The 56,556-nt window shown below is 70.1% G+C and carries 49 protein-coding genes and 2 pseudogenes (1 of these 51 only partly in view); 26 read left to right on the top strand and 25 right to left on the bottom strand.

The features are described 5' to 3' along the window. Window positions 1–921, top strand: partial view of a family 16 glycoside hydrolase gene (locus tag ACFYT4_RS30905; protein WP_389276364.1) — the end only. Its footprint begins 2,076 nt before the window's first position; the window shows 921 of its 2,997 coding nt (coding positions 2,077–2,997); the start codon falls outside the window, past its left edge; the stop codon is at window positions 919–921. Window positions 922–1,661: 740 nt separating this feature from the next. Here ACFYT4_RS30905 and ACFYT4_RS30900 read toward each other — a convergent pair. Further along, the gene (locus tag ACFYT4_RS30900) at window positions 1,662–2,252 is read right to left on the bottom strand and encodes a hypothetical protein (RefSeq protein ID WP_389276362.1); all 591 of its coding nucleotides are present in this window, start codon (window positions 2,250–2,252) and stop codon (window positions 1,662–1,664) included. Window positions 2,253–2,505: 253 nt separating this feature from the next. On the opposite strand from ACFYT4_RS30900, the gene ACFYT4_RS30895 reads away from it, so the two are divergent. Then, entirely contained in the window at window positions 2,506–2,865 is a 360-nt protein-coding gene (locus tag ACFYT4_RS30895; protein WP_389276385.1) for a hypothetical protein, read from the top strand. Between the two features lie 225 nt (window positions 2,866–3,090). Here ACFYT4_RS30895 and ACFYT4_RS30890 read toward each other — a convergent pair. Then, window positions 3,091–3,342, bottom strand: a pseudogene (locus ACFYT4_RS30890) (hypothetical protein); the annotation flags it as partial. A 67-nt stretch (window positions 3,343–3,409) separates the two neighbouring features. Further along, a complete protein-coding gene (locus tag ACFYT4_RS30885) occupies window positions 3,410–3,958 on the bottom strand; it encodes an SMI1/KNR4 family protein (protein WP_389276359.1) in 549 nt (182 codons plus the stop codon). A gap of 369 nt (window positions 3,959–4,327) precedes the next feature. On the opposite strand from ACFYT4_RS30885, the gene ACFYT4_RS30880 reads away from it, so the two are divergent. Then, entirely contained in the window at window positions 4,328–4,531 is a 204-nt protein-coding gene (locus ACFYT4_RS30880; protein WP_389276382.1) for a hypothetical protein, read from the top strand. 9 nt (window positions 4,532–4,540) lie between these two features. Here the strand turns inward: ACFYT4_RS30880 and ACFYT4_RS30875 are convergent. The 3 genes and pseudogenes from ACFYT4_RS30875 to ACFYT4_RS30865 all read right to left on the bottom strand — a co-directional run. Beyond that, a pseudogene (locus ACFYT4_RS30875) lies at window positions 4,541–5,161 on the bottom strand (site-specific integrase); the annotation flags it as partial. Window positions 5,162–5,163: 2 nt separating this feature from the next. Further along, complete coding sequence (locus ACFYT4_RS30870) at window positions 5,164–5,664, bottom strand: DinB family protein (protein ID WP_389276356.1); 501 nt, start codon at window positions 5,662–5,664, stop codon at window positions 5,164–5,166. 45 nt (window positions 5,665–5,709) lie between these two features. Further along, the gene (locus ACFYT4_RS30865; protein WP_389276353.1) at window positions 5,710–6,336 is read right to left on the bottom strand and encodes a class I SAM-dependent methyltransferase; all 627 of its coding nucleotides are present in this window, start codon (window positions 6,334–6,336) and stop codon (window positions 5,710–5,712) included. Between the two features lie 87 nt (window positions 6,337–6,423). On the opposite strand from ACFYT4_RS30865, the gene ACFYT4_RS30860 reads away from it, so the two are divergent. Both ACFYT4_RS30860 and ACFYT4_RS30855 read left to right on the top strand, forming a co-directional pair. After that, entirely contained in the window at window positions 6,424–7,044 is a 621-nt protein-coding gene (locus tag ACFYT4_RS30860; protein ID WP_389276350.1) for a helix-turn-helix domain-containing protein, read from the top strand. Between the two features lie 45 nt (window positions 7,045–7,089). Next, window positions 7,090–8,292: a hypothetical protein gene (locus ACFYT4_RS30855; RefSeq protein ID WP_389276347.1), complete on the top strand. Its 1,203-nt coding sequence runs from the start codon at window positions 7,090–7,092 to the stop codon at window positions 8,290–8,292. A 345-nt stretch (window positions 8,293–8,637) separates the two neighbouring features. Here the strand turns inward: ACFYT4_RS30855 and ACFYT4_RS30850 are convergent, their stop codons facing one another. The 3 genes from ACFYT4_RS30850 to ACFYT4_RS30840 form a co-directional block, all read right to left on the bottom strand. Then, the gene (locus ACFYT4_RS30850; RefSeq protein WP_389276344.1) at window positions 8,638–9,813 is read right to left on the bottom strand and encodes a DUF418 domain-containing protein; all 1,176 of its coding nucleotides are present in this window, start codon (window positions 9,811–9,813) and stop codon (window positions 8,638–8,640) included. 927 nt (window positions 9,814–10,740) lie between these two features. Beyond that, the gene (gene gap / locus ACFYT4_RS30845) at window positions 10,741–11,739 is read right to left on the bottom strand and encodes a type I glyceraldehyde-3-phosphate dehydrogenase (RefSeq protein WP_389276341.1); all 999 of its coding nucleotides are present in this window, start codon (window positions 11,737–11,739) and stop codon (window positions 10,741–10,743) included. 107 nt (window positions 11,740–11,846) lie between these two features. Further along, on the bottom strand, window positions 11,847–12,803 hold the full coding sequence (locus tag ACFYT4_RS30840; protein WP_389276338.1) for a GlxA family transcriptional regulator: 957 nt from the start codon (window positions 12,801–12,803) through the stop codon (window positions 11,847–11,849). Between the two features lie 455 nt (window positions 12,804–13,258). On the opposite strand from ACFYT4_RS30840, the gene ACFYT4_RS30835 reads away from it, so the two are divergent. Then, a complete protein-coding gene (locus tag ACFYT4_RS30835; protein ID WP_389276335.1) occupies window positions 13,259–13,486 on the top strand; it encodes a hypothetical protein in 228 nt (75 codons plus the stop codon). A 236-nt stretch (window positions 13,487–13,722) separates the two neighbouring features. Then, entirely contained in the window at window positions 13,723–14,763 is a 1,041-nt protein-coding gene (locus ACFYT4_RS30830; RefSeq protein ID WP_389276332.1) for a hypothetical protein, read from the top strand. Between the two features lie 394 nt (window positions 14,764–15,157). On the opposite strand, the gene ACFYT4_RS30825 is transcribed toward ACFYT4_RS30830, so the two are convergent. Together ACFYT4_RS30825 and ACFYT4_RS30820 are read right to left on the bottom strand one after the other, a co-directional pair. After that, on the bottom strand, window positions 15,158–16,435 hold the full coding sequence (locus ACFYT4_RS30825; protein ID WP_389276329.1) for a sensor histidine kinase: 1,278 nt from the start codon (window positions 16,433–16,435) through the stop codon (window positions 15,158–15,160). Next, window positions 16,428–17,123, bottom strand: coding sequence for a response regulator transcription factor (locus ACFYT4_RS30820; protein WP_389276326.1), 696 nt, complete (start codon window positions 17,121–17,123; stop codon window positions 16,428–16,430). The genes ACFYT4_RS30825 and ACFYT4_RS30820 overlap by 8 nt, the downstream gene beginning before the upstream one ends. Before the next feature lie 87 nt (window positions 17,124–17,210). Here ACFYT4_RS30820 and ACFYT4_RS30815 point away from each other — a divergent pair, with 87 nt between their 5' ends. Both ACFYT4_RS30815 and ACFYT4_RS30810 read left to right on the top strand, forming a co-directional pair. Then, window positions 17,211–17,882 carry a M15 family metallopeptidase gene (locus tag ACFYT4_RS30815; protein ID WP_389276323.1) on the top strand — a complete coding sequence of 224 codons (672 nt, stop codon included), beginning with the start codon at window positions 17,211–17,213 and terminating at the stop codon, window positions 17,880–17,882. A 23-nt stretch (window positions 17,883–17,905) separates the two neighbouring features. Beyond that, window positions 17,906–19,018 (top strand): endonuclease/exonuclease/phosphatase family protein, encoded by a 1,113-nt coding sequence (locus ACFYT4_RS30810; protein ID WP_389276320.1) that lies wholly within the window; start codon window positions 17,906–17,908, stop codon window positions 19,016–19,018. 259 nt (window positions 19,019–19,277) lie between these two features. Here ACFYT4_RS30810 and ACFYT4_RS30805 read toward each other — a convergent pair whose 3' ends face one another. Then, window positions 19,278–20,330 carry a hypothetical protein gene (locus ACFYT4_RS30805; protein ID WP_389276317.1) on the bottom strand — a complete coding sequence of 351 codons (1,053 nt, stop codon included), beginning with the start codon at window positions 20,328–20,330 and terminating at the stop codon, window positions 19,278–19,280. Window positions 20,331–20,514: 184 nt separating this feature from the next. Here ACFYT4_RS30805 and ACFYT4_RS30800 point away from each other — a divergent pair, with 184 nt between their 5' ends. The 7 genes from ACFYT4_RS30800 to ACFYT4_RS30770 all read left to right on the top strand — a co-directional run bounded on the left by ACFYT4_RS30800 (window position 20,515) and on the right by ACFYT4_RS30770 (window position 28,369). After that, the gene (locus ACFYT4_RS30800; RefSeq protein ID WP_389276314.1) at window positions 20,515–22,569 is read left to right on the top strand and encodes a hypothetical protein; all 2,055 of its coding nucleotides are present in this window, start codon (window positions 20,515–20,517) and stop codon (window positions 22,567–22,569) included. 124 nt (window positions 22,570–22,693) lie between these two features. Further along, window positions 22,694–23,956: an extracellular solute-binding protein gene (locus ACFYT4_RS30795; protein WP_389276311.1), complete on the top strand. Its 1,263-nt coding sequence runs from the start codon at window positions 22,694–22,696 to the stop codon at window positions 23,954–23,956. A gap of 7 nt (window positions 23,957–23,963) precedes the next feature. Then, on the top strand, window positions 23,964–24,842 hold the full coding sequence (locus ACFYT4_RS30790; protein WP_389276308.1) for a carbohydrate ABC transporter permease: 879 nt from the start codon (window positions 23,964–23,966) through the stop codon (window positions 24,840–24,842). After that, window positions 24,842–25,744: a carbohydrate ABC transporter permease gene (locus ACFYT4_RS30785; protein WP_389276305.1), complete on the top strand. Its 903-nt coding sequence runs from the start codon at window positions 24,842–24,844 to the stop codon at window positions 25,742–25,744. The genes ACFYT4_RS30790 and ACFYT4_RS30785 overlap by 1 nt, the downstream gene beginning before the upstream one ends. After that, window positions 25,741–26,499 (top strand): amidohydrolase family protein, encoded by a 759-nt coding sequence (locus ACFYT4_RS30780; RefSeq protein ID WP_389276302.1) that lies wholly within the window; start codon window positions 25,741–25,743, stop codon window positions 26,497–26,499. The genes ACFYT4_RS30785 and ACFYT4_RS30780 overlap by 4 nt, the downstream gene beginning before the upstream one ends. Beyond that, window positions 26,496–27,236, top strand: a complete 741-nt coding sequence (locus tag ACFYT4_RS30775) for an amidohydrolase family protein (RefSeq protein ID WP_389276299.1) — start codon at window positions 26,496–26,498, stop codon at window positions 27,234–27,236. Before ACFYT4_RS30780 ends, ACFYT4_RS30775 begins: the two co-directional genes overlap by 4 nt. Beyond that, a complete protein-coding gene (locus ACFYT4_RS30770; protein ID WP_389276296.1) occupies window positions 27,233–28,369 on the top strand; it encodes a DegT/DnrJ/EryC1/StrS family aminotransferase in 1,137 nt (378 codons plus the stop codon). The genes ACFYT4_RS30775 and ACFYT4_RS30770 overlap by 4 nt, the downstream gene beginning before the upstream one ends. A 76-nt stretch (window positions 28,370–28,445) precedes the next feature. Here ACFYT4_RS30770 and ACFYT4_RS30765 read toward each other — a convergent pair whose 3' ends face one another. Continuing rightward, window positions 28,446–30,407, bottom strand: a complete 1,962-nt coding sequence (locus ACFYT4_RS30765; RefSeq protein ID WP_389276293.1) for a hypothetical protein — start codon at window positions 30,405–30,407, stop codon at window positions 28,446–28,448. Continuing rightward, the gene (locus ACFYT4_RS30760; protein ID WP_389276290.1) at window positions 30,331–31,164 is read right to left on the bottom strand and encodes a hypothetical protein; all 834 of its coding nucleotides are present in this window, start codon (window positions 31,162–31,164) and stop codon (window positions 30,331–30,333) included. The genes ACFYT4_RS30765 and ACFYT4_RS30760 overlap by 77 nt, the downstream gene beginning before the upstream one ends. Before the next feature lie 176 nt (window positions 31,165–31,340). Between ACFYT4_RS30760 and ACFYT4_RS30755 the strand changes: the two genes are divergently transcribed. Both ACFYT4_RS30755 and ACFYT4_RS30750 read left to right on the top strand, forming a co-directional pair. Next, window positions 31,341–32,576, top strand: coding sequence for a hypothetical protein (locus tag ACFYT4_RS30755; protein ID WP_389276287.1), 1,236 nt, complete (start codon window positions 31,341–31,343; stop codon window positions 32,574–32,576). 159 nt (window positions 32,577–32,735) lie between these two features. After that, window positions 32,736–32,903, top strand: coding sequence for a hypothetical protein (locus ACFYT4_RS30750; protein WP_389276284.1), 168 nt, complete (start codon window positions 32,736–32,738; stop codon window positions 32,901–32,903). A 229-nt stretch (window positions 32,904–33,132) separates the two neighbouring features. Here the strand turns inward: ACFYT4_RS30750 and ACFYT4_RS30745 are convergent, their stop codons facing one another. Beyond that, on the bottom strand, window positions 33,133–35,448 hold the full coding sequence (locus ACFYT4_RS30745; protein WP_389276281.1) for a SpoIIE family protein phosphatase: 2,316 nt from the start codon (window positions 35,446–35,448) through the stop codon (window positions 33,133–33,135). A gap of 824 nt (window positions 35,449–36,272) precedes the next feature. On the opposite strand from ACFYT4_RS30745, the gene ACFYT4_RS30740 reads away from it, so the two are divergent. Both ACFYT4_RS30740 and ACFYT4_RS30735 read left to right on the top strand, forming a co-directional pair. Beyond that, window positions 36,273–37,607 carry an LLM class flavin-dependent oxidoreductase gene (locus ACFYT4_RS30740; protein ID WP_389276278.1) on the top strand — a complete coding sequence of 445 codons (1,335 nt, stop codon included), beginning with the start codon at window positions 36,273–36,275 and terminating at the stop codon, window positions 37,605–37,607. Between the two features lie 49 nt (window positions 37,608–37,656). Next, window positions 37,657–38,271, top strand: coding sequence for an NADPH-dependent FMN reductase (locus tag ACFYT4_RS30735; RefSeq protein ID WP_389276274.1), 615 nt, complete (start codon window positions 37,657–37,659; stop codon window positions 38,269–38,271). 167 nt (window positions 38,272–38,438) lie between these two features. On the opposite strand, the gene ACFYT4_RS30730 is transcribed toward ACFYT4_RS30735, so the two are convergent. The 6 genes from ACFYT4_RS30730 to ACFYT4_RS30705 form a co-directional block, all read right to left on the bottom strand. Then, window positions 38,439–38,897, bottom strand: coding sequence for a MarR family winged helix-turn-helix transcriptional regulator (locus ACFYT4_RS30730; RefSeq protein WP_389276271.1), 459 nt, complete (start codon window positions 38,895–38,897; stop codon window positions 38,439–38,441). A gap of 1,177 nt (window positions 38,898–40,074) precedes the next feature. Next, complete coding sequence (locus ACFYT4_RS30725) at window positions 40,075–41,376, bottom strand: MFS transporter (protein WP_389276269.1); 1,302 nt, start codon at window positions 41,374–41,376, stop codon at window positions 40,075–40,077. A 967-nt stretch (window positions 41,377–42,343) separates the two neighbouring features. Next, window positions 42,344–43,051, bottom strand: a complete 708-nt coding sequence (locus tag ACFYT4_RS30720; protein ID WP_389276266.1) for an enoyl-CoA hydratase/isomerase family protein — start codon at window positions 43,049–43,051, stop codon at window positions 42,344–42,346. Beyond that, window positions 43,048–44,283: a CaiB/BaiF CoA transferase family protein gene (locus tag ACFYT4_RS30715; RefSeq protein WP_389276263.1), complete on the bottom strand. Its 1,236-nt coding sequence runs from the start codon at window positions 44,281–44,283 to the stop codon at window positions 43,048–43,050. The genes ACFYT4_RS30720 and ACFYT4_RS30715 overlap by 4 nt, the downstream gene beginning before the upstream one ends. After that, window positions 44,280–45,440 carry a thiolase family protein gene (locus ACFYT4_RS30710; protein ID WP_389276260.1) on the bottom strand — a complete coding sequence of 387 codons (1,161 nt, stop codon included), beginning with the start codon at window positions 45,438–45,440 and terminating at the stop codon, window positions 44,280–44,282. Before ACFYT4_RS30710 ends, ACFYT4_RS30715 begins: the two co-directional genes overlap by 4 nt. After that, window positions 45,433–45,852 carry a Zn-ribbon domain-containing OB-fold protein gene (locus ACFYT4_RS30705; protein WP_389276257.1) on the bottom strand — a complete coding sequence of 140 codons (420 nt, stop codon included), beginning with the start codon at window positions 45,850–45,852 and terminating at the stop codon, window positions 45,433–45,435. The genes ACFYT4_RS30710 and ACFYT4_RS30705 overlap by 8 nt, the downstream gene beginning before the upstream one ends. A 1,144-nt stretch (window positions 45,853–46,996) precedes the next feature. Between ACFYT4_RS30705 and ACFYT4_RS30700 the strand changes: the two genes are divergently transcribed. Further along, complete coding sequence (locus ACFYT4_RS30700) at window positions 46,997–47,830, top strand: alpha/beta fold hydrolase (RefSeq protein WP_389276254.1); 834 nt, start codon at window positions 46,997–46,999, stop codon at window positions 47,828–47,830. 385 nt (window positions 47,831–48,215) lie between these two features. Beyond that, window positions 48,216–49,043: an IclR family transcriptional regulator gene (locus tag ACFYT4_RS30695; RefSeq protein WP_389276251.1), complete on the top strand. Its 828-nt coding sequence runs from the start codon at window positions 48,216–48,218 to the stop codon at window positions 49,041–49,043. A 161-nt stretch (window positions 49,044–49,204) separates the two neighbouring features. Here the strand turns inward: ACFYT4_RS30695 and ACFYT4_RS30690 are convergent, their stop codons facing one another. From ACFYT4_RS30690 to ACFYT4_RS30675, 4 genes are all read right to left on the bottom strand, one after another. Next, the gene (locus ACFYT4_RS30690) at window positions 49,205–49,780 is read right to left on the bottom strand and encodes an SMI1/KNR4 family protein (protein ID WP_389276248.1); all 576 of its coding nucleotides are present in this window, start codon (window positions 49,778–49,780) and stop codon (window positions 49,205–49,207) included. A 281-nt stretch (window positions 49,781–50,061) separates the two neighbouring features. Continuing rightward, the gene (locus ACFYT4_RS30685; RefSeq protein ID WP_389276246.1) at window positions 50,062–50,196 is read right to left on the bottom strand and encodes a hypothetical protein; all 135 of its coding nucleotides are present in this window, start codon (window positions 50,194–50,196) and stop codon (window positions 50,062–50,064) included. A gap of 104 nt (window positions 50,197–50,300) precedes the next feature. Then, the gene (locus ACFYT4_RS30680; protein WP_389276243.1) at window positions 50,301–51,389 is read right to left on the bottom strand and encodes an SDR family oxidoreductase; all 1,089 of its coding nucleotides are present in this window, start codon (window positions 51,387–51,389) and stop codon (window positions 50,301–50,303) included. Between the two features lie 102 nt (window positions 51,390–51,491). Beyond that, the gene (locus ACFYT4_RS30675; RefSeq protein ID WP_389276240.1) at window positions 51,492–52,349 is read right to left on the bottom strand and encodes a helix-turn-helix transcriptional regulator; all 858 of its coding nucleotides are present in this window, start codon (window positions 52,347–52,349) and stop codon (window positions 51,492–51,494) included. A 783-nt stretch (window positions 52,350–53,132) separates the two neighbouring features. Between ACFYT4_RS30675 and ACFYT4_RS30670 the strand changes: the two genes are divergently transcribed. The 4 genes from ACFYT4_RS30670 (at window position 53,133) to ACFYT4_RS30655 (ending at window position 56,542) form a co-directional block, all read left to right on the top strand. After that, entirely contained in the window at window positions 53,133–53,774 is a 642-nt protein-coding gene (locus ACFYT4_RS30670) for an FGGY-family carbohydrate kinase (protein ID WP_389276237.1), read from the top strand. Next, complete coding sequence (locus tag ACFYT4_RS30665) at window positions 53,771–55,243, top strand: FAD-dependent oxidoreductase (RefSeq protein ID WP_389276234.1); 1,473 nt, start codon at window positions 53,771–53,773, stop codon at window positions 55,241–55,243. The genes ACFYT4_RS30670 and ACFYT4_RS30665 overlap by 4 nt, the downstream gene beginning before the upstream one ends. A gap of 9 nt (window positions 55,244–55,252) precedes the next feature. After that, complete coding sequence (locus ACFYT4_RS30660; protein WP_389276231.1) at window positions 55,253–55,663, top strand: VOC family protein; 411 nt, start codon at window positions 55,253–55,255, stop codon at window positions 55,661–55,663. Window positions 55,664–55,948: 285 nt separating this feature from the next. Beyond that, window positions 55,949–56,542, top strand: a complete 594-nt coding sequence (locus ACFYT4_RS30655) for a helix-turn-helix transcriptional regulator (RefSeq protein WP_389276228.1) — start codon at window positions 55,949–55,951, stop codon at window positions 56,540–56,542. Window positions 56,543–56,556: the final 14 nt, after the last annotated feature.

Here is a 56,556-nt window from a genome sequence, read left to right as displayed (position 1 = left end):
CACAAGGGCCACTCCGGCGGCGGCTTCGTGGACGGCTACGGCACCCCCGGCGCCACCACCACCTTCCACGTCGAGACCGCCAAGAAGGGCACGTACGACGTCGGCCTGCGCTACGCCAACGGCCCCCACCCCTTCAACGGCACCAAGAAGATCAGCGTCTACGTGAACGGGAAGAAGGTCCGCCAGACGGCGCTGCCGCCGACCGGCTCCTGGACGACCTGGGCCACCCACACCGAGCGGCTGAACCTGCGCAAGGGCACCAACACCATCTCGTACCGCTACGACGACGGTGACGACGGCCACGTCAACCTCGACATGCTCCACCTCAACCGGCCGGGCGCCCGTATCAACCTGCTCGACGGCGGCAGCCTCTCCCAGTGGCAGCACACCGACGGCCGCGCGGTCGCCTGGCCGCGCACCGCCGACGACGCCATCGAGGTCTGCTGCGGCGACATCCGCACCAAGCAGTCCTTCGGCGACTACAAGCTGCACGTCGAGTTCCGCGTCCCGAAACTCCCGGACGACGTGACCGGCCAGGACCGCGGCAACAGCGGCGTCTACCTCCAGGAACGCTACGAGATCCAGGTCCTCGACTCCTTCGGCGTACCGAAGCTCGCCGCCAACGAGGCCGCCGCCATCTACAACCAGAAGGCGGCCGACCGCAACGCCTCGAAGGCACCGGAGACCTGGCAGTCCTACGACATCACCTTCCGCGCCGCCCGCTACGACAGTGCGGGGAAGAAAACCGAGGACGCCCGGGTGACCGTGGTCTGGAACGGCGTCAAGGTCCACGACAATGTGGCCATCACCGGCCCCACCGGCGGCAGCATCCCGGAGGGCGCCTTCACCGGCTCGATCCGCCTCCAGGACCACGGCAACAAGGTCCGCTACCGCAACATCTCGATCCAGCCCATGAACTGACGGATCGACGAGGGAAGGACCGGCGGCCCCCGGCACCAGCTGTGCCGGGGGCCGCCGTGTGCGGTGGCCGGTGCGGTGGTGCGCGCACCACCGCACCGACGGTCCGCAGCACCGCACCCAAGGCGTCTCACGTCCATCATCCTGACCCCGTACCGGGTGCCCGGGTTGCCGGCCGTCGTCGCGCGGGAGCCGGGGCTCGACACGCACATCGGGCTGGACCCGGAGGAGGCCGGGCCCGACCGGGCGGCTCTCCGCAGGCCCTGCACCACCTCGGCACGCTGGTGTCGTTCTGGCCAGGGGTGTTCCGGTGGTTGGTGGTGCGGCGGCGGACCTGGGCGAAGCTCACTTCGCATCTGACCGCCGAGACCTACGGCAAGAGTCCTGCCGTGGTGGACCGCCGGATGCTGGAGCGGGCCTGTGCACGGTTCATGGGGCCGCGGTGACCGGCGCCTTGGGGCCGTGCCGGATCCGGCACGGCCGGACCTCATCCCGCCCGCCGCGCCCCCGGCAGGGTGGCACACCTGGCCGCGCTGACCACACCGGGCCGGCCCGCCCCGGTCCCCTCCGGCCATGACGGCGCTTCCGCCCCGGACGCCCCCGACGGGCGGGCAGGACGGATACCGAGTGGACCCCGGCAGCCGAGTTGGACAACACGTCCGGGACCTCCTGCCGCTGGGACTCCAAACGAGGGCACTACAACACCGGGAACGCCCAGCGCCGGTACACCGACTGGCAGGCAGTCATGCTGAACCGATCTCCAGAACCCGTGGCCCATAGAGCCTGGCGTGAGTGGACTTGGCGAATTCCATCATCTGCTGTTGCAGGACGGTGGCTGCAGCCGCATAGCGCTCCGTGTCACCGGCCGAGCGGGAACCATCTGAGGAAGTCAGGGAGAGCCACTCTTCGACATCGTCTATCAGGGCCTGGTGGCTGGCGTACACGGCGTTCATCAGGTCTGTGACCCCTTGCTGTTCCTCGCGGGACAGCATCAGCCTGAGCACCCACTCTGCAGCCTGCGACTCACGTATCCGGTCATGCACAGCGGCGCGCTTGGCTTCCAGTTGCCCGTTCTCAGTGTGCGGATGCTGAACATGCCGGCGCACCATCCTCATCTCGCGTCTGCAGGCATCCACACCCAGAATCAGCTCAGCATGGGCTGCCCTCATTTGGCTGACTGTCTCCGCATCGTGCTGGGCAATCTGCTGAGCATGCACCAGGCGCAGCTGCGTGTGGGCCTGGAGCCGCGCGCCCGCCCACGACAGGAGAGAACCAGCAAGGGCGCCACTCGCACCAAGGGCCGCACCGACGATCACTGCCAGTTGTGAGTTCATGTCATTACCGTATGAACATGCACGGCGGTCCAAACCCATTGCTGCGACCCGGCAGGCATCCGGGCCAGGCCGGTGAAGGCGTCGGCGGCCTGTCACGTCCGCCCGCTCACTTCGGGAGTCTGACGGATGGGGACAGGCCCCGGCTTCGGAGAGGATGCCGCCCCCGCCGACGTCCGCTTCCGCCCCGGATACCGCTGGCCCTGCCGCCCCCCGCCCGGCCCAGGTGCGGGGGCCGTCCCGGCCGAGGACCGCAGTGCGCGAGGGGCTGCCCGGTGGGGACGGGCAGGTGGCGTACACCGTGCCGGCCACCAGCCGCTCGTACGGGATGACCGACCGCCGCATCGACAACGCCACGTCCCGGCCCGGCCGTATCGCCGCGTCCACCGACGTCGTGCCCACCGGCCGCGCGACCCTCGCCGAAGAGGAACTGGACGAACTGCCCGACGGCAGCCACGAAATCGGCGTCATCGAATGGGTTGACTACCGCAAGACCGCCGAGCTGCCGATCTTCCCGCCCATGGGACCCGCCCCGGCAGCCCTGCCCCACCCCCGCGCCGCCGTTGCCGACGCCGCCCTCGACGCTGTCACCGACGAGAACTACACCTGGGTGTGACCGGCCCGGCCCCATCAGCGGGCGGCAGAACGGCAGCCTGCGGCTCCTCGACGGTCGGCACCGATGCGCCTCCAGCAGCAGCTGTGGCTGCGGGGCCACCTGGCCCGGGGGTGAGGACCCGGCGCCGGGCGGCGTGTACGGTCCGCAGCACACCCGGCACTCGGCCGTGGAGAGCGCGGCGTCCGGGCCCATCTCCCGGTCGTCAAGGAGATCCGTGTGCCACCCGTCGATCGCCTTGGCCTCAAACTGGCGCATCACCGCGGTGAGCATAGCCGTGTGCTTCGGCTCCGTGGCCCGCTCCAGGCTCGCGGCCTGGGACCCCTGCCCGTACCGGGCCAGCGCCGCGAGCCGGTTCGGCGGGATCTGCGACAGCTTCAACCGGCCCAGCTGGAACGCGCTGATCTCAGGGACCCGCTCCAGCGACCGCCCGAAGGCGGTAGCCGTCGTCCGCGTCGACGGCCGGCACAGCCGCTCCAGCCGCTTCCCCACCCAGATGTTCGCACCCGATGCCCTCGCAGCGCGTCGGGCTCCGTGCGAGTGGGGGTCAGTCCCACCAGCCGTCGCCGGCGTGCCAGCGTTGCACCCACTCCAGGAAGCCGACCGCTTCCGGCAGGGGATACGGGGAGGCGCCGACGTCGCTGACGAGCCAGACCTTGCCGCGTTGCGGGCCGGTCACCACAAGGACCCAGTAGAAGGGTCCGTCTTCGGCGCCGAGCACGATGGAGCCGTGACCGTGGACGGCGGCGACGCGCTCGTGGTGGTCATCGGCGAGGGGCTCGCCCCCCCAGGCCCAGGCCTCCCGGAGCGGGAACGGAGCGGCAGGCTTCCGGTCTTCCCGTTCGGGCCAGTCCGGCGGGAGCCAGCCGAGGGGCAGGAGGCCGCCGTCTTCCGGTGGCCCGAGGGATGACCCGTTCGTGATCTCGGCGATCAGGCTCCGGTACGGCTCCGGCAGAACGACCCCGTGCTCGGATTCCCACGCCGAGACCCCATCGTGTCCCAGCGCCGGCTCCCGCCACCCCGGTGCGAATGCGGAGCGCAGGAACTCCAGGGCGGGCTCATCAGGGCGTTGATCGGGTGATGACGTGGTTGTCATGGCAGCATGCTGGCAGAAGGGACTGACAGAGCCGCTGCGAGGGCACCCAGGCTCGAACATCTGGGAAGGGAAGCTGACGCCGCTGCCGGGGAAGACGTGATCGTCGACACGCAGGGCGTCGGAAGCCGTCCACGGGTGATGCTGATGCCCGCTGGGAGAGGGCGCTGCAGACAAGTGGTCGGCGCGGGACGTCGCCGGGAGACGGACCTACGGCACAGGTCGCAGGGCCGCGCGGTCCTGCGGTGGCAGAGCTCCGCTGCGATCAGAGGCGCGACCAGAACGGCGAGCAGAAGCGTCACCAGAGCTGCGACCAGAGGCGTGGCCTGGACTCTCCTTCATGCTCCGGCACCTGGACTGGTTCGGCTGTGGGTGTACAGCGGCGGCCTGCTGGTGCTGCGCCGCCTGCTGGCGGGCCCGGCGTCCTGCCACCTCCCGGCCGTACCGCTCCGGGAACTTCTCGGCGATCGTGGCACGCAGGGCTTTCTCGGTACGGGCGTCGGCGGCCCGGGCGCGGTGGCTGACGGCGCAACGGAACAGCGGACAGCGCTGAGAAGGATCAAGGAACGCGGCTGACTGGCTGTTGTCACCGGGCGCGAGCAGGCCGGTGATCTCGGCGATCGCCTCCGGCGACGGCTTGAAGCAGCGGCGGACGTTCTCCGGCTACTCGTGCCTCGACTTGTCCATCAGTATCAGCGAACTGGCCCCCGCCTCGCCGAGGTGCGTCAGGGAGGAGCGGCGGTGTTCGTGCAGGTCCCAGCCGGTGCCGGACCCGCGTACGGCGGTGTGCTCGTCCCATGGGGCACGTGCCTGCCTGTATGAGAGCCCGGCGAGGCCGGTGTCCGGGCACGCGTCCCGGGGATTGACGACCTTGCCGGGGCCAAGCCGCCGGTGAGTGGCGAACACCGGCCCCCGCGTACGGCCCTTTGAGGAGGCAGGGCGGAAGTCGGACGGTGCCGGCGTCCCAGTAGACCGTTTCCGGTACGAAGCCTTCGCGGGCTTGGTCCCGGCGACTGGTCCTGGTCCGGGCACCTTTGGCCTTGACCTGCCAGTGCCGCCCGGCGAAGTCCAGGTCCTCGATGCCGACGCCCGGGATCTCGTCGGACCGCCCGGCGGACTCATACGGCATCCGCCACCGCGTCTTTTCCCGGAGCTGGATGTCGCGGCGGGCGATCAGCCGGTCATCGCCGTCTTCGAGCGGGCCGGGATCAGCGGCCGGTCGTGCCGTCGATGAGTTCGCGGAGGACGTCCGCGTGGCCCGCGTGCCGGCCGGTCTCCTCGATCATGTGGGTGAGTGCCCAGCGAATGCTGGGAGCGGGGCGGTCCGGCTGCGGTCGGGGGACCGGTGCGCCGAGGTCGGTGCACCCGTCGAGAACGTCGTTCGCGCGCTGGACCGCGTCGTGGTGGCGGCCGACGACGTCGGTCACGCTGTCCGCCGGTGCGGCGTGGAACGTCGCCTGCCAGTCGGTGACGTCGTCCCCGAGAAACGTCGAGCGCTCGACGGACGTCAGGTGGTGCAGCAGGCCGAGCAGGTTCGTGCCCGACGGCACTGCGGCTGTTCGCACCTGCGGCTCGGGTGCGTCGGCGACCTTCGCGGCGATCGAGGTTCGGAGGTAGTCGAGGAATCCGCGCAGGACCTCGGTCTCGTTGCTTCCGGTCCGGGGCGGCGGGGTGTCGCGGCGGCGGTTGCGGCGCGTGGTGCCGGGCATCGTGGTCTCCCTGTCTGTCGTCGGGGGCGGGCGCCGACCACCGTCTCAGGCGGTGCGGCGGATGAGGAGGACGTGGTCGGTGACCTCGGCGGTGCTCCCGTCTGGTCCGGTTGCGATTCGGCGGGGTGCGTCGGCCCGCTCGACCGTCCATGTCTCCGGGGCCAGGCCGATACCCGCGGCGACTTCCCGCGGGCTCGGGTAGCGGATGCCGGGATCCTGGTTCCACGTCCACGGCGCGGTCGAGCCGTGGTCGACGACCAGCAGCCGTCCGCCCGGGCGCAGTGTGTGCGCGGCCGAGCGCAGTACGGCTTCCCGGTCCAGGTCGAAGGGGGTGTGCAGGTAGTGCGCGCAGACCAGGTCGAATCCGCCGGACGGGAGAGACTTGTGCAAGTCGGCCCGTACGGTGGTGACGCGATCGCCCAGGCCGTGTGAGCGGGCGAGGACCGCGAGCCGTTCGACCGCCACGGCCGAGATGTCGGTGGCGGTGACCTGCCACCCCTGGCGGGCGAGCCACAGAGCGTCGCCGCCGTCGCCGCATCCGAGATCCAACGCGTCACCGGGCGGCAGGCCCGTGATCGTCTCGGTGAGGCGGCCATTCGGCTGCGGGTTGCCGGCCGCCGGTCGGGCCGCGTAGACACGGTCCCAGAACGTGACCGCTTCGGTGGTGCTCATCAGGACTCCCTGTGTCGGTATGCGCTCAGTCTTGCCAGGCACCCCGGGATCTGGCACAGAATCTTGCGGTAATGGCAAGATGGCCGCGTGGATCGCAAGACGGACGACGACGTGCTCGACGCGGTGGGGCCGCGGCTTCGTGCGCTGCGTCGTGACCGCGGCCTCACCCTCGCCGACCTCGCGTCCACGACCGGCGTGTCGGAGAGCACCCTGTCCCGGCTGGAGAGCGGGCAGCGCCGACCGAGCCTGGAACTGCTGCTGCCGCTGGCCCGTATCTACGACGTTCCGCTGGACGACCTCGTCGGCGCCCCGCGCACCGGAGACCCTCGGATCCACCTCAAGCCGATCAGCCGGTTCGGACTGACCTTCGTGCCCCTGTCCCGGCGACCGGGCGGTGTCCACGCGTTCAAGATGATCATCCCCGCCCGGCCGGAACCACCCGAACCGACCCCGCAGGCCCACGAAGGCTTCGAGTGGCTCTACGTGCTCAACGGACGCCTACGACTGGTGATCGGCGAGCGCGACCTGACGCTGCCGCCCGGTGAGGCAGCCGAGTTCGACACGTCCCTGCCCCACTGGCTGGGCAGCGCCGACGGCGGCGCGGTCGAACTCCTCATCCTGTTCGGCCCGCAAGGGATGCGTGAGCACGTACGCACCGACCCTCATCGGTCGTCTCAGGCCGGGAGCCGACGGCGAACCGCTTCTTGATCTCCGTGATCCGTGCCTTCAGCTCGGTGTCCAGGTCCATGGCTCATGCACAACCTTCCGGGACAGAACAGTGCTGACGGGTGGCGGGGTTGGCTATGGTTGCCGCGGGTCCGTGGGAGCGGTCGGTCGCGTGGGAGCCGGCGCGCACAGGCCGTGGCAGAGGTGGTTCGGATGAAGCTGGCTACGGCCTTCAACGACGCGTGGCACCAGCAGCCGGATCCGGCGGAGCGGCCCGTCGGCCGTCGGCCGTCGAACCCGCAGTGGGTGCTCGTCTCGGCCCTGTGGTTGCTCGCCGCCTGGACACGGGAATCCACCCCCGGGTGGGCGTCGACGCTCGTGCTCAACACGACCGGTGACCACCGTGACGAGCCATGGCCGGCTTCGCCCGAGCAGCTTGCCGCGATCGCGGACCTGCCGGAAGTCACGGGCGCTGTCCCGTACGCCGGCATGTTGTCGAAGGACGACCACTTCACGCCGCCCGAAGAACTGGTCTCGCTCATCGCCGGGGCGGCCCACGTTCACGACGCGCGTCGGACGTCGTTGGTGCGGTACCTCGCGGTCGGCCGGAAGGGCGACCTGCTCCGCCTCACCACGACCGACGATGACCCAGCCCTGCACCTGTTGCACCGGGACTACCACGGCACGGCGCGGATCACCCTCGCGCCGGCGCCGACGGTGCAGCAGCCGCCGGTCATCGCGGACGACGGTGCCGACGGCGCCATCCGAACCCGGATCTCCTGCCTCGCCACGCTTCTGAGCGACCTCCTTATGGTGAACAACAACAACCCCGTCGACTTCCGGTTCCGGATTGGCACGCTCCCCGAAGACGCCACACAGGACGACGACCGCCTCGCCGCCGCAACCCGCTGGTGGTCGGCCACCCGCGAGGACGCCGAGGAGTACGCCGACGGCGAACCGACCTTTCGCCCGATCACGTTCACCGAACTGCGGACGTCGCTCCACAACGACGCCCGGCTCTTCCTCGTCGACATCTCGGACGGCTCGTGGAGCGGCATCGAAGAGATGCCCGAGATTCCGGTCGGCCACGTCGTGACTCATCTCGTCGACGACCTGGTCGACGTCATCGAGGGTCGGCTGGGCGGCGCGCTCGTCGCCGTGAACGGGTACCTGCCCACCGGGTGGCCGCCGGCGGACCCAACCGACGAGGACGACGACTGCGAGTACACGTACGTGCTGTTCGTCCGGGGCAACGAGGTAGGCGTCCTCGACATCGACCGGTCCTGCTGAACACGTAACCAAGCGCAAGGTGTTCCGCGATCGCGCTCAATGCCGCGGTCGACAAGCCGTGTTGGTGCGTCAGCGGTTGCGTAGCTCTCTCGTGGCGGGCCCCGGTTGTCCTCGAACCCGAAGGGCCCGGGCCGGTGGTCGAGGCCGCTGCTGAGATCAGGGCGTGCTGCGACGAAATCGTCCTGCCGACGACCGATGAGGGGTACGCGGCCACGGTGTGGCGGGTCAACGGGGGTGGACAGACCCCGCCGACGGCGCTGTGGGTGGTGGTGCCCTTGGGCGGTGTGGTCGGGAGGCCTGGAGGGGCTGCCGGGCATCACGGCCCGGTCCGGGGGCGGGGGCTGCTCAGTGCCGTAGGGCCCGCTTCTGGAGTGCTTCCAGCGGGCCTGCCCGGAAGTGCCGCAGCCAGAGTGCCGAACCGGCCATCAGTACAGCGCACACTGCCGCCCACATGCCGATCACCCACCACGGCTGCCATGCGTCGCCGAGCCGGTGGGCAAGGCCGAGACCGAGGCCGTACGAGAGGAACATGCACAGCACATTCTGCAGGACGTAGCCCGAAAGGGCGGTCCTGCCGACACAGGTGAGGCTGTTCAGCACCGGGCCCGGACGTCGCATCCGGTCCACCAGTGTGCCGATCAGCCCGATGTAGCCGAGCGCCATCAGCGGGCCGGCGGCGTACCGGTCCAGGAGGAACAGGTCCGCACCCACCAGTGACGCGACCAGGCTGAGCGGGAGTCCGAGGCCCAGGCCCCACACGAGCAGGCGGGCGCGGATACGGCGGCCGGCAGCGTCGGAGCCGAACGCGCCCGCGCGAAAAAGCCGCACGCCCAGCAGGAACAGGAAAACGAGAAGACAGAATGTCAGCAGCGGCTCAGCCCGGAAGGCCGGCGCGTGTTCCAGCCGGAACGCGACCTGCTCGGTGTAGCTGCCGTGCGCGTACAGATCGGCTGCCCGACGCGAGACCGGATCGCCGTCCTTCCGTCCGTATCCCGCCAGGGCGGCCGACAGCAGGCAGATCAGCGTCAGATGCAGCCCTGCCGCCCACCACATCACCCGGCGCTGCGCTGTCGGCGAGCGGGTCAGCAGCCATGCCACGAACAGCGCGGTCACCGCGTACCCCATCAAGACGTCCCAGGCGAAGACGAGGAGGAAGTGCACGGTCCCTTCCGCGAACAGGAACAGGGCCCGCCACCGGTACCGTCCCGGCCACGGTTCCCCGCGCCGGGCGGCCGAGCCGAACTGGATGGCCAGTCCCACGCCGAACAGGATCGTCAGCAACGACAGGAACTTGCCGTTCGCCAGCAGCCGCATGATGCTCCCGGCCGCATCCGGGAGCGAGGCGAAGGACGTCTCGGCCATGCCCCCCGTCAGGATCCCCCACTCCGACCCCGGACTGGCGAAGACCCAGACGTTCGTCATCAGGGTCCCGAGGATCGCCGCCCCGCGCAGCACGTCGAGCAGCGGGAGACGCGTGGACTGGCCAGTCGTCTCGACTGGCATGGACGTGGTCCCGGTCATACCTTCATCGTCCCGGCGCATCCGGCCGCTCACGTCATGACCGCAGACGAACAGCCGCTACACCGAACGATGTACCTAGCCGGTGAGCAGGGCTCCCACCTCTGCACGACCGGCCCGTCACCAGGCGTGACACCCGAGCACCAGACACCACCCCCGGCATCTGATCAGGGCCCGGCCCAGTCGTACGACCGGGCCGAGGGCTCCCCCCCCAAGGCCGTCTGCACAGGGTGTCACGGCCCTCGCCCGGCAGGCCCGAGCCCTGGCGGTCGGGGCCGGGCAGCCGGTGAGCGAGAGCGTGCTGCACGAGGGGGAGCAGATCCTCCGCTCCGTCCTCGCCGACCCGGAAGCGGCAGAGCAGTGGGCGGCGGGCCGGCTCGTGAAGGCCCGCCGCCGTCCGTCGGATTCACCCGCGCCCGGCAACAGCACGGCGGACAGGGACACCACGGCGACCGGTCGCCCGGCCGCCGGGCCGGCCCCGGCGATGCTGATCGGGATGCAGCGCAGCGCACCGGTCTCCATCCAGGAAGCGACCAGGCCGCGTTTCACCCTCCCGGACATCGAGCGGGAGCTGCCCCGGACTACACGAGGGCTTCCCGGCCGGAGTTCCCCGGCATCCTGGCGCCGGAACCGGCGTCCCCAGCCCCGCTCTTCCTCCCCACTTGGCTGTGGGCTCGACCAGGGGGCGGGTCCGTCTGATAGCCGTCAGATTCGAGGCGCGTCGCGGACTGTCAAGGGTGGCCATAGGCCATCGCGGGCGACGCTCGAACAGCGCCTTGACCGGCCGTGGCGCTCCCGCACCCTCCGGAAGCCGGGCGGACCCGCTTCTGTGACTGAGCGCTCTGGTTGGCCCGGCTGGTCCACCAGAGCGCCCCAATGACGTGCTGGCCTGCGCGGTCGCCGGAGGCGGGGCACCACCCCGGCGTCCGGTCAGCGGGTGGCGAGGAACTCAAGCGTGTCGATCACGCGGTTCGAGAAGCCCCACTCGTTGTCGTACCACGCGACCACCTTGACGTGGCGGCCGTCGACGCGGGTGAGGGCCGAGTCGAAGATCGACGAGGCGGGGTTGCCCACGATGTCGGAGGAGACGAGCGGGTCGTCCGAGTACTCGAGGATGCCGGCGAGCGGCCCCTCCGCTGCGGCGCGGTACGCCGCCAGCACGTCGTCGCGCGTCACGTCACGGGCGACGGTCGTGTTGAGTTCGACGATCGAGCCCACCGGCACCGGTACGCGGATCGAGTCGCCCGACAGCTTGCCGTCGAGGTTCGGCAGCACCAGGCCGATCGCCTTGGCGGCGCCGGTCGTGGTCGGCACGATGTTGATGCCGGCGGCTCGGGCGCGACGGGCGTCGCGGTGCGGACCGTCCTGCAGGTTCTGCTCCTGCGTGTAGGCGTGCACCGTCGTCATGAACGCGTGCTCGATACCGGCGAGTTCATCGAGGACCGCGGCCAGCGGCGCGAGCGCGTTGGTGGTGCAGGAGGCGTTCGAGACGATCGTGTGCACGGCCGGGTCGTAGGCGTCGGTGTTGACCCCGAACGCGAGCGTGACGTCGGCGCCGTCCGACGGCGCGCCGACGAGAACCTTCTTCGCGCCCGCGTCGAGGTGGGCCCGGGCGGCCTTGGCCGAGGTGAAGCGGCCGGTGGCTTCCAGGACGATGTCGACGCCGAGTGCGGCCCACGGCAGCTGCGCCGGTTCGCGCTCGGCCAGCACCGTGATCCGACGACCGTCGACGACGAGGGCGTCCCCGTCGACGGCCACCGGGCGCCCGAGCCGGCCGGCCGTGCTGTCGTAGGCGAGCAGCCGGGCGAGAGCGGCGGGCTCCGTCAGGTCGTTGACGGCGACGATCTCGAGGGCGCTGTCGCGCTCCAGCAGTGCGCGCAGCACATTGCGTCCGATGCGGCCGAATCCGTTGATGGCGATGCGAGTCATGAGTGATGTCCCTTCCCTTTCACACCAGGCTCGCCCGCGACACACGCCGCTGACAGTGGCGGGATCGCCACGGTTCGAAAGGATCCCGCCACGCGGTGCCGGGCGGGTTACTCGCCCCGGGTGAAGGTGCGCCGGTACTCGCTCGGTGTGGTGCCGAGGATGCGCTGGAAGTGCAGGCGCAGGTTCGCGCCGGTGCCGAGCCCGATGTCGGCGGCGATCTGTTCGACGCTGCGCTGCGAGCGTTCGAGCAGTTCTCGGGCCAGGTCGATGCGGGCGCGCATCACCCACTGCATCGGCGTGTAGCCGGTCTCCTCGACGAAGCGCCGGGAGAACGTGCGCGGCGAGACCCTCGCCTGCCGCGCCAGTATGTCGAGGGTGAGGGGCTCGCCGAGCCGGTGCAGCGCCCACTCGCGGGTGGCGGCGAACCGCTCGCCGAGCGGCTCGGGGACGCTGCGCGGCACGTACTGGGCCTGGCCGCCGCTGCGGTAGGGGGCCGCGACCAGACGCCGGGCCGCGTGGTTGGACGCGGCCACTCCGAGGTCGCCGCGCAGGATGTGCAGGCACAGGTCGATGCCGGAGGCGGCGCCGGCCGAGGTGAGTACGCTGCCCTCGTCGACGAACAGCACGTTCTCGTCGACCTGGACGAGCGGATGCCTGGCCACGAGTGCCCGCGTGTAGTGCCAGTGCGTCGTGGCGCGCCTGCCGTCGAGCAGGCCCGTGGCGGCGAGCGCGAAGGCGCCCGTCGAGATGGCGGCGAGCCGCGCGCCCCGGTCGTGGGCGGCGATCAGTGCCTCGACGACGGCCTGCGGCGGGTCGTCGCGGTCCGGGAACCGGTAGCCGGGGACGAAGACGATGTCGGCCCACTCAAGCGCGTCGAGGCCGTGGGTGACGTAGTACGCGAGGCCGTCGCCGCCGGTCACGAGACCGGGTGTCGCCCCGCACACCCGCACCTCGTACGGCATGCTCGCGCGGGTCGTGAAAACCTGCGCAGGAATTCCGACATCGAGCGGCTTCGCACCCTCGAGCACAAGGACGGCGACGCGATGCAGGCGGGGTGCAGGCACAGCAACAGGTTACGTGGGGTGACTTCGATACGCCCACTGCGCGGGACCGGGCAGACGACACACCGGCCGGGCCGTCCTCCACGTAGCGGTCCACCGCCCGTCCCACCTGTCGCCAGCCTCCAGCCGATCTGACACCGAACACGCGCTCAAGAGGAACCTCCACCCCTTCACGCTCTCCAGGACCCCATCAGCCCCGTCGGGCCAAGCCGACCGCTCACGGACCTCCTGAAGCGTCCAGTTGCAGCTTCACAACCATCGGCCACCTCGCTGGGTGGGGAACAAGAGCAGGTCTGGGGAACGAGGTGCCCAACGGGAATCCGTCAGGACGGAACCCTGCCGCTTCGGCGTTGCCGACACAGGCGGCGAGGGCGATCTGCATCCGTGTGCCGGGAGCCGGAACGGTGCGCCGAAGCGCTCGGAGGCGCGGGGCGGAAGGCTGCCCTCCGTTCATCGGCATGCTCCGGCCGGGCGATCTGGCCTTCTTCGAACCCGACGCACGGACCGGCGACCGCATCGACCGCATGGGCCTCTACCTCGATTGGGGCACCGACGGAAACATGATCTTCCTGTCGAGCCGGGAAGAGGCCAACGGGCTCACCATCGGCGACGACGGAGGCACCCCTCGGCTGAACGGCGACGGCGGCTACCACACGAGCGCGCTGCGCGGCGCCAAACGGCTGTGAAAGCAACGGAATGAGGCGTACGGGAAGCAGCCGTACTCGTCCGGCTGCCGAACCCTGCCGCGGCGCACGGCAGGGTCTGGGGCCCTGCGGGTGGCGCTGACTCGGCCGCGTTCTGGCCTCGGCCCCGCGTGCGGGGAACCGTCCGCCGTCCGCCGTTCGTCGTAGGGGCACAGAGCAGGCCGGGCGGCAATCAGGGCACCGCGCCGCCGGAGCGGAATCATCGAGGGGGACACCGGGTGGCTACGGGCACGGTACGGATCGACGGGAACAGCCTGCTGCTGGGCGACGGGGGGCGCGTCCGCTTCATCCGCACTCTGAGGCTGCCCGAAACGGGTACTCATCCGCTGCCCCCGGGGCTGGGCGAGTTCCCCCTGCGGCGTGTGGAGGACTACGCGGCCTCGGTGCCGCCCGCCATGAGGAAACGGGGCGGCGTGATGCTCCCCATGTATCTGCGCGAGGCGATGTGGCTGAGCTTCGCCGGCAGCCGCGAGCCGACCGCGCTCCAGGTCGGTGTCGGCAAGGTGTGCGCCGTGTCCGGCGAGCCCTGGGGCGACGGACTGTCGAGCCGTCCGCAGAACTATGTCGTCCTGCCCCGGCAGCCCTGGCTCGACGGCATCAACTCCGGTACGGGGACCGTCCGCCAGTTCGTCGCCGTCCCGCTGGGGCTCGGGGCGACCGTGGAGGGCCAGGTGACCGGCGAGGAGACCTGGGGCGGGGTCCAGCTGCGGTCCTTCCCGCTGGAGGCCGGGGCACTCGCCGCCTGGCGCGAGGAGGAACGCCGTAAGGCCGAGCGGATGCGGCAGCGGGTTGGTTCGCTGGACCTTGAGGAACTCGACGTGCCGGACTTTCTCAAGGGGCCGGGTGCCGCGCCCGCGGGCGCACCGGTCCCGGCGGCGATGGGGCTCGGCGCGGGCGGCACCATGCGCCAAGAGGTCTACCGTGACACCCGGGCGCCCGCCGAATGGGCGGACGAGCCCTCCGCGCGGGTGTTCGTGCACCTGGTCACTCCGCCGCAGTGGCGTGCGATCACCGGAGAGGAACCGCCCCCGTCACCCGTTGACCGGGCCGCCTACACACAGGCGGGTCTGCCCTGGTACGAGTACGGCGACGACACCGCCACGGACCTCTCGCCCGCCCCGGCGCTGACCGACGTCAAGCCGGTGGGGCAGTGGATCGGCGACGACCACGCCCCCTGGGCGGAGCCCGGCCCGCATCAGATCCAGCCACTGGGTGACGCCCCCGCGCCCGGGAGTCCGGTGGCCGACGGCGACTGGTGAGTCCGGCTCCGGCGGCGGTGCCGAGTCGGGCTCCGCCGACCGGCCCGGCGTGTTCGTCACGCGGGCCGGCCCCGGACGGCGTCGGCCCGGACGGTGAAGGTGCTTCCTTCAGGAGGGCGCCGAACACGATCGGGCGGGCCGGCGGCTCATCCGGCAGCCCCAGCGCCTGGAAGAGACCCCGCCGGATGTCGCGCGGGGTCGGTCCGGCCCGCAGCTCCAGGCGGTGGGCGATGTCCGCGGGGCGAAACTGACCGACATCGTCCTGCCCGATCCGGCCGGTCCGCAGACGCACATCATGGCCTTCGCCTCCACGACGGCCCCGATGTTGTCCCGCGTGGTCAGCAGCGTGCCGGTGCCCAGCAGCTGTGCCTGCTCCAGGCCCAGGAAGTGGTCTTCACTCTCGTCGGGCTCGTCGGGCAGCAGCCCGGTCCAGATCAGCGATCACCGCTCCTGTCCTCATCCGGCGTAGGGGTGCGCGGGGGTCTGGGGCGGGCCCAGGGACCGTGCGCAGCGAGATCGGGACGGGCCGGCGCACGGCGGTCCGTCTGCGGCGCCGCACAGCGTGGTGGACCTGGACTCCGGCCGAGCGGTGATCCGCGCAGCCACCCGCGGGTAGTTCCACAGTGATGCGGATTCCGCCGGCGGGACGTGGGGTGAGGGTGAGTGTTCCGCCGTGCGCCTGGGCGATGGTCTTGACGATGGCCAGGCCGAGGCCGACGCCTGCCTGGTCGGTGTGGATGCGCTCGGTGCCGCGCTGGAATGGTTCGGTGAGGGTCGAGACCAGCTGTGGGGTGAGCTGCTCGCCGGTGTTCTCGACAGTGAGCACCACGGTCTTGGAGTGGACGCTGGTGTGAACCCGAACAGTGCCGTGTTCAGGCAGGTTGTGGACGATCGCGTTCTGCACGAGGTTCGTGGTCAGCTGCAGCAGGAGCGCCGGCGATCCGATCGTGAGGGCGATGTCGCCGATGGTCTCGATGGTGACGCCATGCTTTTCGGCGAGGGGGAGGAGTGTTTCGGTGGCCTCTTCCGCCAGGAGGGACAAGTCGACGTGCTCTCGGGTGAAGGACCGTCGCTCGGCGCGGCTGAGCAGGAGCAGTGCCTCGGTGAGGTCGATGGCGCGGGTGTTGACGGCGTGGAGGCGGTCGACGAGTTCGCCGGGGTCGTGGTCCGGATCGCTGCGGGCCACGTCGAGCAGTGCCTTCGAGATCGCCAGCGGGGTGCGCAACTCGTGAGAGGCGTTGGCTGCGAATCTCTGCTGTTGGGCGACGTGTGCTTCGAGCTGCGTGAGCATCATGTCGAAGGCGTCGGCGAGTTCGCGGAACTCATCCCTGCGGCCCGGCAGCCGGATCCGGTGGGAGAGCGATCCGTTCGCGGCCATGCGGGTGGCGTTCGTGATGCGGGTCAGGGGGGCGAGCATGCGGCCGGCGAGGATCCAACCTCCCAGGAGACCGAAGACCAGCAGGAACGCCAGTGCCGCGCCCGCGGCCGACGCGAAGTCGCGCAGGAGGAAGGAGCGGACCAGCACCCCCCCGGGGACCCTCGTATAGGCGGGCAAGTGGCGCAGGACGAACACCCACACCACCGCGAGCAGCAGGATGCCGGCAAGCATGAGGAATCCGGTGTAGCTGAGGGTGAGTTTGAGGCGAACGCTCAACCCGGGCTGTCTATCCACGGTCCCCACCTTCACGTCCGGTGCCGGGTGCTGTGTCGATGCGGTAGCCGACGCCTGGCACGGTGGCGATGAGCCAGGGTTCACCGAGCCGCTTGCGCAGGGCCGAGACCGTGATGCGCACGGCATTGGTGAACGGGTCGGCGTTCTCGTCCCACGCCCGTTCCAGGAGTTCTTCGGCGCTGACGACACCGCCTTCGGCCGCGACGAGGACTTCGAGCACGGCGAACTGTTTGCGGGTGAGCGCAACGTAGCGGCCGTCGCGGTGGACCTCGCGGCGGAACGGATCCAGACGCAGTCCTGCGATCTCCCGTACGGGAGGTCTGGTGTGCGCACGCCTGCGGTCGAGTGCTCTGAGTCTGAGCACGAGCTCCTGCAGCTCGAAGGGCTTCGTGAGGTAGTCGTCGGCGCCGAGTCCGAACCCGGAGGCCTTGTCGTCGAGACGGTCGGCGGCAGTGAGCATGAGGATCGGTATGCCGCTGCCGGAGGCGACGATGCGTTGGGCGATCTCGTCGCCGGAGGGGCCGGGGATGTCGCGGTCGAGGACGGCGCTGTCGTAGGTGTTGACGCTCAGCAGTTCCAACGCGGTGTCGCCGTCACCGGCGATGTCAGCCGCGATCGCTTCCAGGCGTAGGCCATCGCGAATGGCTTCTGCCATATAGGGCTCGTCCTCGACAATCAACACACGCATGTTCTTGAGTTTATGAGTCGGCGCGTATCGTCGGCGTATCGAAAATCGCATACGTGCGGGCAACACCGCGTTGCTTTCACTGGCGGTATGATTCGAACCCCACCCTCAGCACGAACAACGACCCGCCGGGTTCGCCGGCTTCTTGTCGTCGGCCTGATAGGCGTCTTAGCAGTGATCGCCGCAGTCCTCGCCCACCAGGCGTCGCAGTCCTCGCCTCCGTCGTCCTCCTCGCCCTCTTTGTCTCCCTCGAACCCCTCGGCCGCAGCGCCCTCGCATACGCCCAGGAGCGAGCACCGCGGTGCCCCAGGCGAGGCCGGCGGTGTCGTCCCCGACGGTGTGACGGTCTTCGATGACGCGTTTCCGGCCGTGGCCAACCTCGATCCGGACCTGTCCAAGGCCCTCCGCCAGGCTGCGGCGGATGCCGCGGACGATGGGGTCACGTTCCACGTCAACAGCGGGTGGCGTTCCCCGGAGTACCAGAATGAGCTTCTTCGCGAGGCGGTCGCCACGTACGGGTCCGAAGAGGAAGCTGCCCGGTGGGTTGCCACCGCGACGACGTCTCCTCACGTGTCGGGGGAGGCGGTCGACATCGGGCGCTCCGTCGCGACGGCGTGGCTGTCCAAGCACGGTGCCGAGTACGGGCTGTGCCAGATCTACCGGAACGAACCCTGGCACTACGAACTGCGCACCGATGCGATCGACCGTGGCTGCCCGCGGATGTATGCCGACCCTACCCAGGACCCGAGGACGCAGCAGTGAACAGCAGTGAGCGAGGACAGACGATGACGCAGGCGGACACGGCGGAGACCGGGCAGGGCAGCCCGGCGGATACCGGTGCGCCACGTCCCGCCGGTGCCGGTGCCCCGGCGGTCGGCACCGGCGGGACGTGGCGCGCGGGCGCACGCCGGGCGATACATGACGGCTTCCGGCCGGGGCCCTGGAAGCGCGGCCCGGTGCTCGCGGCGCTGGGGCTGCTCCTTGGCCTGTTCATGCTGCTGCACGCGCAGATCACGGACCGCGGGGGCCTCGGCAGCCTGGTGGAGACCTTCCTGCCGTGGTTCGGCCTGTTCATCCCGGTGCTGCTGGCCGGGGCGCTGTGGCGCCGCTCCGCCTCCGCGGTGGTCGCGCTGCTGCTGCCGGTCACGGCGTGGCTGAACCTCTTCGGCGGGCTGCTCGGCGACAAGTCCCACCCGGGCGGCGACCTCACCGTGGTGAGCCACAACGTCGGCGCCGACAACCACGACCCGGCCGGCACCGCCCGCGACCTGGCCGCCTCCGGTGCGGACATGCTGGCACTGGAGGAGATCACCCCGCAGGCCCAGGGCACGTACGAGAAGGAGCTTGCGAAGGCGTACCCCTACCACACGGTGCAGGGCACGGTCGGACTGTGGAGCAGGCTGCCGCTGTCCCACACCCAGCCGGTCGACATCAAGATGGACTACGGGCCGCTGGGGGACACCAAGCCGGTCGACACCAAGATGGCCTACACCCGGGCGCTGCGCACCACGGTGACCACCGGCCACGGGCCGCTGGCGGTGTATGTGGCCCACCTGGGGTCGGTACGGGTGAATCCCAGGGCGGGTTTTTGGACGGACTCGCGGGACAGAGGCGTGCAGGCGCTCGGCAAGGCCATCGCCGCCGAGCGGAACGAGCGGGTGGTGCTGCTCGGTGACCTGAACGGCACCATGGACGACCGCGTGTTCGCCGGCATCACCTCGCAGCTGCGCTCGGTCCAGGAAGCGGCCGGGGACGGCTTCGGCTTCAGCTGGCCGGCGACGTTCCCCGTGGCGCGGATCGACCAGATCCTGGTCCGCGGCGTGGAGCCGGAGAGCTCATGGGTGCTGCCGGCCACCGGCAGCGATCACCTGCCGGTGGCGGCCCGAATCAGCTGGTGAACACCGCGTAAAGCCTCCGGTATCGACGAACCGGGGATTCCCCGAGCTACGCATCGAACTCCCGCCTCATCAGGCACCGGCCCGGACACGCGGCACTGGAGCCTGTGTGATGTTGGCTCCGCGCGCTCGGGGCACGCGCAACGTAGCGTCGGGTCAAACAGGCTGGAAAGGGGCCGATCGGTCCGGCCACGGACCCGCAACACGCCCGCAACAGGTGAGCCCCCGGCCGGCCGTACAGTCCGGCCGGGGGCTCACTCGGTCAGCGGAAGTCCGTGATCCGGAACGTCGACAGCATGTCGTGGTAGCGCGGGTCACCCGCCGAAGACGGGTAGAACGACGCCTCCGCGCCCACCCAGCCGTGGAAGTTCCCGTTGTCGTCGATGATCTGCAGCATCGGCTTCACGTGTGAGTTGCCCGTGTAGCAGAACTCGTTCCGCTCCATGGCCAGGCACGTGCACCAGTGCCACAGCGAGTCGCGCCGGTCGTAGCTGGAGATCTTCTGCAGGTGGTACTGGATGGAGGTGACGTTCGCCGCCGTCCCGCCCCCGTAGTTCGGGCACCCGCCGGTCTTCTGGCACGCCGCCGTGGACGACGGCTGGACATACGTCAGACAGTGGGTCTCGGTCGTACATGTCCGGAACTGCCTGTGCTGGAACGTCTGCCCGTTGCTGGTGCCGACCTTGTCCTTCGCCCACGAGACGAGGTCCTGCTTCAGCGTGCCGGGGAACGCCTGCACCGTACCCATGGGCCTGCGCGTGGTGAACTCCGCGTTGCTGCCGTACCCGTAGCCGTGGGTGGCGAGGCTGTTGTACTTGTAGTCGAGCCGGACGAGGGTGCCGTCCGCCGAGGGCCGTACGGTCCACTCCTCCGTCCAGGTCTGGGCGATCTGCCACGTGATGTGCACGATCTGCGCCCCGGCGGCGTCGGTGCGCGTGGTGTACGTGCCGGTGCGTGTCTCTGCGGGGGCGGCCATGAAGCCGCCGGCCGTCAGGGTCTCGCACCGGCGGACGTGGGTCGTCGAGGTCCCCGACCCGGTGGCGCAGGACAGGTCGGGGGTGGTGCCCGTGACGTCCCGGGCGACGGGCGTCTTCTGGTTCCACAGATACATGCGGGCGGTGACCGTGCCGGTCGTGTCGAAGGTGTACGTGCCCAGCCGGGTCCAGTTCTCCCGGGAGTTGTCGCGGAGCGAGCCGAGGCTCACGACGAAGTTCGCCTTGTCGCCGGGCCGTTCGACGGCGGCCGTGGCGGGTGGCGCGATACCGATCAGGGCGAGTAGGAGACCGAGGGACAACACGAGGGACCAACGTCTCATAGGGCGCTCCTGCACCTGGTTGAGGTTTCGGTCAATGCCGTAAGTAGAGCGAGTTTGACGCTCGACGTCAATGGTTGCGGTCGAGTCGCGGACGTGACCAGAGTCTTGACGGCCCCTAAGGGCACGGCGTATCACTTTCGGCTAGTGCCGTAACTCAGGCCCGGAACCGGAGGTGTCCCACACCATGCCGACGCGCCGCGCGTTTCTGGTGAGCACGACCACAGCCCTGTCCGCCATCGCCCTGCCCACGGTCCCCGCACGCGCCGCGACCCCCGCCGGTGCCGGAGCGGCAGGACCCGACTCCCTCGGCATCCCCCTCAAGGACGTGCTCCTCATCGGCGGCATCGTCGCCCCGGGTCCGGACGGCCGCCCGGCCTGCTGGAACGTGTCCACCGGCGGGCCCGCCCACCTCAACGCCATCGACCCCGCCACCGGCGACGTCTCCGTCTCCGCCCCGCTGCCCGGCGCCCAGGGCGCCTGGACGGCGGTCGCCGCCCCCGACGGAGCCGTGTACGTCGGCTCGTACGGCAGCGGCGGCCGGCTCTACCGCTGGCGCGGCGGCAACACCGCCGAGGACCTCGGCGTGCCCGTCCCCGGCGAGAACTTCATCTGGCGGCTCGCCGTCGACGCCGACGGCAAGGTCTGGGGCGGCGGTTCGCCGAAGGGCCACCTCTTCCGCTACGACCCGGACACCGGCGCCGTCGAGGACTTCGGCCGCCCGATCGCCGACCAGACATACATCAAGAGCCTCGCCTGCGCCGGCGACAAGGTCTACAGCGGCGCGTACTCCCAGGCCCGTATCGCCGAGTTCGACCCCGTCACCCGCACCTTCACCGAGCTGCCCAAGCCGCCGGGACTGCCGTCCGTCGACGGCCGGACGGCGTACGACATCGACATCCACGACGGCCGCCTCTATGCCCGGATCGGCAGCGCCTTCCCCAGCCCCATGTTCGTCTACGACCTCGCCGCCCGCGCCTGGACCGACGAGATCCCCGACGCGCACGGCCTCAACGTCTCCCCGCCGGGCCCGGACGGCGGCGTCTACCTCATCCAGCGGAGCGAGCTGCGCCGCTACGACCCCGCCACCCGGCAACTCACCGGCACAGGACTCACCTTCACCGGCCGGGTGCAGAACGCCCGCTCCATCGGCTGGGCCGACCTGGACCTGCCCGACTACCCGGGGACCAGCCTCGTCGGCACCCTGTGGCGCGGCGCGATGTTCCGCTACAACCCGCAGACCGGCGCGTACGCCACCCTGGAGTCGAAGGTCCGGCGTGACGAGCCGATCGAGATCCTCGCCCTCGGCGCCGGCGGACGCGGCACGGTCTACGCGGGCGGGTTCCTCAACGGCGGCCTCGCCGCGGTCGACACCCGCACCGGCAAGCCGGACTTCCACCGCTTCTCGCAGATCGAGTCCCTGCTGCGGAGCAGGGACGGCTCCCTGTGGGTCGGCACGTACCCGGAGGCCCGCCTCTACCGGTACGAGCCGGGCAAGACCTGGAGCTCCCCGGAGTACTCCCCGGGTCCGGACGGCACCCCGGACAACCCCGCGCGGGCCTACACGCTCAAGGAACATGTCCAGATGCGGGCCAAGGCCCTGGTGGAGGTGGGCGGGAAGATCGTCATGGGCACCGTCCCGGACGGCGACCGGCTCGGCGGGGCGATCGCCGTGTACGACCCGGACAGCGGCGAGGTGGAGGTCACCCGGCACGTCGTCGAGGACGAGTCGGTCTTCTCGCTGGCCACCGCGGGCGGCGTCGTCTACGGCGGCTGTTCCGTCACCGGCGGCCTCAGCACCACGCCGCCGACGCGCGAGTCGGGCGCCGTGTTCGCCTGGCACGTACGCAGAAGTCGCAAGCTCTGGGAGCTGGTTCCGGTGCCGGGGGCGGCCACCGTGACCGCCGTGGCCATCGGCCCTGACCGCAAGCTCTGGGGCATTGCCGGAAACACGGTTTTCACCATCAGCCCGTACGCCAGGAAGGTCGTCCGGCGCGTCACGGTCGGCGCGGGCCGGGGCGGCGGCGACCTCGCCGTGCTGGGCCGGTACGTCTACGCGAGCATCGACGGCAACCGCATCTACCGCTTCGACCCCTGGTCGTGGAAGGCTCCGCTGCTGGTCGTCGAGCATGCGCACCGGCGGCTCATCGCCCACTCCGACGGCCGGCTCTACTTCAGCAGCGGCGCCGAGCTGTACCGCATCGACCCGCGGGACCGCGTCCCCGACGATGACGACGACTGATCCCGGCCGATCCCCGTCCCCCGCACCGCAAAGCCATTGACAGTCCCAAAAGCAGATGGATAGTTTCGGTCAAGGCCGAAACTAGACGGGCTCCCTAGCACCCTGAGGCCCCCGGAGGCCCCCTATGAACTCAATGCCCAAGCGCGTCCGCATCCCCCTCGCCCTGCTCAGCCTCACCGCCCTCACCGCCGCCTGCGGCGGCTCCGACGGCGGGTCGGGCTCGGCCACGGAGGAGGTGACCGTCTGGATGTACCCGGTGATCGGCGATCCCAAGGCCAACGCCGACTATTGGGAGAGCCTGGAGAAGGCCTACGAGAAGAAGTACCCGGACGCGAAGCTCACCATCGAGCAGCAGCCGTGGGACAACCGCGACGAGAAGCTCGCCACCGCGTTCAGCGGCGGCAAGGGCCCCGACGTCGTGGTCCTCCAGCCGGACCAGATTCCCCAGTACCTCGCGAACGACGCCCTGGCCCCGGTGGACGGCGCGATCAAGGCGGACAAGGACAAGTTCCTGCCGACCGCCCTCGATTCCCTCACCCACGACGGCAAGGCGTACGCGGCCCCGATCTACCACACCATCACGACGACGCTCTACAACAAGAAGCTCCTCGACCAGGCCGGTATCAAGAAACCCCCGGCCACCTGGGACGACATCAAGGCCGCCGCGCCGAAGCTGAAGGCCGAGGGCCTGGCCACGCTGGACTACTCCGCCAGCAACGAGGCCACCCTCAACCTCAACTTCTACCCGCTGCTCTGGCAGGCCGGCGGCAAGATCTTCAGCGAGGACGGCAAGAGCGCCGCGTTCAACGACGACAAGGGCGTCGCGGCCCTCACCTTCCTCACCGACCTCTACGAGCAGGGCGCCATCCCCAAGTCCACGTTGACGAACGTCAACGTCGTGGCCGACCAGGCGCTCGGCAAGCAGCAGGTCGCGATGGGCTTCACCAACTCCGCCCTCGACTTCGGCGTCGCCGAGAAGGCGTGGGGCAAGGAGAACGTCATCGTCGGCGCCCCGCTCACCGGCGAGAAGCAGGCCGCCTTCGGCGTCCCCGGCGCCCTCGGTATCAACGCCGATGGCAACAAGGAGGGCGCGGAGCAGTTCATCAACTTCATGACCCAGCCGGACCAGATCGAAAGCCTCGGCCAGGCCACCGGCTTCCTCTCACCGCGTACGGACGTCACCGTGCCCACCGACAGCCCGTACGCCAAGCAGCTCCAGGACGCCCTGTCCGTCGTCGTCCCCGGCGAGTCCAGCCCCGTCGCCCGCCAGCTCATGGGCATCCTCGCCCCGGAGATCCAGGCGGCGATGACCGGCAAGAAGTCTCCGCAGGAGGCCCTCGACGCGGCGGCCGGGCAGGCCGACGACCTGCTGGCCAGGCAGCGGTAGCCGCCGGATGCGGAAGATTGCGCCGCTGCGCCGGCACGACGCACGCGCGGGGCTGCTGTTCGTGGCCCCGATGCTCCTCCTGTTCACGGTGTTCCGCTTCGGCCCGGTGGTCGGCGCGGGGTTCCTCTCGCTGACCGACTACCGGCTCAGCGGCGAGTGGGAGTTCATCGGGGCCGAGAACTACTCCCGGCTGGTCGACGACGGTCTGTTCTGGGAGAGCCTCGGCGTCACCGCCATGTACACCGCCGTCTACGTCCCGCTGACGGTCGGCGTCGCCCTCGGCACCGCGATGCTGCTGCACCGCACGGTGTGGATGCGCGGCTTCTTCCGCGGGGTGTTCTTCCTGCCGTACGTCACCAGCATCGTGCTGGCCGCCGTCGTCTGGAAGTGGATCTACGAGATCGAGGACGGCCTGCTCAACTCCGCCCTCGGCGCACTGTCCTTCGGCACCGTCGACTTCCTCGGCAGCGACTCGCTCGTGCTGCCGTCGATCGCGGCGACCTCGGCCTGGAAGGGCTTCGGCTACTCGATGCTCATCCTGCTGGCCGGCCTCCAGTCGATACCGAAGTCCGTCACGGAGGCCGCGACCATCGACGGCGCCGGCGGCTGGCAGCGCTTCCGGCACATCACGCTGCCGATGCTGCGGCCGGTGCTGTTCTTCGTGCTGGTCATCGAGGCCATCCAGGCGTTCCAGGTCTTCGACCAGATGTACGTCATGACGGCAGGCGGCCCGGTCCGCTCCAGCTACAGCCTCGTCTACCTCCTGTACGACACCGGCTTCAAGTACTTCGACTTCGGCTACGCCAGCGCGCTGGGACTCGTGCTCTTCGTGGTCGTACTGGTCTTCTCGCTGATCCAGCGGTGGTTGATCGGGAGGGACGACTGATGGCTCTGCTCACCCGTGACAACGCGCCCCCGGACACCGGCGGCGGCAAGGGCAGGGGCGGGGGCCGTACGCCGAAGGCGCCGCGGCCCGGCCGCGGGCCGGCGCGGCTCACGCTGCCGACGCTGCTGGTGCTGGTCGCGTTCGTGACCATCGCTCCGTTCGCGGTGATGGTGCTGGTCGCCTTCGCGCCGCACAGCGGCAAGACCCTGCCGGGCGCGTTCGACATCACCCGGGCCACGCTGGCGAACTTCGACGAGGTCCTGAGCAGTTCGGACATCCTGCGCTGGGCGCTGAACTCGACGATCTACTCCGTCGTCTCCGTGGTGCTGATCCTGCTCTTCGCCTCCATGGCCGGCTACGCCTTCGCCAAGAAGCGCTTCCCCGGCCGGGAGGTGATGTTCTGGTCGTTCCTGGCGACCCTGATGGTGCCGTTCCAGGCCACGCTCATCCCGTACTACATCCTCATCTCCGAGATGAACGGCGTGGACACGTACTGGGGCGTGATCGTCCCGACCCTCGCCAACTCCCAGGCCGTCTTCCTGATGCGGCAGTTCATCATGCAGCTGCCGGACGAGCTGTTCGAGGCCGCGAAGATCGACGGCGCCTCGGAGTGGCGGATCTACACCACGATCGTCATCCCGCTGATCCGGCCGATCATGGCGACGCTCGGCGTGTTCGTCTTCCTGTGGCACTGGAACGACTTCCTGTGGCCCCTGGTCATCGCCCAGTCCGGGGACATGCACACGCTGACCGTGGGACTGGCCACGCTCGACGGCCAGAACGTGACGATCAACCAGGTGATGGCGGGGGCGACCATCACCGTCGTGCCCTGCCTGCTCGTCTTCGGGCTGCTCCAGCGGTATCTGACGGACAGCATCGCGACGACGGGGCTGAAGTCGTGAGGGTCGTCGACGTCAACCGGATCCTGGGGCCCGTACCGCACGACGACGTGCCGGGCCGTGACGCCGGCGGGCTGCGCGCCGAGCTGGACCGGCTGCGCATCGACGAGGCGTGGGTGGTGCACTCGCACGCGGTCTACGGCGACCCGCTGACCGTGCCGCCGGTCGAGGAGGACCGGTTGCTGGCGGTGCCGGTGGTGATCCCCGGCCCGCTGGGCACGGGGGAGTTGCCGCCGGCGCCGGTGGTACGGCTCTACCCGGCCGCGCACCGCTTCTCCCTCGGCGACGACGGCAGCGACCACTACGACGACGGCGCCCGGCTGCTCCGGCAGCTCGGCGAGCGGCGCACCGTGACCCTGATCGACTGGGAGCAGCTCGACGCCGCGGACCGGCGCCACCTCTCCCGCCGTACGGGCATGCCGCCGCTCGTCCTGACCGGCACCGGCTACCGCACTTTGCGGGAGCTGGCCGACCTCATGGCCCGCTGCGAGCACCTGCACGTCGACACCTCCACGCTCTGCGGCCACCGGCAGGTCGAGTGGGTCGCCGAGCGCTTCGGGGCGCACCGCGTGCTGTTCGGCACCGGCTCGCCCGTGACGGACGACGCCGGTCCGCGCTTCCAGCTCGACCACCTCGACCTGCCGGCGGCCGACGTGGCGCGGATCGCCGCGGGCAACGCCGACCTGCTGCTGCGGGAGGCGGGCGGATCGCACGCGTCCGGGCCGCGGGCGGCCGGACGGCGGGAGGCGGCCGGATGACCGTCATCGACGCGCACGCGCACGTGGGCCGCTGGTTCAACTTCGCGATCCCCGACGGCTCCGCCGAGAGCCTGGTCGCCGTGATGGACCGCTGCGGCGTCGCCCAGGCGTGCGTCTCCCACCTGCTGGCCGTCGGCCCCGACGCCCGCGCTGGCAACGCGCTGCTCCTCGACGACCTCGCGCGGCACTCCGGCCGCCTCCTCGGCTACGCCGTCTACCAGCCGCACGACCCCGAAGCCGGCGCCCGGCTGCGCGACCTGCTGGACGCACCCGGCATGGCCGGCGTCAAGCTGCACCCCGACGTGCACGAGGTCGAGCTGGACGCGCCCGCGTACGCCGAAGCCTTCGAGATCGCGGCGGAGCGCGGCGTGCCCGTGCTCTCCCACGGCCAGTACGGCTCGCCGTGGTCCGACCCCGCGCGCTTCGCGGCGGTCGGCCCGCGCTACCCGGCGCTGCCGGTCCTGATGGGGCACGCCGGGCTGTGGCCCGAGGGGTTCGCCGCGGCGGCGCGCGCGGCCGCGGCGGCCCCGAACCTCGTGCTGGAGACGTGCGGCTCGCGGATGACCGCGCGGCACCTCGTCCGGCTGGTACGGGAGGTGGGCGCCGAGCGCATCGCGTTCGGCTCGGACGCCGTCTTCCTCGACCTGCGGGTCGGGCTCGGCCGCGTACAGCTGGCGGAGCTCACCGAGGCGGAGCGCGCGCAGATTCTCCACGGAACCATGAAAGGACTGTTGTGACGTCGTCGCCTGTACGCACCGCACCCTGGCCCGCGTGGCCGCCGCCCGCCACCGACGAGCAGCGCAAGGCGCTGCTGGCCGTGCTCGACAGCGGCCGGTGGGGCGCGACCGACGGGCCGGAGGTGGAGGAGTTCGCCGCCGCGTTCGCGAAGACGACGGGCGCGCCGTACGGCGTGTGCACCGTCAACGCCACCGTGGGGCTCTTCCTCGCCCTGCGCGCGGTCGGCGTCCAGCCCGGCGACGAGGTGATCGTCCCGGCGTACACGTTCGTCGCCAGCGCCACCGCGGTGGTACTGGCGGGCGCCCAGCCGGTGTTCGCGGACGTCCATCCCGACACGCTGCTCGTCGACCGGGAGGCGGCCGCCGCCCTCGTCGGGCCGCGGACCAGGGCCGTCATGACGGTCCACCTCTCGGGCGCGGTGGCCGACGCCGGCGCGCCCGGGGTGCCCGTGGTCGAGGACGCCGCGCAGGCGCACGGCGCGGTGCGCGGCGGGCGGGCGGCGGGGACGTGGGGGGACGTGGCCTGCTTCAGCTTCCAGGCGAGCAAGGCCATGACGGCGGGCGAGGGCGGTGTCGTCGTCACCGGCGACCGCGCGACGTACGAGCGGCTGTGGTCGCTGCACAATGTCGGGCGGCGGCTGGACGGCGGCTGGTACGAGCACCACTCGCTGGGCTGGAACCTTCGCATGACCGGCTTCCAGGCGGCCGTACTGCGGCCGCAGCTCGCGTACCTGCCCGCCCAGATCGACCGCCGTACGCGCTCCGCCGCGGTGCTCGCGGAGGCGTTGGCGGACGTCGAGGGCCTGTCGGTACGCCCGGCGCCCCCGGACACCGAGCGGCACACCTGGCATCTGGCGCTGCTGCGGTACGACAAGGGGGCGTTCGGGGGGCGGACGAAGGACGAGTTCATCGCCGCGATGGCGGCGGAGGGCATCCCGCTGGACGCCGGCTACCGCCCGCTGTCGGTGGAGCCGTCGCTCGCCGGCTACGCCCGGCCGTGCCCGGTGGCGGAGGCCGAGGCGGAGCGGACGGTGTGGGTGCGGCAGCACCTGCTGATGGCCGACGACGACGCGATGGCGGACATCGCGCGGGCGGCGCGGAAGGTACGGGACGCGTTCACGCGCGCGGTGTGACCAGCGGTGTGAACAGAAGTCGGTGGTGGGGACCGGTCCTCCGGGCCGGTCCCCACCGCTTTTGCCGTGCCCCGGGTCAGCAGACCCGGTAGGTGTAGAACCTCTCGTTGCGCGACATGTACATGTTGCCGTCGGCGCCCTTCTGCAGGTTCGAGACCGGCCGGGCGATCAGCGTCATCCGCATCGTCGCCGGGTCGATCTTGAACGACTTGCCCTGGGTCTTGCCCCACAGATAACCGGCGTGGAACACGAGGTTGGTGTCGTGCCAGACCTGCGTGGCGGTCTCCCAGGGGTACGTCTGGTGCCTGGCCGTACGCAGGGTCTCGCCGGTGGCCGGGTCCATCTCGTACAGGGCGTCCGGCGTCAGCCCCCAGAGCCTGCCCTTGTCGTCGAAGGCGATCTCCCCGAGCGCCAGGTCGCCGGGCACGGGGGCGCTCTGCCAGAGCAGCTTGTCGGCGGCGATGTCGTACGCGAAGACCTTCGCGACCGTGTCCAGCGGCTTGCCGACACCGCCGAAGACGGAGGTGGCGCCGTAGACGACACCGTCGCGGTAGGTCACGCCCACGACCGAGTGCCCGGGGATGATGTTCCGCTTGATCCGGGACTCGCCGGTCGCGGGGTTGATCAGGCCCAGCGCGCCGCCCACGGTGCCCGACTTGGGCACGGTGCCGAAGGCGAGCCAGTCGCCGGCCGAGACCAGACTGAACGGCCGGTCCTGCTCCTGCTCGGTGAGGTTGAGCAGCAGCTTGGGCTCGGTGCCGTCGAACTCGTAGATGCGGCCGCCCGGGTAGACGCCGAGGTACAGCTTCCCCTTGTGGGTGGCCATGCCCTCGCTCTGGCCGACGCGGGGCCAGAACTGCGTGGCGCCGGTGGCCGGTTCGTACGCGGCGAGGCCCCCGGTGAAGAACCCGCCCGCGTACAGGCGTCCGTCGGGGCCCTCGGCCATGGACCGGATGGTCACGGGCCGGCCGGTGAGGGAGCCGTCGAGGAGCTTGCCTCTGCCGGTCCTGCGGTTGTAGTGCCAGATGCCGCCGGTGGACGAGGTGCCGACGAGGGTGGTGCCGTGCCAGCCGAGGGTGCGGATGCCGCCTTCGCCGAACTCGGACATGCCGAGTTTCCTGGTCCGGCCGGACCGCAGGTCGAGCCGGATCAGCTCCCCCTTCTGGACGAGGTGGACGGACTGGCCGCGGGCGGCGCCGCCGACGGTGAGGCTGTCGATGTCCTCGGTGATGTGCAGCCACGTGCGGCGCTTGAGGTCGTACACGGCCAGCGGCTTCTTGGCGGCGGAGGTCTCGTAGCGGACGAGGAGGTAGCGGCCGACGACGTCCACGTCGTACGCCCAGCCGGTGGCGTCGATCGGCGGCTCCAGGATGCGGCGGACGTGGCCGCCGGGGGAGAGCACGGCGACCTGCATGCTCGACGAGCCCATGCCGGCGTAGACGGTCCCGTCGTGGCCGACGGCGAGGTCGCGGATGAAGCCCTGGCCCGGCACCGGCGAGCCGAGGTCCTTCGTCTCGCCGGTGTCGGTGTCATAGCGGAAGAGGCGGCCGTTGCTGGAGGTGCCGCCGTAGACGTAGTCCTCGGTGGCGGCGACGGTCCAGACGAACGTCTCGGTGGCGACGGGAACGCCGAGTTCGGTGACCTCGTCGTCGTCGGGGTCGTAGCGGAAGAGCCGGCCCTTGTGCTCGTCGCCGCCGTAGCTGCCGACGTAGACGGTGTGGTCGGGGGCGACGGAGACGGCCCACGAGCCGAGGGCGCGGGGGAGGGGGTGTTCGGCGATCAGTTTGCCGTCGTCGGCGTCGCGGATGCCGAGGAGGGCGGGACCGGAGGCGGAAGAGGTGACGGAGTAGACGCGGTCCCGGTCCAGCGCGGTGCCGGCGGTGGTGGCGCCCGTGAGGGGGAGGCTGCCGAGGTCGGCGAAGCCGCACTGGGCGGGGGCTGGTGGTGTGGACGCGGGTGCGTCAGCGGCGGTTTCGGCGTGGGCCGGTACGGCAAGGGACACGACGAGCAGACACGCGGCCGTGAGGGCACGACGCATGGGACCTCCAACGGGAGTTATTTACGGCCCTGACCGTAAATCGATTGGGAGGCGACGGCAATACGTCGTGCAGCACGGACTTCGCGGACCCTGGACTTCGCGGCCTCGGGCTCAGTCCCCCGGCCCGCTCCGGCCGGCCCAGCCGCCCCAGCACCTCGCCGAAGCCCTCGATGGCCCGGAGGGCGTTCGCCTGGGGCATCCCCGGCGGCTGGACGCGCAGGACGACGCCGTCCGCGTCCATCGCGGCGTAGCGGCCGAGGCTGTCCAGGCACTGCTCCGGGGAGCCGACGACGCTGCGCGCGGCGATGTCGTCCCGCTCCTGCGCGTACCGGGCCGCGTCATCGACGTGCGCTTCCAGGGCCCGTACGCGTCGTACGGCCCGCGCAGCGGGTCCTCCAGCGCCTTGCGGGGCCTGCAGCGAGGTGGGGGCGCGGTACCCCTCGCGGCAGACGATCACGCCGGCGCCGAGGGTGCCGGGGCCGCGCTTGGAGGACAGGTACTCGTCGATCTTCGCGGGGAGTTCGGCGTCGGCCCCGTGGAAGGAGGCCGTCCAGCCGTCGCACCTCCGCGCCGTACGCTCCAGCGCGGCCGGCACCCGGCCGCCGTTCCCCAGGCGCGGGCGGGGCCGCTGTGCGGGGCGGGGGAGAGGAAGACGACGTGGGCCCGCCCGTACGAGCACCGCGACGCGCTCCTCTTCGACGATCGTGCGGCCGTGCAGTTCGAACACGGTGGGCAGCGGTCTGTCCCGTACGGACATGACGGCGTGATCCTCTCAACCCAACGCGCTTATGGCCTGGACCGAAAGGTAAATCGCCTTTTGCGGCACGTCAACCCCGGTGGCCGGGGAGCCGCTGCGGTCCGTAATGCCTAGACTTACCCACGATGTTGGGGACCCGGCCAGAACAGGCCGTACGGATGAAGGAGACGGGGCGCATGGCGTTCACCATCGGAGTGATCGGCCCCGAGGACTTGGTGCAGAAGGTGCACGCGGTCGGCGCCCCCGGCACCACACGGCTGCTCGACCTGCGCTACCGGCACGAGGACGAGACCCTCGACGCCGTCCGCGAGGCGGCGGCGTCCGGCGCCGACGCCCTGCTGTTCACCGGTGTCGTGCCGCACGCCCTCGCGGCGGAGGCCGGGCTGCTGGACCGGCCGGCGATGTACGTGCCGTACAACGGGGCGACGCTGCTGCGGGCGCTCGTCGAGCTGCTGCGCCTCGGCCACGACGTGTCGCGGATCTCCATCGACACGCTCCGGCGCGCCGAGGTCGTCGAGACCATGACCGAGGCCAAGCTGCCGACCGAGCATGTGCACGTGCTGCCGTACCGCCCCGGGCTGACCGGCGACGACCTCGTCTCCTTCCATCTCGGCGCCCGCGACAAGAAGCGCACCCGGGTGGCACTCACCTGCCTCGGCTCCACCTTCCACACGCTCGACAACGAGATGCACGCCGTACGCCTCGCGCCCTCCCGGCACTCCATCCGCGCCACCGTGCAGTCGCTGGTGCTCGCCGCCTCCGCCGCGCAGAGCGGCGACACGCAGGTGGCGATGGGCATCGTCGACATCCCGCCCGGCTCCGACGACTCCGAACTGGCCGCCGACCTCGCCGCGCTCGGCGGCAGCCTGGCCTATCTGGCGGACGGGCGGCGGCTGGTGGTGACCACGCGCGGCGCGCTGGAGAAGGCCAGCGAACACTTCACCCGGCTCCCGCTGCTCGACGCACTCGCTTCACGGCACACCTCGGTGCACGTGGGTTTCGGTCTGGGCCGTACGGCGGCGGAGGCCGAGTCGCTGGCGCGGCGGGCGGTCAACCGGGCCGACGCGGTGGGGTCCGTGGCCGGGGTCGTGTCCATGCGGGACGACGTGGACACGGTGATCGACGCCGACTCCGGCCGGGCGTCCGTGCCGGCCGGGCCGGAGAACAGCGCGCTGCTCGCGCGGCGCGTGGGGCTCAACCCGCAGACGCTCGACAAGCTGCGCGAGCTGGTCGCCGCGGGCGCCGGCGAGGGCCTGACCGCGCACGCGGTGGCGGAGCATCTCGCCGTCCAACAGCGCACCGCGAGGCGCGTGTTGAAGCGGCTGGAGCGGGCGGGGGTGGCGGTGCCGATCGGTAGCCAGCAGCACGGGCAGACGGGCCGGCCGCCGATCGTGTACCGGGTACGGCTCTGAGCAGGGGGCGGCCCCGGCCGCGTATCGCCGTACGACCTGACGACGACGCTCCTCCCGGCGCGCCGGGAGGCCGGTGCCGGAGCCTGGCGGTCTGCACTTCTTGCCACAAGCGCTTCTGCGAATTCCGGTCTCGGCCGGAACCTGGATGAGGAGCCGCGCTTGAGAATCGCCTCGGTCCGCACCCGTGTGGTCAGCTCACCGTATGTGCGCCCCTTCGTCATCAGCGGCGGCACCAGCTCCCACCTGGGGATACCGGCGTACCCGCTCCGGATGATCAGCCACACTCCCGTACACGTGCGCGAGACAATCGCATGGCACGACGGATGAGTTGAACCGGGCAGGCGCGGGCGCGTACAACAAGGACAACAGGGCCTCCCGGTGCTGCTCGGCTGGATTCGCATCTCCGAGCCACCGAGAGGCCCTGCTTTCATGCCCGCACCGCCGAAACACCACCCGACTATGAACCCTGTTCGGCCTACGCGTTCCAAGATCGGTTGAGACACGGCTTCTGATGCCCGGGCGGCATACGGCGGCGGGAACGGGTCTTGGCCGTAGGTCATTGCTCAGCCGCAGGGGGGAAGCGCCCGGGCAGGGAGGGGGGTTGATCGATCTCAGGCGCGGGGGCCGCCGCAGTGCTGACTTCGAACCAGGTGGTCTTGCCGCGTCCCGCGGGCGAACTCCCCCATGCGAGAGCGAGCGCCTCGACGATCAGAAGACCGCGCCCGGACTCGGCCTCCTGATTGCTGCTCTCGTCGTTGAGGAGAACGGTTGGCACCGGGGGGTACGGATCGCTGTCACGCGCCTCAACCCGGATCCGGTCCGGATACTCCCTCAACCGCAGGTCCACTTCACTATGGGCGTGGATCAGTCCGTTCGTGACGACCTCGGAGACCAGCAGCTCAAGGTCGTCCAGCAGCGGCAGCCTATTCCACTCGCGAAGCACATCGCGCAGAAAGCGTCGTACCCCGGCAACGCCTCGCAGATCGTGGCGCTGTATCGAGGTTCGCGCCACACGCGGGCGATCACGCGGCTGGACACCTTCATAACGCACCAGGAGCAGGGCGGCATCATCATCACGGCATACCGCTGGTGGACAGCGGTGAGAAGCCAGGCTGTCGGCCAGCACCTCCAGGTTCTGGGAGCACCTGTCGGCCAACCGGCGAGCCAGTTGGCGAACCGCGGCGTCGGTCCCCAGCCGTCGTGAATCCAGCAGCCCATTGGTGAACAGCGCTACCACCGAGCCTGTCTGCATCTGGAACTCGGTCTGCTGGTAAGCGGTCTGCCGTCCCACCCCCAGCGGCGGCCCGATGGACAGCCGGGGCTCGACAATCTGCCCTTGAGAGTCGCTGATGACCGGCCCGGGATGACCCGCGGTCGAGGCGAGGGCGAGCCCGGTCGCCGAGTCCAGCCACACACAGCAGCATGTGGCGTACAGATCGGTGTCCAGGTCGGCAAGCAAACGGTTGCTCCGCTCCAGGACGCGGGCGGGGTCATGTCCTTCGGCTGTATAGGCTCGCACTCCGCTGCGCAGCTGACCCATCACCGACACAGCCTCCAGGCTGTGTCCTTCCACGTCACCGATGACGAGGCCGACCCCACCGTTGGGCAGCGTGAGGACGTCGTACCAGTCACCTCCCACGGCGGCTCCCTCGGTCGCCGTGAAGTAGCGGCCAGTGGCGACCACCTCGGGCAGGTGCGGAAAACTCCTTGGCAGAAGGCTGCGCTGGATGGTTTGCGTGAGCGCGTGCTCGCGCTCATAGGCCCGGGCCCGTTCCAGGGACTGACCCACCTGCTCCAGCATGATCATCAATACGGCGATCTCCTCGGCGGACAGGGGACGGCCGAGCTCGGTGAACTCCAAAAGGCAGCAGCCCACCGCGCGGCCGTTCGAGATCAGCGGGAGATAGGCTCGTGCCTGGCGCTCAAGATCGATACCGAGGCCGGGATATTCCTGCCAGATCTCACTGACCGATGTGAAGATCTTGACGCCGACACCTGTGATCGTGTCGGTTTCGGGGCTGTGGTGGGACAGCGGCGTCCCTTCGATGCGGTGGAGTACCTCGCGGGAGAGGCCCGCGGTCCCGGCCACGTGGAGGCGTTCTCCCTCGGCGAGACACAAGGCCACGGCCTTGGCCCCAAAGGGCCGGAGGATCTGGGTCCGTACCACGGCGAGAATGCCTTTGGTGTCGACCGCGGCGGTGAGTTCGGTGGCGAGCCGTTGCAGCTGGTAGAGGAAAGGGCTGCCTGGCGTGGACGCTGAGGATGTCGCCTGTCGGTGTTGCTGAACGGCTCCAGAGGCGGCGCCGACGGCCTGGGGTTCCGGCTGGCTGGAGATGAACAAGGGGATCGACGGCCCTTCCAGCGGCAGGCCTTGTTCCACCAGGCTCTGGAGGTCGGCTGCCAGTTCATCCGCGGTGGTCTGCACATAGTCCAGCTCGCCCTCACTGATCTCCCGTGGGGGCACGCAACGCAGGGTGATGACGCCCAGGCGGTTCTGCGGCGTGGTCCGTATCGGCGCAACCACGATCACCATGGGGAAAGGGGTGGTGACGAGAAGAGCCGGCGTCCGGCGGCACAAGCTCTGCAGGTCTTCTGCCTCCACCCTCACCGCTTTGCCGGTCTGAAATGCCCGGACCGCGGGCCAGGCGAGGTTGTCCACCCTGAACTGGGGCGTAATGGCGAAGCTCAAGGGTGTGTGCACGGTCATGGCGGCGACCAGCAACTCGGCGTCTGCTGCAAGCAGGTAGGCAGTGCAGGAACTGGGCTGCAATCGGCCATACACTTTGCGTAGTGCTGAGGCTATGGCCTCGTCGCGGCGCGCCTCCAGCCCAGCACGCTTCACGGTGAGCGGTGGAGAGAACTCAGAATCCATGAGGTCCACCCGGTGAATGGCGTATGACGGGCGGGGAGCGACAGCTGGACTGGCGGCCGCTGGCAGGCAACTGATCGCTCCCCATTATATGGGTGGCTGGAGTGTGACCGGAGATGTGGCGTAAGCAGCTGTTGTCCTTCCGAATCTGAAGGCGGCGTTTTAGCTGGTCAGGCTTAGGCTTGGTGATTCCGTGGGAGCTGTGGCCTGTCGTGTCGCCGCCCTGCGGGAGGTCGCGGATGCCGTCGGTCGTTGGACTGCTGGAACAGCATGAGCTTGCTGTTCGCCGACGCGTGGACGAGCTGCGCGAGGAGGCCGACCGCGTGCAAGCCGAGCCGGCCTCGGCCGAGCAGGAGTGGCAGGAGTGGGCGATCGCCCGCAGGCGGGTCGATACGGTGCCGGCTCCAAACGACGGCAACGGCGCACAGGCCCTGGATGCCCCCGCAACGATGTCCGCCGGCGCCGCGCCGGTGTCGGGCGGGAGACCGACCCCTTGGCCGGGCTCCGTGTGGCCTGTGTCTGCCCCGCCGGCAGGCCGCCCACACCGTTGTGTCCGGATTGACCAGAGGCGGCCAAGAGGAACTCCGGTGCCGACACGACGGAGACGCCACGAGGCAATCCAGGTCCGCTGACTGCCTTCCAGTCCAGTTTCCGCCACATCCGGCTGCCCGTCCGCTCGGTGTGTGGCGGGGTGGGGTCTTTGCACAGGCGTGTGTCGAACCCTTGACGTCCCTCGGGGTACTGCGTTTTAGTTAACCTAGGTTACGCAATTACTGCTGCGTGCCCCGTCATTCGATCACTCGCCACCCGCACATTCAGGGACACAGATGACGAACACACCTGGCCAGAAACTGATCCTCTCCGCGTCCGTCATGGGACTCGGCATGCACCTCGGCGCGTGGATGGCACGCGATGGGGAGGCCTCCGACTACCTCAAGGAAGCGACGTACATCGAGGTCGCCCGCATCGCGGAGTCGGGCAAGCTGCATGGGCTGTTCTTCGCCGACGCGTTGACCAACGCCGAGGAGGGTACGGACCGTCCCTCCCTCGGCGCGCTCGACCCCACGATCGTGCTGGCCATGATGGCCACGGCGACCTCCCGGATCGGACTGATCGGCACCGCTTCCACGACCTACTGCGAGCCCTACGACCTGGCGCGCCGGTTTGCCTCTCTGGACCATCTCAGCGGCGGACGGGCAGGCTGGAACTCCGTTGCGACGTTCATTCCGGCCGTGGCCGAGATGTTCGGCGGACGGCAGCTGCCCACGCGGGAGAACCGCTACGAGCGCGCGGACGAGTTCATCGACGTCGTCGTCAAGCTGTGGGAAAGCTGGGGCGAAGGCGCGCTCGTGGGCGACAAGGAGAAGGGTCTGTTCGCCGATCCGTCTCTCGTACACGCGATCAACCACACCGGCGACCACTTCTCGGTGCGCGGCCCTCTTCCGCTTCCGCGCAGCCCTCAGGGACGGCCCGTGATCTTCCAGGCCGGCTCGTCACCCGAGGGCCGGGACCAGGCCGCCAAGTACGCGGATGTCGTCTTCACCGCCCAGCATCTGATGGAGGACGCTGTCGCGTTCCGCGACGACATGCGCCGACGTGCGGCTGCTTACGGACGCTCTCCCGACGACATCAAGATCCTGCCCGGTATCTCTCCTGTCCTCGGGAAGACGTCGCAGGACGCGGAACGGCGCAAGGCCGTGCTCGACGAGTGGCTCGGCACAGGGCCGGAACTGGTGAAGCTGGCCCGACGGGTCGGCCTCGCCCCGGACGTCCTGAAGCTGGACGAGCCCTTCCCGCACCATCTGATCGGTCCGGACGAGGAGTTCAGCGGCTCCGTCGGCTTCCGGCGCTCGCTGGTGAACCTCGCCGCGAAGGACAACCTGACGGTGCGGCAGCTGATCGCCCGCTACGGCGGCGGACACCAGCAAGTGGTCGGTACAGCCCAGCAGTTGGCCGAAGTGATGGAGACCTGGTTCAACAGCGGCGCGGCCGACGGCTTCAACCTGATGGTCGACATCGTTCCGTCCGGCTTCCGCGACATCGTCGAGATGCTCGTTCCGGAGTTGCAGCGACGCGGCCTGTTCCATCGGGATTACGAGCACGAGAACTTCCGCGACAACCTCGGTCTGGGTGTTCCGGCCGCCACCGCGGCCCACGCCTGAGGCACCGGCCACCGCCCTGCGCCCTCCCACTCCTCGAAGGACACGTCACATGAGCATCGTCACCGCCGCTCCCGCCGACCACGCGTCTGATGCGCGCCAGGCGCCGTACATTGTCGGCATCGGAGGAACGCTTCGCCCTCACTCCACCTCGGAAACCGCCCTGAGGCATGCGCTGGCCACCGCTGAGCGTCTCGGCGCCTCGACCGAAATGATCACGGCCCAGAGCCTGAACTTCCCCATCTACGATCCGGAGAACCCGAGTTCGGACGACATCGCCGCGCACCTCCTCGCAGCCGTGCGCCGTGCAGACGGCCTGATCATTGCGAGTCCCGGTTACCACGGGAATGTCTCCGGGCTGATCAAGAACGCCATGGACTATCTCCAGGGCCTCGCCTCCGACCGGACGCCCTACGCTCACAACCGGGCGGTCGGATGCATCGTGACCGCAGCGGGCTGGCAGGCCGGCGCTGCCACGCTGACGTCTTTGCGATCCACGGTTCACGCGCTGCGCGGGTGGCCGACGCCGCTGGGGGTGGTCATCAACTCCGTCGACAAGCCGTTCGACAAGGATGGTGCAGTGTGCGACCTCAAGGTCGGCGCACAGTTGGCAACGGTCGGCGAGCAGGTGCACGCATTCGCGAGCAGCTATCCGCGGGTCGCCTGACTCCGGTCCGGCCCGGCTGCCCGGGCATCGGATCGACTGAAGGCGAAGGGGCCTCCGAAGCCGCGAGCAGCGGGTCGCAGGCCCCTTCGCTGTTCATCCGGCAGTACGATCGCCGGCTGTCCGGACAGGTCCGACGGCCCTGGGCAACGCGTCCGGCCGCCCGGGCCTCATCCGACGCCGAAGTTGTCGGCCCAGATACCCAGCGCCTGTCGCCGGACGTGCTCGGGGAACTCCTCCTGCAAGGCGCGGAAACGCGGCTGTACCGCGGCGTCGACGCCTGTGACCAAGGCGGCGCCCGTCTCGGTCGCCGCGACCAAGGTCACTCGGGCGTCTGATGCGGAACGGCTGCGGCGGGCCAGTTTTCGTTCGTCGAGTGTCTTGGCCAGCCGCGACACGAGTGGTCTGGGAACATCCAGCCGTGACGACAGTTGCGTCACCGACAACGTCCGGTCCGGGGCTCCCATCAGCTGGACCAGTGCCTGACACTCCAGCGGGTCGACTCCGGCTCTCCGCGCTTCCTCGTCGATGATGCGGAAGGCTCGCCGCATGAAGTAGCGCGCGTCCGCCACCGCGGCCAGACGCGTGCTCTCCTGCCGACCGGTACCTTTCGTGTCCCGGAGGTCCATCAAACTTCCCCGCCTGTCGCTATCTGTCCGCGCGAACCGCGATGTGTTCGGGTTGCCAAGGGTCTTCGTCGATGATGTCAGTCGCTACCTGAGGCGGCAAGCCAGGGGAGGGCGGCTTGGCCACACGGATCGGGTGGCCTCAGATCCGGGAAGATGAGGGCCACGACACAGCAGGCCGCGACGGGCATGAGCGCCATGGCCCGGGCCGGGATCAATCAGTGCGGTTGTGTCGCGAAACGCGAAGACGCACGGGTCCCAGGGGTGTCCTGGGGCCGTGCGGGGCCCTGTGTCTCTGGTCGAGGTGGATGGGTAGCCGGTTCGGGTGCCGTCTTCGGCGCCTTCGGCCGCAGCGGTTCGATCAGCCTCCAACCCTTGCGGATCTGGGCCGGTGACACGAATCGTTCCAGCGGTGTGAGGACGGCCGGGCGCTGCAACCGCGGCCCCAGCAGCCGCTCCAGAGAGGGGCGGATCCGTGTCAGCAGGCCGTGCAGCCGGTCGGCGATCCTGGTCGCCTCGCCGGCCAGGTCGTCATCGAACCCGACGATCACACCGGCCCGGCGATCGTCTCGTCCTCGCCGTCGCCCGGGTAGAGGCCGGCGATCCACCGCATCGTCAGCCCGGGCAGGTAGGCGACCGGGCAAGTCCATGTCCCTCGCGACCGCCAGTGGCAGGGCCCGATTGACGCGGGCTGGTCGACCACGACCAGCGCGGTCCGTTCCTGGCCTTCGGCTCCGCGAACAGTTCGCGGAGCCTGGCCCGGTGTTGGGCAGCCGCCTGCTGAACGCCTTCTTCCCCGCCGGTGTCTCGGCGGTGGCGTGGTGTTCGCCCATGCCGGCATCCAGACCGAGGAGGACGTCGGTATCGCCGGTGTCGATGACGCGCAGGCCCCTCCATCACGCTTTCGTCCGGCCCGGCCCGGCACCGAGCTGCCGCATCCACGTTACGGAGAGCTCTTCCGGCTCGGGCGAAGCCGGTGCTCAAGCCCCTCATCGGCGGTCCGTCGATGCCTCCGGGCCCGGTGACACCCCCCTCGGATCACGAACAACAAGAGGGGGAAGCCATGCCGGGCCCGAAGGCCGGAGCCCCGTTGCGGAAACCACGAAGAAGGTAACGGGGGCTGACACGAGGCCGGTTGTGACGGTGGTCGTCCGGCTCGTCGTCGATTTCGTCGGCGTCGCTACACGTCGCGCAGTGAGCGGCCGGCGGTCTCGGGGCCGAACCAGACCGCCACCAGGCCGACGACGTAGACGCAGGCCACTGCTGCCGCGGCGGCGGGGAACGAGCCGAGTGCCGTCACCATGGCGCTGCTGCCCAGGACGCCGAACGCGGTGATGACCCGGGCGAAGTTCCAGGCAAGGCCCTGGCCTGTGGCCCGTACCACGGTGGGGAAGAGTTCGGGCAGGTAGACGGCGAAGATCCCGAAGCCGCCGACGACGAAGAATCCGTAGAGCGGCATCATCCACATCACCCCCGACAGGCTGTCGACCTGGGTGAACAGCACGAGGGAGACCACGAGCGCACCGGCGCAGAAGAGCGCGAACATGGTCCGGCGGCCGAGCACGGAGGAGAGGAACATCAGGGCCAGGTAGCCCGCGATCGCCCCGGCGTTGAGCAGCATGAACGCGTGGCTCGGCGAGTCGCCCACATGGGCCGGCCCGCCCGCGAGTTCGGTGATCCACGAGGGCAGCCAGGTGAGCCCGCCCCAGGACCCGACCATCATGGCGATACCGAGGAGCACGGCGATCAGGGTCGGCTTGCGCAGGTCGCGGTCGAGGAGCCGCCGGGTCGTGTGCAGGGTGCTCTGTCCGGCGGGCATCGACTGGCGCGACGTATGCCAGCGGTCGGGTTCGCGGATGAACTTGCGCATGACGACGGTGAGCAGGATGGGGACCAGGCCCGCGGCGAAGACCCAGCGCCAGCCGAACGGTCCGACGGTCAGGGCGAGCAGCGCGGCGAGGAAGAAGCCCGCGGCGAAGCCCATCTGCATCAGCTGCATGATCTTCGGGCGAAGCCGGTCGGGCCAGGTCTCGGCCAGCAGGGCGGCGCCTGCCGCCCACTCTCCGCCGATGCCCAGGCCGGCCAGCATCTGGAACACGGCGAGCTGCCACACGGAGGTGGAGACGGCGCTGAGCCCGGTGAAGAGGGCATAGATGATCACGGTGATGCCCAGGATCCTGGCCCGGCCGAAGCGGTCGGTCAGCATGCCGAAGACGATGCCGCCGACGCCCCAGGCGAGGAGTTTGAGGGCGATGATCGTTCCGCCGATCGAGGCGATCGTCCCGCGGTCCTGGGTGTCGGCCAGGTCGGCGATGGTTTCCGTCAGCATGAGGGTGAGGAGATTGAGGTCCATCGCGTCGAACGCCCAGCCGAGGAACGTCGAGGCGAAGACCAGCCACAGGTAGCGCGGTGCGTCTCGCAGCCTTGTGGGCCCGGTGTCGGGGACAGGCTGCGCTTGCGATTGGTCCTCGTGAATCGTCATTGCCACACTCCTGGGTGTGCAGTCGGCCGGCCCTGAACGCCGGCGGGGATACCGGGCGGCTCCATCAGGGCCGTGCTCGTTGGTGCAAGAGAGGGTGCTGGGGCTGCTCGGCCGAGCAGCCCCGGATCGTTGCGCCGCGACCCGCAGGGCCCGGCTTCTGTGCTACGGCCGCGGTGTGGGGAGGCCGCTCCGGTTGTGCTGCTCACGGCGGCACCTGGCTTGATCTTCCATCGGTGCGGCGGGGCCGTGGGGTGTGTGCACATGGTGGCGTGGGGCGGGCCGCGTGTTCGTGCGGCCCGGTGACCGTCCGGGGTCGGGGCGGATGGGCCGGAAGGTCCGGCGGACGCGTGCGGGGGCGGGTCTGTCCCGGGAACCTGGGTTCTTCCAGGGGCGCGCCGCAGGCCGACTGCGACCGGGTGGGCGAGACGCAGTCGGGTGGGGACGTGAGGACCGGCTGGTCCGGTCGAGGGCCTGTGTGAACAAGCGTAGGGCGTGCTCGACGGTGAAGCAGTGCAGGTATGCCTGCTACGAGCGGTCGGCGTCTGCCGGGGGGACGCCGGCGCCTGGCCGCCGCGACAAGACCGGTCTGGGGTTGCTCCGCAGGGCGGGAGGTCGATGTTCAAGCGGATCGCCGTCCCTTCGACGATGGGGGAGGAGGTCACCGGCTGTCACCCAGGAAGAGCGGTGGGTCAGCTTGGGGCGGTGCCGGTTCCACGAACGTTCGGCAGGCGTCGTGGCGGCGTGTGTCGATGACGGGTTTCGGTGCCCGAGGCGCCCTATACCTGCGCGGGTAAGTGCCTGAGGGGGCGATCCGTAGCCGACGTCCGCGATGATGAGGATGTCCGGGCACCCGCCTGCCGTTGACCGGCTGTGATCAGGACCTGAGGCAGATCGTGCGGCGCCCGGTGGTTGACCGGGCCGCGTCGTTGCCCGGTGGTGGCCATGGTGCCTTCAGGGGTGTGGACGGTCATGCGGAGGACAGCGCTGCGCTGAGGACGTCGGCCGCGAACGAGGTGTTGGACCGGTGGGGTTCCTCGGTTCGTCGGTTGAGGAAGTGCTTCACGTCCCGGACGGCCTGAGTGGCCTGAGAGGCGACCTGGCGTGCGGTGGCTTCCAGCTTGTCGTCGGGCACCAGCTTGGCGACGGCTCCCAGCGTCCACAGCCGACGGGCGTCCACTTCTTCCGCGTAGGCGGCCATGTGGAAGGCGAGCGGGCGCGGGAGGATGTCTGCCAGCTGGGTGAGGGCCAGCAGCGGGGCGAAGCCGGCGTTGATCTCGGGGAGGGCGAACGACGCGTCCTCGCAGGCCAGTACGAGGTCGCAGCTGGCGGCCAGGGCGAACCCCAGTCCGTGCGCACGGCCCCGGACCGCCGCCACGACCGGGAAAGGCGCGGTGATGATCGTCTCGTACAGGTCGAGGATGGGGGCGATCACCGTCGCGCGTACCTGCTCCGGGCTGACTGCCGGTCCGCGGGGCGGCGAAGGAGCGCGGCCGAGGCAGAAGTCGGGGAGCGAGGAGCGCAGCACCACTGCGCTGGTGCCGGGGTCGAGTTCCCGGATCGTCTCGGTGAGCGCGGCGATGTCCGGCAGGGCCAGACGGGCGGTGCCGAGGACCACCTCGGCGATGTTGTCCTGTTCGCGGCGGGTGGTGATGGCGGTGGACGCTGGACTGGTCATCGACTGCTGCCCTTCTCTGATTCGGTGAGCCAGTCACGCACCACGTCGTCTCCGTGCTCGCCCAGCCGCGGCGGGCGGGTGATGTCGCGGTCCCGCCCGCCATCGGCGAACTTGACGGGATTGCCCAGCAGATGCAGGGGCGGTCGTCCGGCGTCTTCGGGGACATCGATGACCATGTGCCGGTGGCGGACCTGGGGATCGGCCAGCGCGTCCGGTACGGCGTTGACCGGAGCGGCCGGCACCCGGGCGGCGTGCAGGTCGGGAAGCCAGTCGGCGGCCGGGCGGGCGACGAAGGCCTTCTCCAGCAGGGGTCCGAGCTTCTCGCGGTTGGCCTGGCGCGCGCTACCGTCGGTGAATCGGGGGTCGTCCAGGAGTTCCGGGACCCCCAGCACTTCGCACAGTCCGCGCCACATGCCATCGGTGTTGGCGGTGACCATGACGTCGACGCCGTCGGCGGCGGTGAAAGCGCGATAGGTGGGGATGGAGTCGTGCGCCCGGCCCTGGCGGCCCGGGGTGACGCCGGCCAGCAGATGGTAGACACCCTGGTAGGAGAGCATGGAGATCTGGCAGTCCAACATGGAGATGTCCAGCCTGCGTCCCCGGCCCTCGGGGCCGCGCTGATGCAGCGCGGACAGCACCCCGATGACCGCGTACATGCCGGCGCTCAGGTCGCCCAGAGGGATGCCGGAGCGGACCGGCGGGCCGTCCGGCAGCCCGGTCAGGCTCATGCCGCCGGACAGAGCCTGCACGATCATGTCGTACGCGGGCCGTTCCTTGTACGGGCCGTCCTGTCCGAAGCCGCTGATGGAGCACCAGATCACGCCGGGGTTCGTGGCCGTGAGGTCGTGGTAGTTCAGGCCGAGGCGGTCCAGGATGCCGGGCCGGAAGTTCTCGATCACGATGTCGGCGACGTCGGCGAGTTCACGCAGGCGGCTGCTGCCCTCGGGGGTCTTCAGGTCGAGCACAAGGCTGCGCTTGTTGCGGTTGACGCTGAGGTAGTAGGCGCTGTCACCATCGATGAAGTGCGGCGGGATGGCCCGGCTGGAGTCTCCGGCAGGCGGTTCGACCTTCACCACGTCGGCGCCGAGGTCAGCGAGGATCTGGGTGGCGTAGGGGCCGGACAGGAAGGTGGTGAGGTCCAGGACCCGCAGGCCGGTCAGGGGCGGTCCTTGGGGGATCATGTCGTTTTCTGCCGTTTCCTCGATGACGGTCGGGCGGGGCGGAACGGTCATGAGATGCTCCGCCGCTCCGGGGCTTCGAGGATGTGAATGGCGCAGGCGCCGTGATCCACACCGGACATCCCTCCGCCGGTGGCGTGAGTGAGTCCGAGGCGGGCCCCCTCGACCTGGCGGTCCCCCGCCTGACCGCGTAGCTGCCAGACGATTTCGACGGCCTGGGCCGCCCCGGTGGCTCCGATCGGATGTCCCTTGGCCAGCAGCCCGCCGCTGGGATTGACGACGGTGGTACCGCCGAAGGTGGTGGCGCCACTGCGCAGCAGGGACACCGCGTCGCCCCGCTTCGCCAGGCCGAGCGCCTCGTAGTAGAGGAGTTCGGCGATGGCGAAGGCGTCGTGCATTTCCACGACGTCCAGATCCTCGGGTCCGATGCCGGCCTGCTCGTACGCTTCGGCGGCGCCGTGCACGGTGATCTGAGGGATGGTCATGTCCCGGAACCCATGGGTGAGTTCGCCGGAATGCAGCACGGAGGCACGGATGCGCACGGGCGGGGCGTCGAAGCGGTGGGCGTTCTCGGCCGCGGTGACCACGAGGGCGGCGGCGCCGTCTCCGTTCGGGCAGCTCATGAACAAGGTGAGCGGCGTGGCAACGGGACGCGAGGCCAGCACTTCCTCGACCGTAGTCTCCTTGCGGTACTGGGCGTACGGGTTCAGCTTGCCGTGGCGGCGGGCCTTCACCGACACCTCGGCGAGGTCGGCCGGAGTCAGGGCGTTCTCGTAGAGGTAACGGCGGGCGCGCATGGCGTAGACGGCGGGCATGATCTGGCCTGCTGCGACCTCGTGGTCCTCCTCGGCCAGAGGCAGCGGTCCGCCGCCGAGCGAGGTGAGTTTCTCGGCGCCGATCACCAGAACGGTTTCGTACAGGCCGGCGCCGACGGCGATGAAGGCCTCGCGCAGCGCGGTAGCGCTGGAGGAGCAGGCGTTCTCGACGTTGACGACCGGGATGGAGCCGAGGCCGAGGTCACGCACGATGCGCTGGCCGACGAGCATGCCGCCGACGACGTTGCCGGAGTAGACGGCCTGGATGTCGCGGCGGTCCACGCCGCTGTCCTTGAGGGCGCCGCGTACCGCGGTGGCACCGAGGTCCGCGAGTGTGCGGTGGCGGTGCTTGGCGAACGGGACCATGTCGGCCCCCACGATGACCACGTCACGCATGGTCGGCTCCCTTCGCTGCGTCGGCCTCGGGTACCCAGGAGGCGAGATGGCCGTCCTCGTGCTCGGTCAGCCGGAGACGGACCGGCGTGTCGGGGCGCAGTGCGGATTCGTCGGTTTCGGTGATGTGGGCGAACACGCGAGCACTCTCGGGGAGGTCGACGTATCCCACGGTGTAGGGCACGGCGCGGTTGGCCGGGCCGATGTGGATCACGGAGTAGCTGTAGAGATTGCCGGTCGGTGAAAGCGGCAGCGGCCTGAGCTCGCCCAGGCATCTCGGGCACTGGGTGGGAGGCGGACAGGCGGTGACGCCGCAGGCATCGCAGTGCCCGCCGATCAGTCGCGTGCCGTCGGTGCTGTCTACGTGGCCGGGTGGGACACGTACGCCCTGGGGCTCGGTGACCGGTGCTGTCATGGCTGGCCTCCTATGGGTGTGGGGTGGGAAACGTTCGTGCGGTGACGCCACGGCGCGTTCGCGTGGCGGGTGGGGTTGGTGCCTGCTGACCTCGCGGGCAACGGGTTAATGTGCATGAAGGCTGCAAGCACCTCGTGTTCTGTTGAAAGGAACAGAGGTTCTCTTCTGCGGGACGTTTGTATGTGGCTGGGGCTCGCGGAGTCAACCCCCGCGACGCACGTTCGTCATCGCCCCTCAATGCGCACGGCAGGGTGAAGGTGTCGACTGCGGCGGCCACCGGGGGCGTTCGGCGGTTGATCCGGCGGCCGGGGTCGACCGGTAGCGGGGCGGCCCCGGTGGCACCCTCGGTACCCCTTGTCCCTTGACGGTCGCCAGGACTACAGTGATGTTCCGTTCAGTGGAATTGAGTGCGCATTCAGCGGAACGGCCTCGATTGTCGGCGGCGGAGTGACTCACGCCCGCCCGTACGAGAATCGGCCGGAGCGAGAGGGAATGGCCAAAGTGATGGACCTTGAGGCACGACCGCAGCGCGTGGTGACGCGGGTGAGGTCCGCGAGCCTCCGTGGCCTGGACCTTCATCACCACGCACGCTCCCTGCCGGCTGCGCACCTGGGCATCCCGGAACATGGCGGTCTGCCGCTCGTTGCCGGCCTGGAAGGCCACGCCCGCGCGCTACCGGCTGCACCGCGGCAGCCAGGTCCTTCAGGGGCTCCGCTGTCTCAGCCCCGGAACCAGCCGGGCTGGTCGAGGAGGCCGGATGCTCTCCCCGCGCCCTCAACCTTGTCAGCGGCAGTGGACCCGGCCCTGAGGGCCCGCCCTTCGACGGCGTGGACCGCGCCGCCGCATGGGCTGGCGGCACGTGGCCCGGGTCTCGCCGCGATGGTGTGGACCAAGGGCTTGCGCCGGGTGCGCCGGGCCGCGCGTGATGCGCGGTGTCGTACACCTTGCCCTCGGCGGTTCGGCCACAGTGGCACAGGCCGCGGGAACGGCCGGGAGGCGCTACTCGAACACATCGAGACCAAATCTGTCCGGGACGAACTCAGTGGAGATACCCGTGCCCCCTTCGCGATCGGCTGAGCAGCCGAGTCCGGCCTCCCCCGCACCGTCAGCCGGCGGGGCGGTGACCGGGACGGCTCTCCCGGCGATGTCACTGCGGTCGTACTCCGTCAGCCTGGCCGATCACACCACGGTCGTCACGGAATACACGGATTACACGGAATCCGAGGACGGGCGAGGGCCGGCCGTCCTTCTGGTGCATTCGGCGCTCCTGGACCAGAAGATGTGGTCCGCGACGGCGGTTGGCCTGGCCGGCTACAGGGTCATCACCTATGATCTGCGCGGTCATGGCTCGGCACGCCAAGCCTCACCGATGACAGGCATCGAACAACTTGCCCGCGATCTTGGTGAGTTGGCAGACATCCTGGAGCTGGACACGGTGGATGTGGTGGGTGTCTCCTTGGGCGGTGCGGTCGCCCAGAGCTTTGCCGCCGACCGGCCTGCCCGAGTGTCCTCGCTGGCACTCGTTGCCACAGCAGTGCGGTTCCCGGCCGACACGATGACTACGCGCGCGCAGACGCTGGAACTCCAGGGCAGGGCCGCCGTCCGGGACACCACCCTGCGGCGATGGTTCAGGGCCGGCCTACTCGGCGACGCTGAAGCGGAACCGGTCCGCTATGCCCGGGAGCAGTTGGACCACACAACAGTGGAGCAGTGGAAGGCCGCATGGCAGGCACTGGCCGCATTCGACAACACCGGCGCCGCTGCGGGCATGGGGATCCCGGTATTGGGCATCGCCGGAGACCAGGACCCCTCGACCCCGGCCGAGGTCGTGCGCGAACTGGTGGAGGCCTATCGGCATGGCACGTTCACCCAGCTTCGGGACGCGTCCCACCTGATTCCGCTGGAACAACCCGGCCCCCTTGCCGAGGTTCTGGGGTCTTTCCTTGCCACCGTGCATTCCCCCCTTCCCCGGCGATAGCCACACCCCCCGGCGTCACGGCGGGACACGGAGTGAGGAGCAGGCTGTCATGCTGCGCTCCGTTCCCGGCGGAAGCCCGCGGTCCGCGCTTCCCGGCGCGACGGCTCCGCGGAGCCGGTCCCGGAGATGCCGACGCGCCCCCGCCGATCGACCGGCCATGTCACGGTAGGTGATCCAGAGTTCCGATGGGGCGCCCTGGCGGGTGGCTACTGCGCGTGCCGTATGCCGGGGTGCCGTATGTTGCGGGCCGGGATCGGCCGCGTGCTAGTGTTCCGTTAAGCGCAATGACGGTTCCGCTCAGTAGATTCTTTGATCGTGCTTCCGCTGACCACCCGGGGTTAGCCCCGGGGTGGGACGCTTCCACTCGTGAAGGAGCTCGGCCACCATGGCATCCGCCCTCCCCCAGCCGGATGGTGCCAGCGAGACTTCCATCCGGCAGCGCCATCCGCTGGCCCGGGCTTTCCGCATCCTGAGCGCCATGATCGACTCGCGCGCCGAATCGTTCGGCGTCCGCCAGCTCGCGACCGAGCTGTCCGTCAGCGCGAGTACGGCCCATCGCCTTCTCGGCGATCTGGAGAAGCTCGGCCTGGTCTCGCATGCGGAAGGCGGCGACTACCGGATCGGGCTGGAGTTCTACCGGCTCGCGTGGGCGGCAACCGCCAAGTTCCCACTGCGGCAGGCGGCGCACGCCTCGTTGCGCGAGCTTGCCCGGGCCACCGGGGAGAGCGCCTTCCTCGGTGTGTACGACGACCTCCAGCATCAGATGATGTTCGGTGCCTGCGTCGAATCACGGCACCCGCTTCGGTACGTCATGGAGCTGAACCGGTGGCTCCCCCTGCACTCGGGCGCCAGTGGCCTGGCCATCCTGGCCTACCTTCCGCAGGACGTCCGCGGCGAACTTGCCGCATCAGGTCGGCTGGGGGCTGTCACCGAGCGCACGATCACCGATCCGACAGTGCTGGAAGACGTACTCACCGACGTGCGGCGCAAGGGGTACGCCTTCTCCCAGGGACAGCGCATCCGCGGAGCCGTGGCGGTCACGGCCGCCGTCTTCGGCCCTCACGGAGGCGTGATCGGCGACGTGGGCATCACGATGCCGGACAGCCGCTTCACTCCAGGGCTGGAGACAGAACTCGCCACGGCGGTCATGGAGGCGGCGAAAACAGTGACCGCTCAGGTAGGCGGGATATCAGTCACCACCGATGACCAGTGACCTTGGGCAAGCCCCGTCCTGAAGGACTCCGTTGGGAAATCCGCGAACCGGTGATGACGGATGGCCTGTGCCGTCAGGATCGGCTTGTCGTCGCCCCAAAGCGGGCGTTCTGCCGGATCGTGGTGATCCGGCAGGACGCTGTGTTCTGAGGGTTCTGAGGGTCAGCCCACGACCCATTCCAGCATGCGCCCTTCATGGACCGAGGGGCGACGCCGCGCGGCCGGTAGCCGCAGCGATCCCTCCACCGCGTTGCACAGGTCGGTCAGCATCAGAGCCATGGACGGCCAGAGCGGCAGGTAATCGGGATCGCCGAACGAGATCTCGCCGACTTCTCCGTAGAGGCCCGTACGGTGGTCGACGAACAGCAGATCACCGGTGAGAGCCTGAGCGAAGGGAACCCACTGGGCGTGTGCGGTGTGCCCGACCACCTCTTCCTCGTACCCTTCCTCGACCGCTTCGTGCGCCATGGCGGAAAGGTTCTGATGCCATTCCAGGATTCCTTCGGTGTCCAGCAGGCTGTACCCGAGGAGAAAGGCACCGGGCGTCATGCTGGACCTGCGCGGTGTGACACCATTGTGTTGCGATAGCAATGACCTCAGTTCACCGTGGAGCGGGAAACCAACTCCGCTCTCCAGCCTGGATATATCAGCGTCTGACGCTCCTGGGCGGAGCGTGGAATGATCGCCCGGCGCGTTCTGCCGAAGCCACTCCTCAAATCGGTGCCACAGTTCCTGCATGTTGTGTATCCCGTCCATTGTGGGTTCCGCGCGGGACAGCCGAGCTGTCAGTTCCTGCTGTCACCGTAGCGATTCGGATGAAGCACGACTGGTCATTGACGTGAGGCTCGGCGTTCGCCTCGGCGGGACCAGCACGCGGCCTACGCCGGACTCTTCGGCGGGCCGCTGGACGGACTTCTGCTGGACATCACGGGCAGGCGGCCAGAAGAGATCCAGTGACACCGGCCCGGGGGCAGGGGAAAGACCCGGGCCGTACACCGCCCGGGGGCGACCCGGCAGCGTCACGCCGCAGCCCATTCGAGTCCGAGGGCAGCGAGCGCCTGAAGCTTGTCGCGTCCGGCTTGCCGCGCCTCGATCCGCAGCCCCGGGCGAAAGCGGCCGGTGCGGAGGTCGGCAACGAAGGCGGTGCGCACCATACGGCCGAAGAGTCGGTGTTGCTCGGGGGTGAGGCGGTTGAGGCCGGTGGTGAAGGGGGGCCGCCTCCGCCCCGGCCGGTGCCGGGAGGGGGCGCGCATGGCCGTCAGCCGGGGATGACACGCTCCCGTCGCAGCGTGTCGAACAGGGCGGCGAACGAGGACAGCGTGTCGGCGTAGCCGGTGAACCCGGCGGTCCGGCTGCGGGTCAGGTCGGTGAAGCACTCGACCGGCCGGTTGAGGTCGCCGTCCGTGTGCCACCAGGAGGCGACACGGGTGAGGTCGGGCTCGGCCAGACGTTCCCGTGCGGCCAGTGCACGCCAGATGTCCGCCTGGCCCGCCATCTGGTGCTCCAGGGGGCGCGGCCGCTCCGCGTACCCCTCCGGCTCGACCTCCAGCAGCTCCGCTATGCGCGGCCACATCCAGCGCCAGCGGAAGACGTCGCCGTTGGCGGTGTTGTACGCCTGGCTGGGCAGGCCCTCGGTGGTGGCGGCCCAGATCATCTGGCGGGCCAGCAGTCCCGCGTCGGTCATGTCCGTGATGCCGTTCCACTGCACCTCGTTGCCGGGGAAGACGAAGGTCCTGCCCGTCGCGCGGCACAGGGACGCCTGCACCGCCAGCGTCATGCCCATGTTCATGGCGTTGCCGACGGCGTGCCCGATGATCGTGTGCGAGCGGTGGACACTCCAGGTGAACCGGTACCGCTCGGCGGCCTCCCACAGTTCGTCTTCCTGGGCGTAGTAGAAGTTCGGGACCGGCAGGCGCGGCTCGGTCTCCTGGAAGGGCGTCTCGCGCGCCGCGCCGGTGGCGTACGCCTCGAACGGGCCCAGATAGTGCTTGAGCCCGGTCACCAGCGCGACATGGCGCAGGTGACCGGAGCGGCCGGTCGTGTCCAGGACGTGCCGCACCATCGCCGAGTTGACGACGATGTTCTCCGCCTCGGTCGCCCTCCGGCTCCAGGCGGTGAAGAACACATGTGTGGGAGCCCGTCCGGCCAGCGCGGTCGCCACGGACTCCGCGTCCGTCAGGTCGGCGCGCACCGTCTCGACACCCTCCAGGGGTGCCGGGGCGCTCCGTGACAGGCTCATGACGCGCCGGCCCTGCCCGGCGAGTTCCCGGCACAGGGCGCGACCTGCGATGCCGGTCCCGCCGACGACGAGGGCGAGCTGCTTGCCGGAGTGATGGTTCGTCTTCACACGTACTCCCGTGCGCGGCGTGAGGGCATGCCGAATCGGCTGTCCGTACGCGATGGATCGGATTCGGGGTATCCGCCGGGTCCGGCGGTGTGCTCAGTGCCGCTACTGCGCGGCGGGGGGTGTGAGCGTGTCGAGGAGGCTGAGGGCGTCGGCCGATGCCGTGCCGGGTTCCGCGGTGAAGACCTCCAGGCGGCAGTCGCTGTCCGGCTGGAGCCACACCTGATAGGTCACGGTGATCCCGCCCACCGCCGGATGGCGCAGCCGACGGGTGCCGAAGGTGCAGTCCCGTACGTGGCCATCCGACCACAGGGACGCGAACTCGGGGCTGCAGGTGAGGAGTTGATCCACCAGGGCGGCGAGTGCCCGGTCGTCCGGGTGGCGCCCGCAGACCAGACGGAGGTAGTCGGCATGGGTCCTGGCGTAGGTCTCCCACTCCGCTTCCAGGTCCCGTGTGCGCGGGTCGAGGAAGATCATCCGTGACATCGAAGGGCGCCGCGCGGTGTCGGCGGGCGCGGTGAAGTCCAGGTGTCCCGCGAGCAGCGCGTGGCCGAGCCGGTTCCACGCCAGGACGTCGTTACGGCGGCCCAGCAGGACGGCGGGGAGGTGGGGGAGCGAGTCGAGGAGGGCGAGTGTGCGCGGATGCGGCGTCTCGGGCTCCGGCTCGCCAGGGGAGCGGCGGTACGCGGCGGCCCGGGCGAGATCGTAGAGGTGGGCCCGCTCGGTGTCGTCCAGGCGCAGGGCGCGGGCGAGGCCGTCGAGAACGGAGTCCGAGGCGTTCTGGCTGTGTCCCTGCTCCAGCCGGGTGTAGTACGCGACACTCACTCCCGCGAGCCGGGCCACCTCGTCCCGTCGCAGCCCCGGCACCCGCCGACTCGTGTTCCGGGTGACGATGCCGACGCTCTCCGGGACGATCCCGGCACGTCGGGCGCAGAGGAATTCCCCCAGGTCGCTCGCGTTCATACGGCGAGCCTACGTCCCGCGACGCCGTGATTCACCGGCCCTGGGTATCCCTGTCAGGGGTGGGCTGCCGCCTCGCCGCAGACGGGGAGAGGAAGCCGCACTCGGGATCACAGGGGCTCGCACGACCGGCAGCGCGTCCAGGTGCGCCAGGGCCGTGAGCAGGGAGACGGTGAACGCGGCCGGCTCGGCGGCGCGGGAACGGCCCCGACCAGGCGGGCGGCGATCCGCGACCGCAGGCCGCCTTTCACGTCCTGGCAGGCACCGGCCTCCCACACCGCGAGCAGCTTGCCGACCTTCCCCAGCAGCAGCCCCAGGTGCTTGGCCGCGCCGATGAAGCCCGCCGCTCGACGGCGTCCTCGCCCTGCACCCGGTACCCGGCTGTGGTCCGGGCGGCGCTGCCGTGCACCGGCCGACAGGCGAGGAGCCGGGGGAGTGGGAGATCCCCCGCGTCCCGCTGCGCTGCGACCGGGCCGTCCTCGCCGGCACGGTGGCGCGGGAGAACCTGCGCACCGCCACCGCCGTGCGGGGCCGGGCGTACGACGTCACCCGCGCACCGGCAGGCCGCGATGCCCGAGCCGCTGCTTCCGAGCCAGGACACCGACCCCGACAGCCCGGAGCCGGAGGGTGACCCCCGGTCGGCGATCGACCCGACGGCGCTGCGGGCCCTGAAGGCGTCACGCACCGACATGGAAGCCCCGGCGCCTGTTCCCTCTTGTCGCACTCGTCACCGAGGACGGGTACCGGCAACTGCCGCAGGACGAAGTCTCTGAGCTCGCTCACTCGGTGAACGAGCAGCGCCTCGACGCTCCCAACGGCCCCGGGCGCTGCTCCTGTGATGAACGACCGAAGGGGTCAGCCCGTCGGCTGCAGATCGGTGGGGAGAAGTTGCTCGGTGAGCAGCCGGCGGACCCTGGCGTTGCGGTCGGGAGCGGTGAGCCAGGAGTCCAGGAGCCGCCATCCGTGGAAGTAGCTGAGGACGTACAGGGCCATGCCTGCTGCGCGCAGCGAGCCCAGTGCCGCGCCGCTCTCGGTGTCGGAGAGCAGGGCCCAGCGGGACAGGTAGGCGGCGAGCTCCGCGTCGGGGCGGCCTTCGGCGGCCAGGAAGGCGGTGTTGGCCCAGACACCGAAAAGGATGTTCTGCGCGCCGACGGGGGCGCCTCCGCCAACGACTTCCTGCTCCAGTTCCAGGCCGACATGCCGGGTGCGACCATTCGCCGCCCCTCCAACGTCGAAGCGACGGCCTCCGGAGCCGCCTATCTGGCCGGACTGGGCGTCGGTATCTGGTCCGACCCCCAGGACTGCTTCCGGGAGACCGGCGACGACGCCGTCTTCACCCCGTCCATCGACCACGCGTCCCGCGACGCCAACTACACTCAATGGCAGCGCGCCGTCGAGCGCGCGAAAGGATGGGCGGTACAGCCGTGAAGCGCTTCACCGCATCCGATCTTCCGAACGAAGCCGACCTCCTCATCATCGGCGGAGGCATCACCGGCGCGTCCGCCGCCAGGGACGCGGCCCTGCGCGGACTTTCGGTGGTCCTCGTCGACCGGGACGACTTTGCCTCCGGAACCTCCAGCCGATCCTCGAAACTCATCCACGGCGGCCTGCGATACCTGCAGACCTACCAGTTCAGGATGGTCAACGAATCGGTCCGCGAGCGCGAGGTCATGATGCGGATCGCTCCGCACCTGGCCGACCTCCAACCGTTCCTGTACCTCGTCTACGACGGCTACCCCGAACGCCGGGCCCTGCTCAACCTGGGCCTCACCTTCTACGACGCCTTCTCCCGCGCCCCGCTGAAACGACGGCACCGCATGCTGGGCCGCGAGGCCGTACTGCGCCGCGAACCGCACCTCAACCCGCACGGGCTCAAAGGCGGGGGCCTCTACCACGACGCCCTCACCGACGACGCCCGGCTGGTCCTGGACGTCCTGAGGTCCGCGTCCCAGGCGGGCGCCCTGCTGGCCAACCACCGCGAGGTCACCGGACTGATCCGCGAACACGGCCGCGTCGCGGGCGCGGAGCTCACCGACCGGCTCACCGGCGAGCACCTCACCGTCCGCGCCAAGACCGTCGTCAACGCCGCCGGCCCCTGGGTCGACCGCGTACTGGGGCTGGAGCAGGCACCCGAGCACCCCACCCTGCGGCCCACCAAAGGCGTACACATCGTGCTGCGCACCGAGGACTTCCCGCTCGGCACCGCCGTGTTCCTGCGCTCGCCCTCGGACTCACGCGTCGTATGGCCCACCCCCGCGGGCGACGGCCGGCACGTCTATGTCGGCACCACCGACACCGACTTCACCGGCTCCCTCGACGACGTGGTCGGCAACGAGGAGGATTTCGCCTACCTTCTGGAAGCCGCCAACCACACCCTGCCCGGGGCGAACGTCGACACCAGCCACATCGTCGCCTCCTGGGCCGGGCTGCGCCCCCTGATCGCTCCCGCCCCGGGTACCTCCAACTCGGCCGCATCGCGCGAGCACACCCTCACGGCAGGGCCCGGCGGCATGATCACCGCCGCGGGCGGCAAGCTGACCACCGCCCGGCTCATGGGCGCGCAGATCGTCGACATCGTCGCCGGACAACTCCGCGACCACCACGGAATCCGCGGGCTGCCCCGTCCACCACCGGCCGGGTGGCGATCTCCGGTGGTGCCGCCGGCGAGATCTTCCGCGCACGGCAGGACATGGCCTCGGCACCGGTCACACCGCAGACCAAGGAACGATGGCTGCGCCGCTACGGCGGCAACGCCGCCGAACAGGAAGCCTCTGCGAAGCCCCGCTCTCCGCCCAGGAGGCGCCGCGTGGTGGGCACTTGTTCCCGTGCACGTGAACATCCTGGCGTGTCCGGATCGGTCAGGAATCGAGAAGCGCGACTCACGGTGCCGCCTCTAATCTGCCGTCATGGACATCACCATTCACACGAGTTCCCTCCCGCACGACGACCCGGATGCGTCGCTCGCCTTCTACCGTGACGTCCTCGGCTTCGAGGTCCGCAGCGACGTCGGTCAGGGCAGGATGCGCTGGATCACGGTCGGCCCGGCGGGTCAGCCCGACATGTCGATCCTTCTTGCGCCGCCGGCTGCCGACCCGGGAGTCACCGAAGACGAGCGCCGCACCATCGCCGAGATGATGGCCAAGGGCACCTACGGCTGGATCCTGCTGGCCACCCCGGACCTCGACGCCACGTTCGAGAAGGTGCAGGCCGGTGATACCGAGGTCGTCCAGGAGCCGACCGAGCAGCCGTACGGCATCCGCGACTGCGCCTTCCGCGACCCCGCGGGCAACCTGGTCCGCATCCAGGAGCTTCGCTGAGCCGTGCGGGTATCGATGCGGCCGTGCGGGCCGGCACCGCGACCACCTGCAAGGAACGGCGGCGCAGGGGTGCCCGGCGTGCCGGCCGCCCACCAGGGCCGCGTCCGGTTCCTCGTTGAAGCGGCCACGGGCCGGGCTCCGTCCCGCTGCTGTCCAGCAGTCGCTCGACCGGCTGGTCGACTCCGGCGGGGCCGTTCATCACCACCGAGGGCCTGGGGTGCCTGCTGAGGCAGGCACCCCAGGCCCTCGTAGACGTCGATGGAAGACGAAAAAAGGGGAGTTCTCATGTGTCAGCCCGAGTTGCGGCGTGCACGCGCCCAGGCGCAGCGCCTGGCTGATCTCGCGCGGCTGCGCCGCGTCCGCGACCGGATCGACAGGGAATACGCGCAGCCGCTGAACGTGGAGGCGCTCGCCCGCGACGTGAACATGTCCGCCGGGCACCTCAGCCGGCAGTTTCGGGCCGCCTACGGTGAGTCGCCGTACGCGTACCTGATGACGCGTCGTATCGAGCGCGCGGCGGCGCTGCTGCGGCGGGGCGACCTCAGCGTCACAGAGGTCTGCTTCGCGGTCGGCTGCGCGTCGCTGGGCACGTTCACCACCCGCTTCACCGAGCTGGTCGGCATGCCGCCCGGGGCCTTCCGGCGCCAGGCGGCGAGTGTGGTGGCCGACCATGCTGATGCTGTGGGTGCAGCCCACGATGCGGGATCTGCGATCGCCGTGGAGGGGATGCCGGCGTGTGTGGCGAAGCAAGTGACAAGACCGGTCAGGAATCGAGAAGCCCCGGTCGCAGAGCAGCCCCTAGGGAGCGTATTGCGTCTTGATCAATCTGCGGGATCTGCCTTCGCGGCAGGGTCTGGACGGGTAGACCTTCTTGGGTGACGCGAGTGCAACTG

Source organism: Streptomyces sp. NPDC004609 (assembly GCF_042873655.1).
In the GTDB taxonomy this organism is placed as follows: Bacteria; Actinomycetota; Actinomycetes; order Streptomycetales; family Streptomycetaceae; genus Streptomyces.
This window is presented reverse-complemented; position numbering and strand designations above follow the sequence as displayed.

Excerpts from the sequence above, each read along its gene's own strand:
- ACFYT4_RS30660 (WP_389276231.1), top strand. The coding sequence starts at position 55,253 with ATGGACATCACCATTCACACGAGTTCCCTCCCGCACGACGACCCGGAT.
- ACFYT4_RS30775 (WP_389276299.1), top strand. The coding sequence starts at position 26,496 with ATGACCGTCATCGACGCGCACGCGCACGTGGGCCGCTGGTTCAACTTC.
- ACFYT4_RS30850 (WP_389276344.1), bottom strand. The coding sequence starts at position 9,813 with ATGACCGGGACCACGTCCATGCCAGTCGAGACGACTGGCCAGTCCACG.
- ACFYT4_RS30790 (WP_389276308.1), top strand. The coding sequence starts at position 23,964 with ATGCGGAAGATTGCGCCGCTGCGCCGGCACGACGCACGCGCGGGGCTG.
- ACFYT4_RS30720 (WP_389276266.1), bottom strand. The coding sequence starts at position 43,051 with ATGACCAGTCCAGCGTCCACCGCCATCACCACCCGCCGCGAACAGGAC.
- ACFYT4_RS30685 (WP_389276246.1), bottom strand. The coding sequence starts at position 50,196 with ATGGTGCGCACCGCCTTCGTTGCCGACCTCCGCACCGGCCGCTTTCGC.
- ACFYT4_RS30810 (WP_389276320.1), top strand. The coding sequence starts at position 17,906 with ATGACGCAGGCGGACACGGCGGAGACCGGGCAGGGCAGCCCGGCGGAT.
- ACFYT4_RS30900 (WP_389276362.1), bottom strand. The coding sequence starts at position 2,252 with ATGAACTCACAACTGGCAGTGATCGTCGGTGCGGCCCTTGGTGCGAGT.
- ACFYT4_RS30870 (WP_389276356.1), bottom strand. The coding sequence starts at position 5,664 with ATGCCCGGCACCACGCGCCGCAACCGCCGCCGCGACACCCCGCCGCCC.
- ACFYT4_RS30690 (WP_389276248.1), bottom strand. The coding sequence starts at position 49,780 with ATGCAGGAACTGTGGCACCGATTTGAGGAGTGGCTTCGGCAGAACGCG.
- ACFYT4_RS30745 (WP_389276281.1), bottom strand. The coding sequence starts at position 35,448 with ATGGATTCTGAGTTCTCTCCACCGCTCACCGTGAAGCGTGCTGGGCTG.
- ACFYT4_RS30795 (WP_389276311.1), top strand. The coding sequence starts at position 22,694 with ATGAACTCAATGCCCAAGCGCGTCCGCATCCCCCTCGCCCTGCTCAGC.
- ACFYT4_RS30805 (WP_389276317.1), bottom strand. The coding sequence starts at position 20,330 with ATGAGACGTTGGTCCCTCGTGTTGTCCCTCGGTCTCCTACTCGCCCTG.
- ACFYT4_RS30885 (WP_389276359.1), bottom strand. The coding sequence starts at position 3,958 with ATGACAACCACGTCATCACCCGATCAACGCCCTGATGAGCCCGCCCTG.
- ACFYT4_RS30735 (WP_389276274.1), top strand. The coding sequence starts at position 37,657 with ATGAGCATCGTCACCGCCGCTCCCGCCGACCACGCGTCTGATGCGCGC.
- ACFYT4_RS30855 (WP_389276347.1), top strand. The coding sequence starts at position 7,090 with ATGCACAACCTTCCGGGACAGAACAGTGCTGACGGGTGGCGGGGTTGG.
- ACFYT4_RS30710 (WP_389276260.1), bottom strand. The coding sequence starts at position 45,440 with ATGCGTGACGTGGTCATCGTGGGGGCCGACATGGTCCCGTTCGCCAAG.
- ACFYT4_RS30785 (WP_389276305.1), top strand. The coding sequence starts at position 24,842 with ATGGCTCTGCTCACCCGTGACAACGCGCCCCCGGACACCGGCGGCGGC.
- ACFYT4_RS30655 (WP_389276228.1), top strand. The coding sequence starts at position 55,949 with ATGTGTCAGCCCGAGTTGCGGCGTGCACGCGCCCAGGCGCAGCGCCTG.
- ACFYT4_RS30865 (WP_389276353.1), bottom strand. The coding sequence starts at position 6,336 with ATGAGCACCACCGAAGCGGTCACGTTCTGGGACCGTGTCTACGCGGCC.
- ACFYT4_RS30765 (WP_389276293.1), bottom strand. The coding sequence starts at position 30,407 with ATGCGTCGTGCCCTCACGGCCGCGTGTCTGCTCGTCGTGTCCCTTGCC.
- gap (WP_389276341.1), bottom strand. The coding sequence starts at position 11,739 with ATGACTCGCATCGCCATCAACGGATTCGGCCGCATCGGACGCAATGTG.
- ACFYT4_RS30730 (WP_389276271.1), bottom strand. The coding sequence starts at position 38,897 with ATGGACCTCCGGGACACGAAAGGTACCGGTCGGCAGGAGAGCACGCGT.
- ACFYT4_RS30715 (WP_389276263.1), bottom strand. The coding sequence starts at position 44,283 with ATGACCGTTCCGCCCCGCCCGACCGTCATCGAGGAAACGGCAGAAAAC.
- ACFYT4_RS30725 (WP_389276269.1), bottom strand. The coding sequence starts at position 41,376 with ATGACGATTCACGAGGACCAATCGCAAGCGCAGCCTGTCCCCGACACC.
- ACFYT4_RS30705 (WP_389276257.1), bottom strand. The coding sequence starts at position 45,852 with ATGACAGCACCGGTCACCGAGCCCCAGGGCGTACGTGTCCCACCCGGC.
- ACFYT4_RS30800 (WP_389276314.1), top strand. The coding sequence starts at position 20,515 with ATGCCGACGCGCCGCGCGTTTCTGGTGAGCACGACCACAGCCCTGTCC.
- ACFYT4_RS30740 (WP_389276278.1), top strand. The coding sequence starts at position 36,273 with ATGACGAACACACCTGGCCAGAAACTGATCCTCTCCGCGTCCGTCATG.
- ACFYT4_RS30760 (WP_389276290.1), bottom strand. The coding sequence starts at position 31,164 with ATGTCCGTACGGGACAGACCGCTGCCCACCGTGTTCGAACTGCACGGC.
- ACFYT4_RS30695 (WP_389276251.1), top strand. The coding sequence starts at position 48,216 with ATGGCATCCGCCCTCCCCCAGCCGGATGGTGCCAGCGAGACTTCCATC.
- ACFYT4_RS30675 (WP_389276240.1), bottom strand. The coding sequence starts at position 52,349 with ATGAACGCGAGCGACCTGGGGGAATTCCTCTGCGCCCGACGTGCCGGG.
- ACFYT4_RS30835 (WP_389276335.1), top strand. The coding sequence starts at position 13,259 with ATGCTCCGGCCGGGCGATCTGGCCTTCTTCGAACCCGACGCACGGACC.
- ACFYT4_RS30700 (WP_389276254.1), top strand. The coding sequence starts at position 46,997 with ATGTCACTGCGGTCGTACTCCGTCAGCCTGGCCGATCACACCACGGTC.
- ACFYT4_RS30815 (WP_389276323.1), top strand. The coding sequence starts at position 17,211 with ATGATTCGAACCCCACCCTCAGCACGAACAACGACCCGCCGGGTTCGC.
- ACFYT4_RS30755 (WP_389276287.1), top strand. The coding sequence starts at position 31,341 with ATGGCGTTCACCATCGGAGTGATCGGCCCCGAGGACTTGGTGCAGAAG.
- ACFYT4_RS30820 (WP_389276326.1), bottom strand. The coding sequence starts at position 17,123 with ATGCGTGTGTTGATTGTCGAGGACGAGCCCTATATGGCAGAAGCCATT.